At 44.3% G+C, this 57,671-nt stretch carries 62 protein-coding genes and 3 other annotated features (2 of these 65 cut by a window edge); of the genes, 51 read left to right on the top strand and 11 right to left on the bottom strand.

Annotated features, from left to right (window positions below; translation table 11 throughout):
• The 4 genes from hemB to cotN form a co-directional block, all read left to right on the top strand.
• Positions 1-883 carry the 3' portion of a porphobilinogen synthase gene (hemB, locus tag AC07VD_RS11835; protein ID WP_015483525.1) on the top strand. The gene continues 92 nt to the left of window position 1, outside the view, so the window shows 883 of its 975 coding nt (coding positions 93-975); the start codon falls outside the window, past its left edge; the stop codon is at positions 881-883.
• 29 nt (positions 884-912) lie between these two features.
• Positions 913-2,205 (top strand): glutamate-1-semialdehyde 2,1-aminomutase, encoded by a 1,293-nt coding sequence (gene hemL, locus AC07VD_RS11830; RefSeq protein WP_029946082.1) that lies wholly within the window; start codon positions 913-915, stop codon positions 2,203-2,205.
• A 130-nt stretch (positions 2,206-2,335) separates the two neighbouring features.
• Positions 2,336-4,063 (top strand): spore coat morphogenetic protein SpoVID, encoded by a 1,728-nt coding sequence (gene spoVID, locus AC07VD_RS11825; protein ID WP_129092569.1) that lies wholly within the window; start codon positions 2,336-2,338, stop codon positions 4,061-4,063.
• Between the two features lie 32 nt (positions 4,064-4,095).
• Entirely contained in the window at positions 4,096-5,121 is a 1,026-nt protein-coding gene (gene cotN / locus AC07VD_RS11820; RefSeq protein ID WP_076458222.1) for a spore coat protein CotN, read from the top strand.
• 18 nt (positions 5,122-5,139) lie between these two features.
• Here cotN and AC07VD_RS11815 read toward each other — a convergent pair whose 3' ends face one another.
• Positions 5,140-5,331 (bottom strand): YszA family small membrane protein, encoded by a 192-nt coding sequence (locus AC07VD_RS11815; RefSeq protein ID WP_003222590.1) that lies wholly within the window; start codon positions 5,329-5,331, stop codon positions 5,140-5,142.
• 165 nt (positions 5,332-5,496) lie between these two features.
• Positions 5,497-5,719, top strand: a binding site (T-box leader).
• Between the two features lie 59 nt (positions 5,720-5,778).
• Between AC07VD_RS11815 and valS the strand changes: the two genes are divergently transcribed.
• The 16 genes from valS (at position 5,779) to rpmA (ending at position 20,206) form a co-directional block, all read left to right on the top strand.
• Positions 5,779-8,421, top strand: a complete 2,643-nt coding sequence (valS, locus tag AC07VD_RS11810; protein ID WP_167559375.1) for a valine--tRNA ligase — start codon at positions 5,779-5,781, stop codon at positions 8,419-8,421.
• Between the two features lie 59 nt (positions 8,422-8,480).
• On the top strand, positions 8,481-9,773 hold the full coding sequence (locus tag AC07VD_RS11805) for a bifunctional folylpolyglutamate synthase/dihydrofolate synthase (protein WP_003229640.1): 1,293 nt from the start codon (positions 8,481-8,483) through the stop codon (positions 9,771-9,773).
• Between the two features lie 140 nt (positions 9,774-9,913).
• Positions 9,914-10,660: a prepilin peptidase gene (locus AC07VD_RS11800; RefSeq protein ID WP_080474433.1), complete on the top strand. Its 747-nt coding sequence runs from the start codon at positions 9,914-9,916 to the stop codon at positions 10,658-10,660.
• Positions 10,661-10,793: 133 nt separating this feature from the next.
• Positions 10,794-11,792: a stage II sporulation protein SpoIIB gene (gene spoIIB / locus AC07VD_RS11795; protein WP_024572905.1), complete on the top strand. Its 999-nt coding sequence runs from the start codon at positions 10,794-10,796 to the stop codon at positions 11,790-11,792.
• Between the two features lie 152 nt (positions 11,793-11,944).
• Entirely contained in the window at positions 11,945-12,514 is a 570-nt protein-coding gene (locus AC07VD_RS11790; RefSeq protein WP_024572904.1) for a Maf family nucleotide pyrophosphatase, read from the top strand.
• A gap of 36 nt (positions 12,515-12,550) precedes the next feature.
• The gene (gene radC / locus AC07VD_RS11785; RefSeq protein WP_003246034.1) at positions 12,551-13,246 is read left to right on the top strand and encodes a RadC family protein; all 696 of its coding nucleotides are present in this window, start codon (positions 12,551-12,553) and stop codon (positions 13,244-13,246) included.
• 91 nt (positions 13,247-13,337) lie between these two features.
• Positions 13,338-14,351: a cell shape-determining protein MreB gene (mreB, locus tag AC07VD_RS11780; protein ID WP_003229650.1), complete on the top strand. Its 1,014-nt coding sequence runs from the start codon at positions 13,338-13,340 to the stop codon at positions 14,349-14,351.
• Between the two features lie 30 nt (positions 14,352-14,381).
• Positions 14,382-15,254 carry a rod shape-determining protein MreC gene (mreC, locus tag AC07VD_RS11775; protein WP_003222609.1) on the top strand — a complete coding sequence of 291 codons (873 nt, stop codon included), beginning with the start codon at positions 14,382-14,384 and terminating at the stop codon, positions 15,252-15,254.
• Positions 15,251-15,769: a rod shape-determining protein MreD gene (gene mreD, locus AC07VD_RS11770; RefSeq protein WP_004398811.1), complete on the top strand. Its 519-nt coding sequence runs from the start codon at positions 15,251-15,253 to the stop codon at positions 15,767-15,769. The genes mreC and mreD overlap by 4 nt, the downstream gene beginning before the upstream one ends.
• Positions 15,770-15,821: 52 nt before the next feature.
• Positions 15,822-16,502, top strand: a complete 681-nt coding sequence (gene minC, locus AC07VD_RS11765) for a septum site-determining protein MinC (RefSeq protein WP_004398901.1) — start codon at positions 15,822-15,824, stop codon at positions 16,500-16,502.
• A gap of 1 nt (position 16,503) precedes the next feature.
• The gene (minD, locus tag AC07VD_RS11760; protein WP_004398624.1) at positions 16,504-17,310 is read left to right on the top strand and encodes a septum site-determining protein MinD; all 807 of its coding nucleotides are present in this window, start codon (positions 16,504-16,506) and stop codon (positions 17,308-17,310) included.
• A 149-nt stretch (positions 17,311-17,459) separates the two neighbouring features.
• The gene (spoIVFA, locus tag AC07VD_RS11755; RefSeq protein ID WP_004398684.1) at positions 17,460-18,254 is read left to right on the top strand and encodes a stage IV sporulation protein SpoIVFA; all 795 of its coding nucleotides are present in this window, start codon (positions 17,460-17,462) and stop codon (positions 18,252-18,254) included.
• The gene (gene spoIVFB / locus AC07VD_RS11750) at positions 18,247-19,113 is read left to right on the top strand and encodes a stage IV sporulation intramembrane metalloprotease SpoIVFB (protein ID WP_024572737.1); all 867 of its coding nucleotides are present in this window, start codon (positions 18,247-18,249) and stop codon (positions 19,111-19,113) included. Before spoIVFA ends, spoIVFB begins: the two co-directional genes overlap by 8 nt.
• 57 nt (positions 19,114-19,170) lie before the next feature.
• Positions 19,171-19,246: a sequence feature (ribosomal protein L21 leader region), on the top strand.
• A 13-nt stretch (positions 19,247-19,259) separates the two neighbouring features.
• Entirely contained in the window at positions 19,260-19,568 is a 309-nt protein-coding gene (gene rplU / locus AC07VD_RS11745; protein WP_003229668.1) for a 50S ribosomal protein L21, read from the top strand.
• Positions 19,569-19,570: 2 nt separating this feature from the next.
• Positions 19,571-19,909, top strand: coding sequence for a ribosomal-processing cysteine protease Prp (locus tag AC07VD_RS11740; protein WP_003229669.1), 339 nt, complete (start codon positions 19,571-19,573; stop codon positions 19,907-19,909).
• Positions 19,910-19,921: 12 nt separating this feature from the next.
• A complete protein-coding gene (rpmA, locus tag AC07VD_RS11735; RefSeq protein WP_003222623.1) occupies positions 19,922-20,206 on the top strand; it encodes a 50S ribosomal protein L27 in 285 nt (94 codons plus the stop codon).
• A 120-nt stretch (positions 20,207-20,326) separates the two neighbouring features.
• Here the strand turns inward: rpmA and AC07VD_RS11730 are convergent, their stop codons facing one another.
• Positions 20,327-20,449 (bottom strand): hypothetical protein, encoded by a 123-nt coding sequence (locus AC07VD_RS11730; RefSeq protein ID WP_003229671.1) that lies wholly within the window; start codon positions 20,447-20,449, stop codon positions 20,327-20,329.
• A gap of 77 nt (positions 20,450-20,526) precedes the next feature.
• Here AC07VD_RS11730 and spo0B point away from each other — a divergent pair, with 77 nt between their 5' ends.
• Genes spo0B through pheA form a run of 4 tightly spaced genes read left to right on the top strand, consistent with a single transcriptional unit; the run spans position 20,527 to position 23,803 of the window.
• On the top strand, positions 20,527-21,105 hold the full coding sequence (spo0B, locus tag AC07VD_RS11725) for a sporulation initiation phosphotransferase Sop0B (RefSeq protein ID WP_014480451.1): 579 nt from the start codon (positions 20,527-20,529) through the stop codon (positions 21,103-21,105).
• 33 nt (positions 21,106-21,138) lie between these two features.
• Entirely contained in the window at positions 21,139-22,425 is a 1,287-nt protein-coding gene (obgE, locus tag AC07VD_RS11720; protein ID WP_003229675.1) for a GTPase ObgE, read from the top strand.
• A gap of 60 nt (positions 22,426-22,485) precedes the next feature.
• On the top strand, positions 22,486-22,929 hold the full coding sequence (gene thrR, locus AC07VD_RS11715) for a transcriptional regulator ThrR (protein WP_003222630.1): 444 nt from the start codon (positions 22,486-22,488) through the stop codon (positions 22,927-22,929).
• 16 nt (positions 22,930-22,945) lie between these two features.
• Positions 22,946-23,803, top strand: coding sequence for a prephenate dehydratase (pheA, locus tag AC07VD_RS11710; RefSeq protein ID WP_160831719.1), 858 nt, complete (start codon positions 22,946-22,948; stop codon positions 23,801-23,803).
• A 24-nt stretch (positions 23,804-23,827) separates the two neighbouring features.
• Here the strand turns inward: pheA and AC07VD_RS11705 are convergent, their stop codons facing one another.
• Both AC07VD_RS11705 and nifS read right to left on the bottom strand, forming a co-directional pair.
• Positions 23,828-24,370, bottom strand: coding sequence for a transcription repressor NadR (locus AC07VD_RS11705; RefSeq protein ID WP_160831720.1), 543 nt, complete (start codon positions 24,368-24,370; stop codon positions 23,828-23,830).
• A complete protein-coding gene (gene nifS, locus AC07VD_RS11700; RefSeq protein WP_160831721.1) occupies positions 24,330-25,517 on the bottom strand; it encodes a cysteine desulfurase NifS in 1,188 nt (395 codons plus the stop codon). Before nifS ends, AC07VD_RS11705 begins: the two co-directional genes overlap by 41 nt.
• 102 nt (positions 25,518-25,619) lie before the next feature.
• Between nifS and nadB the strand changes: the two genes are divergently transcribed.
• The 6 genes from nadB (at position 25,620) to AC07VD_RS11670 (ending at position 31,980) form a co-directional block, all read left to right on the top strand.
• Positions 25,620-27,215 (top strand): L-aspartate oxidase, encoded by a 1,596-nt coding sequence (gene nadB / locus AC07VD_RS11695; protein ID WP_160831722.1) that lies wholly within the window; start codon positions 25,620-25,622, stop codon positions 27,213-27,215.
• Positions 27,169-28,038, top strand: a complete 870-nt coding sequence (gene nadC, locus AC07VD_RS11690) for a carboxylating nicotinate-nucleotide diphosphorylase (protein ID WP_024572142.1) — start codon at positions 27,169-27,171, stop codon at positions 28,036-28,038. Before nadB ends, nadC begins: the two co-directional genes overlap by 47 nt.
• Positions 28,025-29,131, top strand: coding sequence for a quinolinate synthase NadA (gene nadA / locus AC07VD_RS11685; RefSeq protein ID WP_217019436.1), 1,107 nt, complete (start codon positions 28,025-28,027; stop codon positions 29,129-29,131). Before nadC ends, nadA begins: the two co-directional genes overlap by 14 nt.
• Before the next feature lie 116 nt (positions 29,132-29,247).
• Positions 29,248-30,411 (top strand): spore coat assembly protein SafA, encoded by a 1,164-nt coding sequence (safA, locus tag AC07VD_RS11680; protein WP_029946089.1) that lies wholly within the window; start codon positions 29,248-29,250, stop codon positions 30,409-30,411.
• Between the two features lie 147 nt (positions 30,412-30,558).
• Positions 30,559-31,155: a spore germination protein SgpA gene (gene sgpA / locus AC07VD_RS11675; RefSeq protein WP_003245996.1), complete on the top strand. Its 597-nt coding sequence runs from the start codon at positions 30,559-30,561 to the stop codon at positions 31,153-31,155.
• A gap of 102 nt (positions 31,156-31,257) precedes the next feature.
• Positions 31,258-31,980 carry a YebC/PmpR family DNA-binding transcriptional regulator gene (locus tag AC07VD_RS11670; protein WP_041339264.1) on the top strand — a complete coding sequence of 241 codons (723 nt, stop codon included), beginning with the start codon at positions 31,258-31,260 and terminating at the stop codon, positions 31,978-31,980.
• A gap of 40 nt (positions 31,981-32,020) precedes the next feature.
• Here AC07VD_RS11670 and AC07VD_RS11665 read toward each other — a convergent pair whose 3' ends face one another.
• The 3 genes from AC07VD_RS11665 to AC07VD_RS11655 all read right to left on the bottom strand — a co-directional run bounded on the left by AC07VD_RS11665 (position 32,021) and on the right by AC07VD_RS11655 (position 34,154).
• A complete protein-coding gene (locus AC07VD_RS11665; protein WP_327826476.1) occupies positions 32,021-33,475 on the bottom strand; it encodes an alanine/glycine:cation symporter family protein in 1,455 nt (484 codons plus the stop codon).
• Positions 33,476-33,638: 163 nt separating this feature from the next.
• Complete coding sequence (locus AC07VD_RS11660; RefSeq protein WP_004398683.1) at positions 33,639-33,779, bottom strand: hypothetical protein; 141 nt, start codon at positions 33,777-33,779, stop codon at positions 33,639-33,641.
• Between the two features lie 6 nt (positions 33,780-33,785).
• Positions 33,786-34,154, bottom strand: a complete 369-nt coding sequence (locus tag AC07VD_RS11655) for a DUF5412 family protein (RefSeq protein ID WP_021480229.1) — start codon at positions 34,152-34,154, stop codon at positions 33,786-33,788.
• Between the two features lie 162 nt (positions 34,155-34,316).
• On the opposite strand from AC07VD_RS11655, the gene AC07VD_RS11650 reads away from it, so the two are divergent.
• Positions 34,317-34,439, top strand: a complete 123-nt coding sequence (locus tag AC07VD_RS11650; RefSeq protein ID WP_003229707.1) for a hypothetical protein — start codon at positions 34,317-34,319, stop codon at positions 34,437-34,439.
• 45 nt (positions 34,440-34,484) lie between these two features.
• Here AC07VD_RS11650 and AC07VD_RS11645 read toward each other — a convergent pair whose 3' ends face one another.
• The gene (locus AC07VD_RS11645) at positions 34,485-35,132 is read right to left on the bottom strand and encodes a phosphotransferase (RefSeq protein ID WP_038429400.1); all 648 of its coding nucleotides are present in this window, start codon (positions 35,130-35,132) and stop codon (positions 34,485-34,487) included.
• 237 nt (positions 35,133-35,369) lie between these two features.
• Here AC07VD_RS11645 and iolG point away from each other — a divergent pair, with 237 nt between their 5' ends.
• From iolG to yajC, 9 genes are all read left to right on the top strand, one after another.
• Entirely contained in the window at positions 35,370-36,395 is a 1,026-nt protein-coding gene (iolG, locus tag AC07VD_RS11640) for an inositol 2-dehydrogenase (protein WP_086344148.1), read from the top strand.
• A 70-nt stretch (positions 36,396-36,465) separates the two neighbouring features.
• Positions 36,466-37,773: an MFS transporter gene (locus tag AC07VD_RS11635; protein ID WP_003246197.1), complete on the top strand. Its 1,308-nt coding sequence runs from the start codon at positions 36,466-36,468 to the stop codon at positions 37,771-37,773.
• A 47-nt stretch (positions 37,774-37,820) separates the two neighbouring features.
• Positions 37,821-38,333 carry a sporulation cell-cell signaling protein BofC gene (gene bofC, locus AC07VD_RS11630; protein ID WP_003229715.1) on the top strand — a complete coding sequence of 171 codons (513 nt, stop codon included), beginning with the start codon at positions 37,821-37,823 and terminating at the stop codon, positions 38,331-38,333.
• Between the two features lie 138 nt (positions 38,334-38,471).
• On the top strand, positions 38,472-39,077 hold the full coding sequence (gene ruvA, locus AC07VD_RS11625) for a Holliday junction branch migration protein RuvA (protein ID WP_003229717.1): 606 nt from the start codon (positions 38,472-38,474) through the stop codon (positions 39,075-39,077).
• 10 nt (positions 39,078-39,087) lie between these two features.
• Positions 39,088-40,092, top strand: a complete 1,005-nt coding sequence (gene ruvB, locus AC07VD_RS11620) for a Holliday junction branch migration DNA helicase RuvB (protein ID WP_003229718.1) — start codon at positions 39,088-39,090, stop codon at positions 40,090-40,092.
• Positions 40,085-40,285 carry a DUF2905 domain-containing protein gene (locus tag AC07VD_RS11615; protein ID WP_494721785.1) on the top strand — a complete coding sequence of 67 codons (201 nt, stop codon included), beginning with the start codon at positions 40,085-40,087 and terminating at the stop codon, positions 40,283-40,285. The genes ruvB and AC07VD_RS11615 overlap by 8 nt, the downstream gene beginning before the upstream one ends.
• 29 nt (positions 40,286-40,314) lie before the next feature.
• A complete protein-coding gene (queA, locus tag AC07VD_RS11610) occupies positions 40,315-41,343 on the top strand; it encodes a tRNA preQ1(34) S-adenosylmethionine ribosyltransferase-isomerase QueA (RefSeq protein ID WP_003229723.1) in 1,029 nt (342 codons plus the stop codon).
• Between the two features lie 26 nt (positions 41,344-41,369).
• A complete protein-coding gene (gene tgt / locus AC07VD_RS11605; protein ID WP_024573542.1) occupies positions 41,370-42,515 on the top strand; it encodes a tRNA guanosine(34) transglycosylase Tgt in 1,146 nt (381 codons plus the stop codon).
• A 37-nt stretch (positions 42,516-42,552) separates the two neighbouring features.
• Positions 42,553-42,819: a preprotein translocase subunit YajC gene (gene yajC, locus AC07VD_RS11600; protein WP_004398708.1), complete on the top strand. Its 267-nt coding sequence runs from the start codon at positions 42,553-42,555 to the stop codon at positions 42,817-42,819.
• 215 nt (positions 42,820-43,034) lie between these two features.
• On the opposite strand, the gene AC07VD_RS11595 is transcribed toward yajC, so the two are convergent.
• Positions 43,035-43,424, bottom strand: a complete 390-nt coding sequence (locus tag AC07VD_RS11595) for a TIGR04086 family membrane protein (protein ID WP_004398667.1) — start codon at positions 43,422-43,424, stop codon at positions 43,035-43,037.
• A 197-nt stretch (positions 43,425-43,621) separates the two neighbouring features.
• Between AC07VD_RS11595 and AC07VD_RS11590 the strand changes: the two genes are divergently transcribed.
• Positions 43,622-44,278, top strand: a complete 657-nt coding sequence (locus AC07VD_RS11590) for a DUF421 domain-containing protein (RefSeq protein ID WP_080529623.1) — start codon at positions 43,622-43,624, stop codon at positions 44,276-44,278.
• A gap of 3 nt (positions 44,279-44,281) precedes the next feature.
• Here the strand turns inward: AC07VD_RS11590 and spoVB are convergent, their stop codons facing one another.
• Complete coding sequence (spoVB, locus tag AC07VD_RS11585; RefSeq protein ID WP_285299474.1) at positions 44,282-45,838, bottom strand: stage V sporulation protein B; 1,557 nt, start codon at positions 45,836-45,838, stop codon at positions 44,282-44,284.
• Positions 45,839-45,953: 115 nt separating this feature from the next.
• Between spoVB and comN the strand changes: the two genes are divergently transcribed.
• The 8 genes from comN (at position 45,954) to dtd (ending at position 55,326) form a co-directional block, all read left to right on the top strand.
• A complete protein-coding gene (gene comN / locus AC07VD_RS11580; RefSeq protein WP_003229735.1) occupies positions 45,954-46,250 on the top strand; it encodes a post-transcriptional regulator ComN in 297 nt (98 codons plus the stop codon).
• Positions 46,251-46,288: 38 nt separating this feature from the next.
• Positions 46,289-48,502 (top strand): protein translocase subunit SecDF, encoded by a 2,214-nt coding sequence (gene secDF, locus AC07VD_RS11575; RefSeq protein ID WP_015714442.1) that lies wholly within the window; start codon positions 46,289-46,291, stop codon positions 48,500-48,502.
• Between the two features lie 157 nt (positions 48,503-48,659).
• Positions 48,660-49,157, top strand: coding sequence for a cation:proton antiporter regulatory subunit (locus AC07VD_RS11570; RefSeq protein ID WP_185183677.1), 498 nt, complete (start codon positions 48,660-48,662; stop codon positions 49,155-49,157).
• A 75-nt stretch (positions 49,158-49,232) separates the two neighbouring features.
• Positions 49,233-49,556 (top strand): LapA family protein, encoded by a 324-nt coding sequence (locus AC07VD_RS11565; protein WP_494721786.1) that lies wholly within the window; start codon positions 49,233-49,235, stop codon positions 49,554-49,556.
• Positions 49,557-49,622: 66 nt separating this feature from the next.
• Entirely contained in the window at positions 49,623-51,983 is a 2,361-nt protein-coding gene (gene recJ, locus AC07VD_RS11560; RefSeq protein WP_494721787.1) for a single-stranded-DNA-specific exonuclease RecJ, read from the top strand.
• A gap of 5 nt (positions 51,984-51,988) precedes the next feature.
• Positions 51,989-52,501: an adenine phosphoribosyltransferase gene (locus tag AC07VD_RS11555; protein ID WP_029727134.1), complete on the top strand. Its 513-nt coding sequence runs from the start codon at positions 51,989-51,991 to the stop codon at positions 52,499-52,501.
• A gap of 167 nt (positions 52,502-52,668) precedes the next feature.
• Complete coding sequence (gene relA / locus AC07VD_RS11550) at positions 52,669-54,873, top strand: GTP diphosphokinase (protein ID WP_003229747.1); 2,205 nt, start codon at positions 52,669-52,671, stop codon at positions 54,871-54,873.
• A gap of 12 nt (positions 54,874-54,885) precedes the next feature.
• The gene (dtd, locus tag AC07VD_RS11545; RefSeq protein ID WP_004398689.1) at positions 54,886-55,326 is read left to right on the top strand and encodes a D-aminoacyl-tRNA deacylase; all 441 of its coding nucleotides are present in this window, start codon (positions 54,886-54,888) and stop codon (positions 55,324-55,326) included.
• 25 nt (positions 55,327-55,351) lie between these two features.
• Here dtd and AC07VD_RS11540 read toward each other — a convergent pair whose 3' ends face one another.
• The gene (locus tag AC07VD_RS11540; RefSeq protein ID WP_134156117.1) at positions 55,352-56,908 is read right to left on the bottom strand and encodes an N-acetylmuramoyl-L-alanine amidase family protein; all 1,557 of its coding nucleotides are present in this window, start codon (positions 56,906-56,908) and stop codon (positions 55,352-55,354) included.
• Positions 56,909-57,040: 132 nt separating this feature from the next.
• On the opposite strand from AC07VD_RS11540, the gene AC07VD_RS11535 reads away from it, so the two are divergent.
• The gene (locus tag AC07VD_RS11535; protein ID WP_004399157.1) at positions 57,041-57,211 is read left to right on the top strand and encodes a YrzK family protein; all 171 of its coding nucleotides are present in this window, start codon (positions 57,041-57,043) and stop codon (positions 57,209-57,211) included.
• Between the two features lie 59 nt (positions 57,212-57,270).
• Positions 57,271-57,503 (top strand) — a binding site (T-box leader).
• Between the two features lie 89 nt (positions 57,504-57,592).
• A protein-coding gene (gene hisS / locus AC07VD_RS11530; RefSeq protein WP_032722254.1) for a histidine--tRNA ligase crosses the window boundary here: on the top strand, positions 57,593-57,671 show its beginning. Its footprint extends 1,196 nt past the window's final position; the window shows 79 of its 1,275 coding nt (coding positions 1-79); it begins with the start codon at positions 57,593-57,595; the stop codon falls past the right edge of the window.

Genomic DNA, 57,671 nt, shown 5'->3' with positions numbered 1-57,671 from the left:
TATTTATCCGATTTTTGTCGTTGAAGGTCTGGAAGGCAAAAAAGCTGTTCCGTCAATGCCTGATGTTTACCATGTATCATTAGATTTATTGAAGGATGAAGTAGCGGAGCTGGTCAAACTGGGCATTCAATCTGTTATCGTGTTCGGCATCCCGGAAGAAAAAGATGATTGCGGAACACAAGCGTACCATGATCACGGAATTGTCCAAAAAGCCATCACAGAAATTAAAGAACACTTCCCTGAAATGGTTGTTGTCGCTGACACGTGCCTGTGCGAATATACAGACCACGGCCATTGCGGACTTGTCAAAGACGGGGTCATCCTCAATGATGAATCGCTGGAGCTTTTAGCGCAGACAGCTGTCAGCCAAGCGAAAGCAGGTGCGGATATCATTGCGCCATCAAACATGATGGACGGATTTGTTACAGTGATCAGAGAAGCGCTTGATAAAGAAGGATTCGTCAATATTCCAATCATGTCTTACGCTGTGAAATATTCAAGTGAGTTTTACGGTCCGTTCCGTGATGCAGCAAACAGCACACCGCAATTCGGAGACCGCAAAACATATCAGATGGACCCTGCCAACCGTATGGAGGCACTCCGCGAAGCACAATCAGATGTCGAGGAAGGTGCGGACTTTTTGATTGTCAAACCTTCGCTTTCTTATATGGATATCATGCGTGACGTAAAAAATGAGTTTACTTTGCCGCTCGTCGCTTATAATGTAAGCGGAGAGTATTCAATGGTGAAGGCTGCAGCGCAGAACGGCTGGATCAAAGAAAAAGAAATTGTGTTGGAAATTTTGACAAGCATGAAGCGCGCGGGTGCCGACCTGATTATTACGTATCATGCGAAAGACGCAGCGAAATGGCTTGCGGAGTAATTTTATTCAGTTGACAGGAGTTGAGGCAGATGAGAAGCTATGAAAAATCAAAAACGGCTTTTAAAGAAGCGCAAAAACTCATGCCAGGCGGTGTGAACAGTCCCGTTCGCGCATTTAAATCGGTAGACATGGACCCGATTTTTATGGAGCGTGGAAAAGGCTCGAAAATCTTTGATATTGACGGGAATGAATATATTGACTACGTCTTGTCATGGGGGCCATTAATTTTAGGGCATACAAATGACCGCGTCGTAGAAAGCCTCAAAAAAGTGGCTGAATACGGGACAAGCTTCGGTGCTCCGACTGAAGTAGAAAATGAACTGGCTAAGCTCGTCATTGATCGTGTGCCATCTGTAGAAATTGTACGAATGGTAAGCTCCGGAACAGAGGCTACAATGAGTGCCCTCCGTTTGGCAAGGGGCTATACAGGCCGCAACAAGATTTTAAAATTTGAGGGCTGCTACCACGGACACGGCGATTCTCTCTTGATTAAAGCTGGTTCAGGTGTTGCCACTCTCGGTCTGCCTGACAGCCCGGGGGTGCCTGAAGGCATTGCGAAAAACACCATCACCGTTCCGTACAATGATTTAGAAAGTGTAAAGCTTGCTTTCCAGCAATTCGGTGAAGACATTGCGGGAGTCATTGTAGAGCCAGTTGCCGGAAATATGGGTGTTGTTCCGCCGCAAGAAGGCTTCCTGCAGGGTCTGCGTGATATCACTGAGCAGTACGGCTCCCTGCTGATTTTTGATGAAGTGATGACTGGCTTCCGGGTCGATTATAACTGCGCTCAAGGCTACTTCGGCGTAACGCCTGATCTGACTTGTTTAGGAAAAGTAATCGGGGGCGGACTTCCTGTCGGCGCTTATGGCGGAAAGGCAGAAATCATGGAGCAGATCGCTCCAAGCGGTCCGATCTATCAAGCTGGTACATTGTCAGGCAACCCGCTTGCGATGACGGCTGGCTTAGAGACATTGAAACAGCTGACACCTGAATCCTACAAGAATTTCATTAAAAAAGGCGACAGGCTGGAAGAAGGAATTTCAAAAGCCGCCGAGGCTCATGGCATTCCGCATACCTTTAACCGTGCAGGTTCGATGATCGGTTTCTTCTTTACAAACGAACCAGTCATCAATTATGAAACGGCGAAATCATCTGATTTGAAGCTGTTCGCAAGCTATTATAAAGGGATGGCAAATGAAGGGGTATTCCTTCCGCCATCACAATTCGAAGGTCTTTTCCTCTCAACGGCCCATACTGATGAAGATATTGAAAACACAATCCAGGCAGCTGAGAAAGTATTTGCTGAGATCAGCCGCAGATAAGAGTGAAAACCGGTATCAAGGACTCCTTGTGCCGGTTTTTTCGTGCTCTCCCACTCATATTTTCTCCAGTTCATACATACACCTTTAGTGACATCTAATTTTAAGGATTAGATGAAAGGAGGATATGAACTTGCCGCAAAATCATCGATTGCAATTTTCTGTAGAAGAATCGATCTGTTTCCAAAAAGGACAGGAAGTTTCTGAACTGCTTTCTATTTCATTAGATCCTGATATTAGGGTTCAGGAAGTAAATGATTATGTATCAATCATAGGATCGCTTGAACTTACAGGTGAGTACAACATAGATCAAAACAAACATACCGAAGAGATTTATACAGATAAGCGGTTTGTTGAACAAGTCAGAAAGAGAGAGGATGGAAGTGCGGAACTGACTCACTGTTTTCCTGTGGATATTACCATTCCGAAAAATAAAGTGAGCCATTTACAGGATGTCTTCGTCTTTATTGACGCATTTGACTATCAATTGACGGATTCGCGCATTTTAACAATTCAAGCTGATTTAGCGATTGAAGGGCTTTTGGATGATACGCAAGACAAAGAGCCGGAGATACCTTTATATGAAGCTCCTGCGGCATTCAGGGAGGAAGAGCTTTCAGAGCCGCCGGCACATAGTGTAGTAGAAGAACCGGGTGCATCATCGGCAGAGGAAGCAGTTATTCAGCATGAACCGCCAGCCGAACCGCCAGAACTTTTTATCTCGAAAGCGGGGCTCCGTGAAGAACTGGAGACAGAAAAAGCAGAATCTGAGCCGCCTGAATCGGTTGCTTCAGAACCAGAAGCCAGAGAAGATGTGAAAGAGGAAGAAGAGCAAGAAGAGCTTGCTGTGCCGGAAAAGGAGGTTCGTGCTGAATCGGAAACAGAAGAATCTGAGCCAGAACCTGATCCTTCAGAAATAGAGATTCAAGAGATCGTTAAAGCAAAAAAAGAAACGGCAGAACCGGCAGCTGCAATAGCGGATGTTCGTGAAGAAGCAGACTCTCCAGCTGAGACTGAGCTTCGTGAACACGCTGGAGCAGAAGAATCGCCTGCTTTGGAAGCTGAGCTTCATTCAGAGACTGTGATTGCAGAGGAAAAAGCGGAAACAACAGTGTCTCCTAATCATGAATATGCGCTGCGCCAAGAGGCTCAAAAGGAAGAAGCGGCTCAATCGGATCAGGCTGATCCTGCGCTTTGCCAAGAAGAGGCGGAACCGGATGAAGCTTTGGAGAGTGTATCAGGGGCCGCTCTCTCCATAGAAGATAGCAGAGAAACAGCTTCAGCTGTATATATGGAGAATGACAATGCCGATTTACATTTCCATTTCAATCAAAAAACAAGCTCGGAGGAGGCATCTCAAGAAGAATTGCCTGAACCGGCATACCGTACCTTCCTGCCTGAACAAGAAGAGGAGGATTCTTTTTATTCAGCGCCTAAGCTGCTGGAGGAGGAAGAACAAGAGGAAGAGAGCTTCGAAATTGAAGTGAGAAAAACACCATCAGCTGAAGAGCCTAAGGAAGAAACACCTTTTCAATCCTTCCAGCTGCCTGAAACTTCTGAGACTGAAAGGAAGGAAACGGATGCTGTTCCTAGGGTTGCTCCTGCTGCTGAAACGAAGGAACCTCAAACAAAGGAAAGTAATAATTCTCTTTATTTAACAAAACTCTTTACAAAAGAAGCGGATGAGTTTTCGAGAATGAAAATTTGTATTGTGCAGCAGGAAGATACGATCGAGCGTTTATGCGAACGGTATGAAATTACATCCCAGCAGCTGATCAGGATGAATTCTTTAGCCTTGGATGATGAATTAAAAGCAGGACAGATTCTCTATATTCCTCAATATAAAAATAGCCATGCGTAAACCATAAGCGATCGGAAAATGTGGTGAATGAAATGGAAGATACCCAATCGGTTCTTCGGGAATACGGACTGACTGCTCAATTTATTGAGCCTGTCAGTCCTCTTGTTTGGAAAGTGTATACAGACTACGGTGTATTTGCCCTGAAAAAATTGAAAGAGGGTCGCGGCAAGCATTTTACAGATCATATGGTGGCGATTGAGGAAAAAGGCTTTCGTTCATTCGTTCCCGTTTACAGAACAAATAGCGGTGAGTTTTTCTCAGCAGGCATACAATACGGAGATACCTACTATTTAATGCCTTGGCTCCAATTTGACCAAGAGGAAGAACGGGATCAGAAACATGCTTATTTATTTAGAGAAACAGCCCGTCTTCACGAGAGAACCGCGCAGGAACTAAAGGTTAGACGTGATGAGATTGAACGTTATTACGGGCAAACGAAAAAAAAGTGGGAACAAGATAAAATTTTCTATGAGCAGTTTGTGGATAGAGCGGAGAAGGAATGGTACCTTTCTCCTTTTGAACTCCAGGCCATAACCTATTTTTCAGAAACCATTTCCGCGGTGAATTTTGCGCTGGAACGGCTGGAGGACTGGTATGAGTCTGCAAAGGAAAAGGACGTTTCAAGGGTTGTAATGAACCACGGCAGCCTGTCTATACACCATTTTCTGTATAATGATGCCGGGACCGGATATTTTACAAACTTCGAAAGAGCATCTGTCGGTCCGCCGCAAAACGACCTGCTCGGCTTTTATACAAAAATGTTCAGGGGCTTTCCGAAAGCTTGTCCGGAATGCGTCGAATGGTTTTATGGATATACGAAATCATTCCCTTTGCGTGAAGCGGAAGTCAGCCTTTTTCTCAGCTATATGGCATATCCGGCAGCCATGTACAAGGTGCTGAACGGTTATCAAACTGGGAAAAGACAGCATGAAAAAGAGGAATGTACACAATTATTAAAGGCTTATTGGCAAATGAAAAACATAGAGCCGTTTGTGATGAAAATTCATCAGATTGAACAAGAGAAAAAATTTCAGGCTGAAAACGAGTCCACGTCTTAATGGCGCGGACTTGTTTGTTTATATCCATTCTAAATGAAGGGCGCAAGCTAAAAAGATTAGGATTGCGAGCAGCAAAACATCAAAGGTTGTCGGAAAGAAAATGGTTCTGATTCCTTGAAAAATCGTAATGGGAATAATCACTTGTGCGGATACAAGCCGAATTTGCCTTACCCATGGCGGCAGCGAATAAGAGCTGAAACGTTTCTTCACGGTGCATCCTCCTCTACGCATTTACAAGCATCATATGTAAACTTGGGCAATAGGTGCCTGCCCATCTGTATAGAAAGCGGTGTTTTTGGAAAAGATGATTGACGAATCAAAAACACTTTTACTATAATAAAGAACATAAATAATGTATACAATGAGCTGATAAATACACCTGCTTAGAACGGGAAGAGTACAAAAAAGGCGCATGCAGAGAGAGAAGCCGTTTGCTGAAAGGCTTCTTATGTTGTCTGATTGGAAGGTCGCCCGGGAGCATAATTTCTTGAAAGAAGAGTAGAGAAATTCGGGAAACACCCGTTATCCGTTATAAGTGCATGAACTGATAGAGTTCATGAAAAAAGGTGGTACCGCGAAAGAGCTTTTCGTCCTTTTACAGGGATGAAGAGCTCTTTTTTCGTTCTCAGCCATTTTTAAACATGCTGGAGGGTTATGATGGAAACGAATGAACAAACAATGCCGACGAAATATGATCCGGCAGCGGTTGAAAAAGACCGATATGATTTTTGGCTAAAAGGCAAATTTTTTGAAGCGGGCAGTGACCAGACAAAAGAGCCATACTCTGTTGTCATCCCGCCGCCAAACGTAACAGGGAGACTTCACCTTGGCCACGCATGGGACACAACGCTGCAAGACATTGTAACAAGAATGAAACGCATGCAGGGCTATGATGTGCTGTGGCTTCCTGGCATGGACCACGCCGGCATCGCGACACAGGCTAAAGTAGAGGCGAAACTTCGTGAAGAAGGCAAATCCCGCTACGATTTAGGCCGTGAAAAATTCCTCGAAGAAACGTGGAAGTGGAAGGAAGAATATGCTGACTTTATTCGCAGCCAGTGGGCGAAATTAGGTCTTGGCCTAGATTATTCCCGTGAACGTTTTACGCTGGATGAAGGCTTGAGCAAAGCGGTAAGGGAAGTATTCGTTAAGCTTTATGAAAAAGGCCTGATCTACAGAGGCGAATATATTATTAACTGGGACCCAGCGACAAAAACAGCCCTATCCGACATTGAGGTGATTTACAAGGATGTTCAAGGCGCATTCTATCATATGAGCTATCCGCTTGCTGACGGTTCAGGCTCAATTGAAATTGCGACGACACGTCCTGAAACAATGCTCGGTGATACAGCTGTTGCCGTTCACCCTGAAGACGAGCGCTATAAACACCTTATCGGAAAAACGGTGATCCTGCCGATTGTAAATCGTGAAATTCCGATTGTCGGTGATGACTATGTTGATATGGAATTTGGTTCAGGTGCCGTGAAAATTACGCCTGCTCATGATCCGAACGACTTCGAGCTTGGCAACCGCCACAATTTAGAACGCATCCTTGTCATGAATGAAGATGGCACGATGAATGAAAATGCGCTCCAATATCAAGGTATGGATCGTTTTGAATGCCGCAAAAAGCTCGTGAAAGATTTACAGGAGGCGGGAGTTCTCTTCAAGATCGAGGATCATATGCACTCTGTCGGCCATAGTGAACGAAGCGGGGCTGTTGTGGAGCCTTATCTTTCTACACAATGGTTTGTGCGCATGCAGCCGCTTGCTGATGCAGCGATTGAGCTGCAAAAGAAAGAAGAAAAGGTCAACTTTGTGCCTGACCGTTTCGAAAAAACGTATTTACACTGGATGGAAAATATCCGCGACTGGTGTATCTCCCGTCAATTGTGGTGGGGCCATCGTATTCCTGCCTGGTATCATAAAGAAACAGGCGAGCTATATGTCGGGCTTGAAGCGCCGGAAGACAGCGAAAATTGGGAACAGGATACAGACGTACTGGATACATGGTTCAGTTCTGCGCTATGGCCTTTCTCCACAATGGGCTGGCCTGATGTAACGGCTGAAGACTTTAAACGCTACTATCCGACAGATGTTCTCGTGACAGGGTACGATATCATTTTCTTCTGGGTATCACGCATGATTTTCCAAGGCATTGAATTTACAGGCGAGCGCCCGTTCAAAGATGTTTTAATCCACGGCTTAATCCGTGACGAGCAAGGCCGGAAAATGAGTAAATCTCTTGGCAACGGTGTCGACCCGATGGATGTGATTGACAAGTACGGAGCCGATTCTCTGCGTTATTTCCTTGCGACTGGAAGCTCTCCTGGCCAGGATCTGCGCTTCAGCTATGAAAAAGTGGAATCGACCTGGAATTTTGCCAATAAAATTTGGAACGCCTCCCGTTTTGCATTAATGAATATGGATGGCATGACGTACGATGAGCTTGATCTGTCAGGCGAAAAGTCAGTCGCTGACAAGTGGATATTAACGCGATTAAATGAAACGATCGAGCACGTGACCCAGCTTGCTGATCGATATGAATTTGGTGAAGTAGGACGCCATTTATATAACTTTATTTGGGATGATTTCTGTGATTGGTATATTGAAATGGCGAAGCTACCGCTTTATGGAGAAGACGAAGCTGCCAAGAAAACTACCCGTTCCATCCTTGCTTACGTACTTGATCAAACGATGCGTCTGCTCCATCCGTTTATGCCATTCTTAACGGAGGAAATTTGGCAGCACCTTCCTCACCAAGGGGAATCAATTACAGTAAGTCAATGGCCTGTAGTAGTGCCGGAGCATACCGATACTGAAGCGGCAGCTGACATGAAGCTTCTTGTTGAGCTGATCCGTTCTGTGCGCAATATCCGCAGTGAAGTCAATACGCCAATGAGCAAGCAGGTTGAACTGTACATTAAAACAAGCACAGACGAAATAGCGTCCCGCCTCGAAGCGAACCGTTCATATGTTGAACGCTTTACGAATCCGAGCGTGCTTAAAATCGGCACCGATATTGAGGCTGTTGATAAGGCGATGACGGCCGTTGTCTCAGGAGCAGAGGTTATTCTTCCGCTTGAAGGCTTAATCAATATTGATGAAGAAATTGCCCGTCTGCAAAAAGAATTTGATAAACTGACAAAAGAAGTTGAGCGTGTCCAAAAGAAACTTGGAAATGAAGGATTTATGAAAAAAGCGCCTGCACACGTAATTGATGAAGAACGTGAAAAAGAAAAAGATTATGTGGCGAAGCGTGACGCTGTTCAAAAACGAATGGCTGAGCTGAAGGGTTAATGAAAAGCCGGGGCGGTTTCTAGAGAAACCGCCTTGTCTTATAAAAGAGGGGATTATCATTGTTTACTGCATATCAAGATGCGCGCAGCTGGATTCACGGGAGGCTGAAATTCGGGGTGAAGCCCGGACTTGGCCGAATGAAACAGCTGATGGCGCGGTTAGGACATCCTGAAAAAAAAATCCGAGCGTTCCACGTCGCAGGAACAAACGGTAAAGGATCAACTGTCGCTTTTATCCGTTCTATGCTGCAGGAAGCCGGATATACGGTTGGAACATTTACATCGCCTTATATTATTACGTTTAATGAACGGATCAGCGTAAACGGGATACCGATTTCTGATGAGGAATGGACAGCACTCGTCAATCAAATGAAACCGCACGTTGAAGCCCTTGATCAAACGGAATACGGACAGCCGACAGAATTTGAAATTATGACAGCTTGTGCATTTTTATATTTTGCAGAGTTTCATAAGGTCGATTTTGTTATTTTTGAAACAGGTCTGGGCGGTAGATTCGATTCTACTAATGTGGTTGAACCGCTCTTAACTGTGATTACAAGCATCGGGCACGATCATATGAACATTTTGGGAAACACCATTGAAGAAATTGCAGGAGAAAAGGCCGGTATTATTAAAGAAGGTATTCCAATCGTTACAGCAGTTACCCAGCCGGAAGCTTTACAGGTCATCCGCCATGAAGCCGAACGGCATGCTGCGCCGTTCCAGTCATTGCATGATGCATGTGTTATTTTCAATGAAGAGGCTCTGCCTGCAGGAGAACAGTTTTCATTCAAAACGGAAGAGAAATGCTATGAAGATATTCGGACATCTCTGATTGGCACCCATCAAAGACAAAATGCTGCTTTGTCCATTTTGGCTGCGGAGTGGCTCAATAAGGAGAATATTGCCCATATCAGTGACGAAGCGTTAAGGAGCGGGCTTGTGAAGGCTGCTTGGCCGGGACGGTTAGAGCTTGTTCAGGAACATCCTCCGGTATATTTAGACGGTGCGCATAACGAAGAAGGTGTTGAAAAGCTGGCGGAAACGATGAAGCAGCGTTTCGCCAATTCACGCATTTCTGTGGTGTTTAGCGCGTTAAAGGACAAACCGTATCAGAACATGATTAAAAGACTGGAAACCATTGCTCATGCGATTCATTTTGCTTCTTTTGATTTCCCGCGTGCTTCTCTTGCAAAAGATCTCTATGATGCAAGTGAAATCAGCAATAAAAGCTGGAGTGAAGATCCAGACGATGTGATCAAATTCATAGAAAGTAAAAAGGGCTCAAATGAAATTGTGCTGATTACCGGATCTCTTTACTTTATTTCTGACATTCGAAAAAGGTTGAAATAAAAGGATCCGGCTCCGGCAGAATCAAAAAAAAGATTCTGCCGGTTTTTTTATGTGTAAAATTGAATATCTCCAATTGGAGCTCAGGATGCTCATTTTGCTACAATCCATACCAGAACTCAGTGAGTAAAGGTGTGTTGTCTATGCTATCCCTTCTTTTTATCTTCGGGCTTATCCTTGGTTCTTTTTACTATACGGCCGGGTGCCGTATCCCCTTACATCTATCTATTATTGCGCCCCGTTCATCATGCCCGTTTTGCCGGAGGACATTAACTCCTGCAGAATTAATTCCCATCCTGTCATTCCTATTTCAAAAAGGTAAATGTAAAAGCTGCGGGCATAGGATTTCTTTTATGTATCCCGCAGCAGAGCTTGTGACAGCGTGTTTATTTGCCGCCGCAGGAATACGCTTTGGCACGTCGCTGGAACTGTTTCCCGCTGTGGTGTTTATCTCTCTTCTCATTATTGTTGCAGTGACAGATATTCATTTTATGCTGATTCCAAATCGTATATTGATTTTCTTTCTTCCCTTTTTGGCGGCCGCGAGATTGATTTCTCCGCTTGATTCCTGGTATGCAGGCCTGTTAGGTGCGGCAGCCGGATTTCTATTTCTGGCTGTAATTGCCGCAATCACCCATGGGGGAGTAGGGGGAGGAGATATTAAATTATTTGCGGTGATTGGCTTTGTGCTTGGTGTGAAAATGCTGGCAGCTGCCTTTTTCTTTTCTGTTTTGATAGGTGCATTATATGGAGCTGCAGCCGTTCTGACTGGTAGACTCGCTAAAAGGCAGCCGCTTCCCTTCGCCCCCGCTATAGCCGCAGGGAGCATTTTAGCCTATTTATACGGTGACTCTATCATTTCTTTTTATATCAAAATGGCATTGGGCTGACTGCTGAAAAATTTGACGAACGTTTTTTGGACAAGACGACAAAAGTCTTGTTCTTTTTTTCTTTGCCTGTGCTAAAGTGTGTAGCATGAAAAGCCGACAAGAACGGTCAAGCAAATGAAGGGAGGAAGCGGAATTGAAAAAAAGAAAGAATAAAAAAAACAGTAAAGCCGCAGAAAAAGCCCTCAAGGTGACGATTAATGGAAAAGAAGAGACGGTTTACGAACAAGAGACGCCTGAGACAGAGGCGGATAAAAGCATGACATTTTCAAATTGGGAGGAAAAAAGACAGGCAGAACAAGAGGTTGCGGCATCCCAGGAACATCCTGATGAAGATGAATTCAATTGGGATTCAGAGGAAGACAAGGTGTTTAAAGAGGACCCAAAAGTTGTTCCTCCTTTTCAAAAGAAAAAAACAAAGCTTTATGCAAAAGGAAAGACCGGGGCTGCCAAACCGGTAAAAAGAGTGGCCGCGACGATTGCCTTCGCGGCTGTCATTGGCACTGGATTAGGGCTATTCGCGTTAAACATATCGGGGAATAAAGAAGCGTCAGCACCGGCCTCTTTAGAGGATTCTCTAGGCAGCCAAACGGCAAAAGCAGGGGATACTTCAACTGATAAACAAACTTCAGGCACAGAAAAACAAGCGGCGCAAACTGAAGGTACATATAAAACATACGCTGTACAAGCCGGAAAATTTTCAAATGAAAAGGGTGCCGAAACGTTAACAGAACAATTGACCGAAAAAGGATATTCCGCCGTGTCACTGTCAAAGGATGACGGGTATACGTATGTCATCGCGGGCTTAGCCAGTGATAAGGATGTCTCACAGCAGTTAGGACAGGTTTTAATCGACAGTGATTTTGAAGCCTGGGGAGGCAAGGAGCTTTCCTTATCAATAGAGTCAGATATGACAGATTCTTTTAAGGAAACAGCGGAGCTTGCAGCAAAGGCGATTCTCGGCGAAGACATTACAAAAGCGAGTGTAGAGAAAATAGAAAAGTCTCTTGGTGAAACAAAAGCGTCAGAAACAGGAGAGAAAAAAGCGATTTTGCAGGCTTTAAAGGAATTAGAGGATCCAAGTGCTGAAGCCGGGTGGAAGGCTCAGCAGGAGCTGTTAGCCGTCGTAAAATAAGAGATAGTGCCCTGAGCCTTCGTCCTTTAGTGACAGGCTTTTTTTATTTTGTCATGAAAAAGTTATTTTTCTGAAATTGTGACAAGCCTCGTGATTTGGTAGGATAAACGAGTATCTTTTTTTCTTAAGCAAACCCTGAAAGGATGACGAACATGACAAAACCGCTAATACTTGCATCACAATCTCCGCGCAGGAAAGAACTCCTCGATCTTCTCCAGCTGCCCTACTCCATTATTGTCAGTGAAGTAGAAGAAAAATTAAATCGAAACTTTTCACCAGAAGAAAACGTCCAATGGTTGGCAAAACAAAAAGCTAAGGCTGTAGCTGATCTCCACCCGCATGCAATCGTTATCGGTGCTGATACAATGGTATGCCTTGACGGCGAATGTCTTGGCAAACCGCAGGATCAAGAAGAAGCTGCTTCTATGCTGCGGAGGCTTTCAGGCCGAAGTCACTCAGTAATAACCGCGGTCAGCATTCAAGCTGAAAATCACAGCGAGACTTTTTATGATAAGACAGAAGTTGTGTTTTGGTCCCTCAGTGAAGAAGAGATTTGGACGTATATTGAAACAAAAGAGCCGATGGATAAAGCAGGTGCATACGGCATCCAAGGAAGAGGCGCGCTTTTTGTAAAGAAAATAGACGGAGATTATTATTCAGTCATGGGCCTTCCTATATCAAAAACAATGAGAGCTCTTCGCCATTTTGATATAAGGGCATGACGGTTCTATAAACGGGAAGGGAAAGAAAAGGAGTGCTTGGTCATACACGATCTGCCATTAAAACTCAAAGATTTCCCAATGAAAGAAAAGCCAAGAGAACGGCTCCTGAAAGTCGGAGCCGAGAACTTAGCGAATCATGAACTTTTGGCTATATTATTGCGGACAGGGACTAAACACGAATCTGTTTTGGACCTGTCAAACAGGCTGCTGCGCTCATTTGACGGGCTGCGCCTGCTCAAGGAAGCATCGGTTGAAGAGCTGTCAAGCATCCCGGGAATCGGTATGGTAAAAGCGATTCAAATACTGGCTGCAGTTGAGCTTGGAAGCCGGATTCATAAATTAGCCAACGAAGAACATTTCGTTATTCGCTCCCCGGAAGACGGCGCTAATCTTGTCATGGAGGATATGCGCTTTTTAACCCAGGAGCATTTTGTCTGTTTATACTTAAATACAAAAAATCAAGTCATCCATAAACGCACCGTATTTATCGGAAGCCTGAATTCATCTATTGTCCACCCGCGAGAGGTGTTTAAAGAAGCGTTTAAACGATCTGCCGCTTCCTTTATCTGTGTTCATAATCATCCTTCTGGAGATCCGACGCCGAGCAGGGAAGATATTGAAGTGACAAGACGGCTGTTTGAATGCGGAAACCTGATTGGCATCGAGCTGCTTGACCATTTGGTGATCGGGGATAAAAAATTTGTGAGTTTAAAGGAAAAAGGATATTTGTAACACTTTTTTTTTCGTCGAATTAAGCTATAATAGAGTTTATGAGTTTTTCCCTTTAGGGTATTTTTGCTTTAAGAAAGGAAGATACATACATATGTTTGGAATTGGTGCTAGAGACCTTGGTATAGATCTTGGAACTGCGAATACGCTTGTTTTTGTAAAAGGAAAAGGAATTGTTGTGAGAGAGCCGTCAGTTGTCGCTTTACAGACGGATACGAAATCGATTGTCGCTGTCGGAAATGATGCGAAAAATATGATTGGACGGACACCGGGCAACGTGGTGGCTCTTCGCCCGATGAAAGACGGCGTTATCGCTGATTATGAAACAACGGCGACGATGATGAAATATTACATCAATCAAGCCATAAAAAATAAAGGCATGTTTGCCAGAAAACCATATGTAATGGTATGTGTCCCATCAGGCATTACAGCTGTTGAAGAACGCGCTGTTATCGATGCGACAAGACAGGCGGGAGCGCGTGATGCGTATCCGATTGAAGAGCCTTTTGCCGCAGCAATTGGGGCCAATCTGCCAGTTTGGGAACCGACTGGAAGCATGGTTGTTGATATCGGGGGCGGTACGACAGAAGTTGCGATAATTTCCCTCGGAGGCATCGTAACGTCTCAGTCAATCCGTGTAGCCGGTGATGAGATGGACGACGCAATTATCAACTACATCAGAAAAACGTACAACCTGATGATCGGTGACCGTACGGCTGAAGCGATTAAAATGGAAATCGGATCTGCAGAAGCTCCTGAAGAATCCGACAACATGGAAATCCGCGGCCGCGATTTGCTCACAGGTCTGCCGAAAACAATTGAAATTACAGGAAAAGAGATTTCTAACGCTCTACGCGACACTGTATCTACAATTGTCGAAGCAGTGAAGAGCACACTCGAAAAAACACCGCCTGAGCTTGCAGCAGATATCATGGACAGAGGTATAGTGTTAACCGGCGGCGGAGCGCTTTTGCGCAATTTGGACAAAGTCATCAGCGAAGAAACAAAAATGCCGGTCCTTATCGCCGAAGATCCGCTTGATTGTGTAGCGATCGGAACAGGGAAAGCACTGGAGCACATCCATCTTTTCAAAGGGAAAACTAGATAATCGGGAGTTCAATAGAAGAGGTGTAACACGATGCCGAATAAGCGGTTAATGCTATTACTTCTGTGTATTATCATATTGGTGGCTATGATTGGATTTTCGCTGAAGGGCGGCCGCAATACCACCTGGCCTGAGAAAGTGATCGGCGATACGACGGGAGTATTTCAAAATATTTTTCATACGCCTGCCGAATTTTTTGCAGGAATATTTGAGAACATCAATGATTTAAAAAACACATACAAAGAAAACGAGCGTCTAAGAGAAAAACTTGACGGACAGACACAATATGAAGCCAAGCTTCAAGAGCTTGAAGAAGAAAACAAATCCTTGCGTGACGAGCTTGGCCATGTCAAATCGATTAAAGATTACAAGCCGATTTTAGCAACGGTCATCGCCAGAAGCCCTGATAATTGGGCCAAACAGGTCACCATTAACAAGGGGACTCAGCAAAACGTAGCGAAAGATATGGCCGTTACAAACGAAAAAGGCGCATTAATCGGCAAGATCAAAAGCTCCGGACTTAACAATTTTACGTCTACTGTTCAGCTTTTAAGCGATACTGACCGCAATAACAGAGTCGCGACAAAAATTTCCGGAAAAAAAGGCAGCAAAGGCTACGGCTTGATCGAAGGATATGACAAAGAGAAAAAACGTCTTAAGATGACAATTATTGAGCGTAAGGATAAACAAGACGTGAAAAAAGGCGATCTTATTGAAACATCAGGGACAGGCGGTGTTTTCCCAGAAGGGCTGACAATCGGTGAAGTGACTGATATCGAGTCAGATTCCTATGGACTGACGAAGGTTGCTTATGTAAAACCTGCGGCTGACCTTACAGATTTAAATAATGTGATCGTTGTAAACCGTGACGTGCCGACTGTCGATACAGAGGAGGAAGGATCGTGAAACGTTTCCTTCTCCCTTTCGTTATGATGCTTGTTTTTTCTGCGGAAAGCATTTTTACAGATTTGGTGCATTTTCCTTTCGTTACAGATGACCAAGTGCTCGCCCCGCGTTTTTTGATGCTTGTATTGATATTCATGTCGGCTTTTATCAACCAAAAACACGCGATGATTTACGGATTTATTTTTGGTTTTCTATATGACATGAACTATACAAGTCTATTAGGCGTTTACATGTTTGGTTTTGCAGGGCTATGCTATTTGGCTTCAAAAGCGTTTAAAGTGTTGCATACAAACGCATTTGTAGTGATATTGATAGCAGTTCTGGCTGTCTGTCTGCTCGAATTTTACGTATTCGGCATTCAGTCTTTGATTCATAAAGACATTATGACGTTTAACGGATTTGTGCTTGACCGGTTTATACCGACAATTTTATTAAATATTGCAGCAGCTCTTATTCTTGTTCTGCCATTTAGATTGTTTTTTATGAGTCTAAAGAAAGAATTGAGAGATGAGTAAAAAGGATTTTATCTTTTTTTGACGAAATGAGTATGTTGTTGAGGTGAATATTGTGAAGACCAAAAAGCAGCAATATGTAACAATAAAAGGAACAAAGAATGGACTAACATTGCATCTGGATGATGCGTGTTCTTTTGATGAGCTTCTCGATGGTCTTCAGAATATGCTGTCAATTGAACAATATACCGATGGAAAAGGCCAGAAAATCAGCGTTCATGTTAAGCTGGGAAATCGCTTTTTATATAAGGAGCAAGAGGAACAGCTAACCGAATTGATTGCGTCAAAGAAAGATTTGTTTGTTCATTCTATTGACAGTGAAGTCATTACTAAAAAAGAAGCACAGCAGATAAGAGAGGAAGCCGAAATTATTTCTGTTTCAAAAATTGTCCGTTCAGGCCAAGTGCTGCAGGTAAAAGGCGACTTGCTCCTGATCGGTGACGTGAATCCCGGCGGAACAGTCAGGGCCGGAGGGAACATTTTTGTTCTGGGCTCACTGAAGGGAATCGCGCATGCTGGATTTAATGGAAATAATCAAGCGGTCATCGCCGCCTCTGAAATGCTTCCGACACAATTAAGAATCAATCATGTGTTAAATCGCTCCCCAGACCACATTCAAAAAGGGAACGAAATGGAATGTGCTTATTTAGATACAGACGGAAATATGGTCATTGAACGCCTTCAACATTTGGCTCATTTAAGACCTGATCTAACAAGGCTTGAGGGAGGAATGTGAATTGGGTGAGGCTATCGTAATAACTTCGGGAAAAGGCGGAGTAGGTAAGACAACAACATCTGCGAACCTCGGTACCGCCTTAGCCATTTTAGGGAAGCGCGTATGCTTAGTAGATACTGATATAGGACTGCGCAACCTTGATGTTGTAATGGGTCTTGAAAATAGAATTATTTACGATCTGGTAGACGTTGTAGAGGGCAGATGCAAAATGCATCAGGCGCTCGTAAAAGACAAACGTTTCGATGATCTGCTCTATTTAATGCCCGCTGCTCAAACGAGCGATAAGACAGCTGTTGCTCCTGAACAAATTAAAAACATGGTCCAAGAGCTCAAACAGGAATTTGACTATGTCATCATAGACTGTCCTGCCGGAATCGAGCAAGGGTACAAAAATGCCGTTTCCGGAGCTGATAAAGCGATTGTGGTCACTACGCCTGAAATCTCAGCTGTTCGTGATGCTGACCGTATTATAGGACTGCTGGAGCAAGAGGAAAATATTGAACCGCCGCGGCTCGTTGTTAACAGAATCAGAAATCACCTGATGAAAAACGGTGACACGATGGATATCGACGAAATCGTACAGCATCTGTCGATCGATTTGCTAGGAATCGTGGCTGATGATGATGAAGTCATCAAAGCTTCCAACCATGGTGAACCGATTGCGATGGACCCGAAAAATCGCGCTTCTATTGCATATCGCAATATTGCCCGCCGCATCTTAGGTGAATCTGTTCCTTTACAGGTGCTTGAAGAGCAAAATAAAGGAATGATGGCTAAGATTAAGTCATTTTTCGGAGTAAGATCTTAATGTGATAGAATCAAAGAGAAGAATCTGACAAAGCATATGCTGTGTCAGGTTTTTTTTGTTTTTGCCTGCTTTGTTCTTGACTAAACCGAATATTTGCCATGGACAAGACATATGATGTACAAACCCAACGAATGCAAAGGATGATGGCAATGAGTCACAGAGCAGATGAAATCAGAAAACGATTAGAGAAAAGAAGAAAGCAGCTTTCCGGCTCAAAGCGTTTCTCTACTCAGACAGTTTCTGAAAAGCAGAAACCCCCGTCCTGGGTGATGGTAACGGATCAGGAAAAACATGGAACACTCCCGGTATATGAAGATAACATGCCAACATTCAACGGAAAACACCCATTGGTGAAAACAGATTCAATTATCCTGAAATGTCTTCTGTCGGCCTGCCTTGTTCTCGTTTCAGCTATAGCCTATAAAACAAACATTGGACCCGTTAGTCAGATTAAACCCGCTGTAGCCAAAACCTTTGAAACTGAATTTCAATTTGCCTCAGCAAGCCATTGGTTCGAAACCAAATTCGGAAATCCACTTGCTTTCCTGGCTCCTGAACACAAAAATAAGGAGCAGCAGATTGAAGTAGGCAAAGATCTGATCGCGCCTGCATCCGGGAAAGTACAGCAGGATTTTCAGGACAATGGGGAAGGAATTAAAGTCGAAACAAGCAGCGATAAGATTGATAGTGTAAAAGAAGGCTATGTGGTTGAAGTCAGCAAAGACAGCCAGACGGGACTGACGGTTAAGGTGCAGCATGCTGACAACACCTATAGTATCTATGGCGAGCTCAAAGATGTGGATGTTGCTTTATATGATTTTGTGGATAAAGGCAAAAAGCTCGGTTCGATTAAGCTTGATGATCATAATAAAGGGGTCTATTATTTTGCCATGAAAGACGGCGATAAATTTATTGATCCAATTCAGGTGATTTCATTTGAATAAATGGCTCGACCTTATCTTAAAGATCCATGTGCATCCTTTTCTTTGGATTATCGCGGCGCTGGGCTTGCTCACAGGCCATATGAAAGCATTATTTTGTCTGCTCCTGATTGTATTGATTCATGAGCTGGGGCATGCTGCTCTGGCTGTGTTTTTTTCTTGGAGAATCAAGCGTGTTTTTTTGCTGCCGTTTGGCGGAACGGTCGAAGTGGAAGAGCACGGGAATCGGCCTTTAAAGGAAGAGTTTGCGGTCATTATTGCCGGCCCTCTTCAGCACATCTGGCTTCAGTTTGCCGCCTGGATGCTTGCAGAAGTCTCAGTGATTCATCAGCATACCTTTGAACTCTTCACCTTTTATAATCTTTCTATCTTATTTGTCAATCTACTGCCGATCTGGCCGCTGGATGGAGGAAAACTGTTATTTTTGTTGTTTTCCAAACAGCTGCCTTTTCAAAAGGCTCACCGGCTCAATCTAAAAACGTCGCTCTGCTTCTGCCTGCTGCTCGGGTGCTGGGTTTTATTCGTGATTCCTCTGCAAATCAGCGCATGGGTTTTGTTTGTCTTTCTGGCTGTTTCCTTATTTGAGGAATATCGGCAAAGGCACTATACCCATGTGAGATTTCTCCTCGAAAGGTATTACGGAAAAAACAGGGAGCTTGAGAAACTTCTGCCGCTGACAGTAAAGGCGGAGGATAAAGTCTATCATGTGATGGCCGAGTTCAAACGTGGCTGTAAGCATCCGATTATTATAGAAAAATCAGGCCAAAAGCTCAGCCAGCTTGACGAGAATGAAGTGCTGCACGCTTACTTTGCCGATAAGCGGACGAATTCTTCCATGGAGGAACTGCTTCTGCCCTACTAAAACTGATTGACAAACGCCTTGTATTTTGGTATATTTTTTAATGTTATGGATGTAGCACCATTGCTACAACCGCTCAGTACAGGTGTTAAGAGCTTTTACAGCCCCCTGGTATCTGGCGAGTCTTAGTCTAATAGGAGGTGCAGAGAATGTACGCAATCATTAAAACAGGCGGTAAACAAATCAAAGTTGAAGAAGGCCAAACTGTTTACATCGAAAAACTTGCTGCTGAAGCAGGTGAAACAGTTACTTTTGAAGACGTTTTGTTTGTTGGCGGAGACAACGTGAAAGTCGGCAACCCTACAGTTGAAGGCGCAACAGTAACGGCTAAAGTTGAAAAACAAGGCCGCGCGAAAAAAATCACTGTTTTCAGATACAAACCAAAGAAAAACGTTCATAAAAAACAAGGTCATCGTCAGCCTTACACTAAAGTGACGATCGAAAAAATCAACGCGTAAGCATGATTCAGGCAACAATCAGAAGGTCTCATGATAAAGGCATATTGTCTTTTGAAATGACGGGCCATGCGAATTTTGCTGAACATGGACAAGATCTTGTTTGTGCCGGAGTGACAGCCGTTGTGTTTGGAGCCGTTAACGCGGTCATTGTGCTCGCGGGCTTCGAGCCGCTTCTTGATATAGGGGAGGACGGGGGTTATTTTTATTTTGAATTCCCTGAATCTCTTGATCCAGAGGCACGCCAAAAAGCTCAGCTGCTGATTGAAGGCATGATTGTTTCGCTGGAGACAATCGAACGGGATTACAAAGACAACTTGCGTGTGACCACAAACATAATATAGGAGGTGAGCTACATGCTTAGATTAGATCTTCAGTTTTTCGCTTCTAAAAAAGGAGTAGGTTCTACAAAGAACGGACGTGACTCTGAGGCTAAACGTTTAGGTGCTAAACGTGCTGACGGTCAATTCGTAACAGGCGGTTCTATCCTTTACCGTCAACGCGGAACAAAAATTTACCCAGGTGAAAACGTGGGCCGCGGCGGAGATGACACTCTATTTGCGAAAATCGACGGAACTGTTAAATTCGAACGTTTCGGCCGTGACCGCAAAAAAGTGAGCGTATATCCTGTAGCTCAATAATGATTCAAAAAACTCCGGTCGATGATGACTGGAGTTTTTTTTGCAATATGCGGAGTAAACACCTAGAATGAAATGCAGAGTATGTGCGAGCAGACCCCGCCAAGAATGAGAATAAACATCTCAAACCCACTGGATATGTTCCCCAAGCAGTAATACATAAAATGTTCTGCCTGGCTGCAAATCAACCAAAGCCAGAAAAAAGGAACATGATATTTCTGGGAAAAACAATTGTTTTTCTAACAAAGCCTTCTCTGTTATAATTCATAATACACACTTATACAGACTCCTAAATAAGAAATTAAATGATTGGGAGTGCGAAAATGAAGGATGTTTCAAAAAATCAAGAAGAAAATATAAGCGACACGGCATTAACAAACGAACTGATTCATCTGCTTGGCCATTCCCGGCATGATTGGATGAATAAGCTGCAGCTGATTAAAGGAAACTTAAGCTTGCAGAAGTATGACCGCGTCTTTGAAATGATTGAAGAAATGGTTATAGACGCAAAGCACGAATCAAAGCTCTCAAACCTGAAAACACCGCATTTGGCGTTTGATTTTCTTACGTTTAATTGGAAAACCCATTATATGACGCTTGAATATGAAGTTCTCGGAGAAATTAAGGATTTGTCGGCTTATGATCAAAAGCTGGCGAAACTGATGAGAAAGCTGTTTCATCTGTTTGATCAAGCAGTTAGCAGAGAGAGTGAAAATCATTTAACGGTTTCGCTTCAAACAGATCATCCTGACAGACAGCTGATTCTGTACCTTGATTTTCACGGCGCCTTTGCCGATCCATCTGCTTTTGATGATATTCGGCAGAATGGATATGAGGACATTGACATCATGCGTTTTGAAATCACGAGTCACGAATGTTTGATTGAAATAGGGTTGGACTAGCGGAGTTTTTAACGGTTTAGAACGGAGGACATTATGTTTGTAGATCAGGTCAAAGTATATGTAAAAGGCGGCGACGGCGGCAACGGTATGGTTGCGTTTCGCCGTGAAAAATATGTGCCGAAAGGCGGCCCTGCCGGCGGTGACGGAGGAAAGGGAGGAGACGTCGTTTTTGAAGTAGATGAAGGTCTCCGCACCCTGATGGATTTTAGATACAAAAAACACTTTAAAGCGATTCGCGGCGAGCATGGCATGTCCAAAAACCAGCACGGACGAAATGCTGATGATATGGTCATTAAAGTTCCGCCGGGCACCGTTGTGACAGACGATGATACGAAACAGGTCATCGCTGATTTAACAGAGCACGGACAGCGGGCTGTCATTGCAAGAGGCGGAAGAGGCGGAAGAGGAAATAGCCGCTTTGCTACACCGGCTAATCCCGCGCCTCAGCTTTCAGAAAACGGCGAGCCGGGAAAAGAACGCTACATTGTTCTTGAATTAAAAGTGCTTGCAGATGTCGGACTTGTCGGGTTCCCGAGTGTGGGAAAATCTACTTTGCTGTCTGTTGTCTCATCTGCAAAACCGAAAATTGCGGACTATCACTTTACAACGCTTGTCCCGAATCTCGGCATGGTTGAAACGGATGACGGACGCAGCTTTGTCATGGCTGATTTGCCAGGACTGATTGAAGGCGCACACCAAGGCGTCGGACTTGGCCACCAGTTTTTGCGCCATATTGAACGGACGAGGGTTATTGTTCACGTCATTGACATGTCGGGCTTAGAGGGCCGCGATCCGTATGAGGATTATCTTACGATTAACCAGGAGCTGAGCGAGTACAATCTGCGTCTCACTGAGCGTCCGCAAATTATCGTTGCAAATAAAATGGACATGCCGGAGGCTGCGGAAAATCTCGAAGCCTTTAAAGAAAAGCTGACGGATGATTATCCGGTATTCCCGATCAGTGCGGTGACAAGAGAAGGTCTGCGTGAGCTTCTGTTTGAAGTCGCCAATCAGCTTGAAAACACACCGGAGTTCCCGCTGTATGACGAGGAAGAGCTTACACAAAACCGTGTCATGTACACGATGGAAAATGAAGAAGTTCCATTTAACATTACACGCGATCCTGACGGTGTATTTGTGCTTTCAGGAGACAGCCTTGAGCGGTTATTCAAGATGACTGATTTCTCACGTGATGAATCGGTTAAACGGTTTGCAAGACAGATGCGCGGAATGGGTGTTGATGAAGCACTCAGAGAACGCGGAGCCAAGGATGGAGATATAATCAGGCTTCTGGAATTTGAATTTGAATTTATTGATTAATGAATGTTGGCTGAAAAGAGAGCCTGGTGTCAGGCTCTCTATTTTAAAGGGGGGATGCAAATGAAAGAGGAGACATTTTATCTTGTCCGTGAAGATGTATTGCCCGATGCAATGAGAAAAACATTGGAAGTCAAAAAGCTGCTTGATCGAAAAAAAGCAGATTCAGTAGCAGATGCCGTTCAAAAGGTCGATTTAAGCAGAAGTGCGTTTTATAAATACAGGGATGCTGTTTTTCCATTCTACACCATGGTAAAAGAACAAATTATCACACTTTTCTTTCATTTAGAGGATAGGTCAGGTGCGTTATCTCAGCTTCTTCAGGCGGTAGCTGATTCTGGAAGCAACGTTCTTTCCATTCATCAGACCATTCCGCTTCAAGGCAGAGCAAATGTGACACTGTCTATCAGTACGTCGGCAATGGAAGAAGACATTCATACATTAATGAATAAGCTCAGGAAGTTTGATTTTGTAGAAAAAGTTGAAATATTAGGTTCAGGTGCATAAGGGAGAGAAAATCGTCATGAAAGTCGGTTATTTAGGTCCAGCAGCTACATTTACACATCTAGCAGTCAGTTCTTGTTTTCAAAACGGCGCCGAACATGTTGCTTACCGCACCATTCCGGAGTGTATAGATGCAGCCGTTGCAGGCGAAGTTGATTTTGCTTTTGTTCCTTTGGAAAATGCATTAGAAGGATCTGTTAGTCTAACAATAGACTATTTAATACATGAACAGCCCTTGCCAATCGTGGGTGAAATGACGTTGCCGATTCATCAGCACTTGCTCGTCCATCCCTCAAGAGAGAATGCATGGAAAGAGCTCGACAAAATTTACTCGCATTCACACGCGATTGCGCAATGCCATAAATTTCTCCATCGACATTTTCCTTCCGTTCCATATGAATACGCCAATTCTACCGGGGCGGCAGCAAAGTTTGTCAGTGACCATCCCGAGCTGAATATCGGGGTCATTGCCAATGATATGGCAGCTTCTACATACGAATTAAAAATCGTGAAACGGGATATACAGGATTATAGGGACAATCATACAAGATTTGTTATTCTGTCTCCTGATGAAAACATATCTTTTGAAGTGAATTCAAAATTGAGCTCTAGGCCCAAAACGACCTTAATGGTCATGCTGCCGCAGGATGATCAGTCCGGGGCGCTGCATAGAGTGCTGTCTGCATTTTCTTGGAGAAATTTAAACTTGTCAAAAATTGAGTCACGTCCGACTAAAACCGGATTAGGCCATTATTTCTTTATTATTGATATTGAGAAAGCGTTTGATGATGTATTGATTCCAGGAGCCATGCAGGAGCTTGAAGCGCTCGGCTGCAAAGTGAGGCTTCTTGGTGCATACCAGTCTTACCAATTATAAAAAAAGCCCACTAGAGGGCTTTTTTTAGTCTTTAATTAAAATGCCGGCTTCTTCGAGGGCTTGGCAGGCTAGATCGATGCGATGTTCATCAGGTGCTGTCAATGTATGCAGGTGCACGCCGTCGGTCAGCTGTGATAAGTAGGCAGCATTCGTAGAATTGATTTTTTTGATGAAATGGCTAACTTCTTTCCGGGTGCCTACTTGGATGGCTGCAGTTAAATCTCCATATACGGGATGCTCGATTTTTACGTCTTTTACTGTAACGCCTTCGTCGACGATGAGCTGCAGTTCCTCTTCTGTCCGTTCAGGACCGTGCAGACATGCTATGATTCTTTCTGCCTGCTGGTGCTGCTGAGCGGCTGCATCCAAGTATACATATCCTTGGCTTGTGGCGATAATCGGTACATTTTTCGCTTTCAAGAGGGATATATCCTGTACAATAACCTGTCTTGAAACGTTCGCTTTTTTTGCGAGTTCTCCTCCTGTCAGCGGTGATTTAGATTCCTTCAGCCACAGAAGAAGCTGGTCACGCCTGTTGGCGCCCATTAGCTTTAATTCTTCGGTCAATATCATATTCTCCTTTCTTTTGTTCCCAAAGCACTGTAAACGTATGTAATAACTGTTCCAGCTGTTCAGCTGTTGTATGCCTGCCAAAAGAGATGCGGATAAATTGCAGAGCTTCTTGTTCGGTTTTTCTTAATGCTTTCATTGTTTCAGACGGACCGTGGTAACCTGCAGAACAAGCGCTGCCGGTTGAAATGCAAATATTACTCCGATTACATTCTAACATAACATATTGTCCTTCAAATGAGTGAAAAAAACACCCTATAATATGCGGAAGACATTCTGCTTGCGAAGTGTCTGCCGCAAGGGTTACAGGGAGAGACCGAATACGGATTTGGTCTAGAAAGTATGTTCTTAATGCCTCATTGCGGGATATCTGTTTTTCCATTTCGCTTACGATCAATTCTGCAGCGGCAGTGAAGGCACCGATCCCGGGAACATTTACGGTGCCGGCTCTGAATCCGTATTCGTGAGTAGTCAGAGGATAAACGGGTTTCCAAGGGACATCCGGTCGGATATAGACCGCCCCTACTCCTTTAGGACCGTGGATTTTATGGCTGGACATTGAGAGTGCATCTACTCCCAGATTTTTTGTATTGATCGGGATCTTTCCAAACGTTTGAACAGCGTCGCAATGAAGAAGAATCCCCTTATTGTGCAGGTATGAAGACAGGCGTTGAATGGGCTGAATGATCCCGGTTTCAGAATTTGCATGCTGAATAGATACAAGGCCTGTATCCGGCCGGATATGGGCTAGTAATATTTCCTCGGTAATAAGCCCGTATTCATTCGGTTCAATGACTGTTACATCATACCCCTGCTGTTCCAAAAAAGCAGCGCAATTATGAATGGACTGATGCTCCATGGCAGTCGTAATAAAATGTCTTTTCGTTTTTGGCAGGCCGTTTAGCAATGATTGAATGGCCAGAAAATTGGATTCAGTGCCGCCGCTTGTAAAATAGATGCCGCTTGCTTCTCCGCCAATGATGTTGGCGATTTTTTCACGGCAGTACTCCAGTATGTGCTTTGCTTTTCCTCCTGCATCATGCAGGCTGCTGGCATTTCCGTACATATCCATACTAAGCTTCTGATATACAGTAAGGGCTTCCTCACAAATAGGCGTTGTTGCTGCATAATCTAAATAAATCATCCGGTCTTCCTCCATCCGTTCTCCATAAAAAACTCTTGAGTTTATTTTATCCTTGTGTAAATATAGGTGTCAAGACAGGTGTAAACAACAGGAGGATGGCATATGTCTAAAAAGACGATTGCAGTCATCGGTTCAGGGGCGGCGGCACTTTCCTTAGCTGCAGCTTTCCCGCCCTCATACGAAGTGACTGTTATCACAAAAAAAAGCATCAAAAACAGCAATTCTGTCTATGCACAAGGCGGGATTGCTGCGGCCTATGCAAAAGATGACTCGATTGAAGCCCATCTGGAGGATACGTTATATGCAGGGTGCGGCCATAATAATCTAGCTATTGCAGCAGACATTTTACATGATGGAAAAATGATGCTTCAAAGCCTATTGGAGCGTGGATTTCCATTCGACCGCAATGAACGAGGCGGTGTTTGTCTTGGAAGAGAAGGGGCCCACTCATACAACCGCATATTTCATGCAGGCGGAGACGCAACAGGCAGGCTGCTTATCGATTATTTGCTCAAACGGATCAACAGCAAAATCAAGTTAATCGAGAATGAAACGGCAGCAGATTTGCTTATAAAGGGCGGACGATGTATCGGCGTCATGACAAAAGACAGCAAAGGGCGGCTCAAGGTAAGGCACGCAGACGAAGTTGTGCTGGCTGCCGGCGGCTGTGGAAACCTGTTTCTTCACCATACGAATGATCTCACTGTCACAGGTGACGGTCTTTCTCTGGCTTACCGGGCCGGGGCGGAATTAACGGATTTGGAGTTTACTCAGTTTCACCCGACACTGCTTGTGAAAAATGGTGTTTCCTACGGGCTTGTTTCAGAAGCTGTCAGAGGGGAAGGCGGATGTTTAGTAGACGAAAACGGCCGCAGGATTATGGCTGAACGGCATCCTTTAGGTGACCTGGCTCCAAGAGATATTGTCTCACGGGTTATTCACGAAGAAATGGCAAAAGGAAATCGCGTTTATATAGACTTCAGTGCGATTTCTGATTTTGAAACGCGTTTCCCTACCATCACCGCTATTTGTGAAAAAGCAGGGGTTGATATCCAAAGCGGAAAAATTCCTGTTGCTCCGGGAATGCATTTCTTAATGGGAGGTGTTTCAGTTAATCGCTGGGGAGAAACGACAGTGCCGGGGCTTTATGCGATTGGCGAGACAGCATGCTCCGGTTTACATGGAGCAAACCGGCTTGCAAGCAATTCTTTATTGGAAGCGCTGGTATTTGGAAAAAGGGCAGCAGAGCATATTATCCAAAAACCGGTTTATAACAGGCAATATCAATCAAGGCTAGAAACCAGTGTCGTCTACGAGGTGCCGGATATAGAGGTGCATGAACTGCAAAGCAAAATGACAAGCCACATGTCTATTCTGCGGGAACAAAGCAGTTTGATTGAGCTTAGCATCTGGCTTCATACGCTGCCTTTTCAGGAAGTAAATGTGAAGGATATCACAATTCCGCAGCTGGAGCTTTCTCATCTATGGCAAGCTGCAAAGCTGATGACGTTTTCTGCGCTTTTGCGGGAGGAAAGCAGAGGGGCTCACTTCCGCACCGATTTTCCTCATACTGAGGTGGGCTGGCAAGGAAGACAAATTGTCCATACAAAAAAAGGAACGAAGATCAGAAAAAACGAGGGGATTTGGAACAATGAATCATTTACAGCTGAAAAAATTACTGAATCACTTTTTTCTTGAGGATATTGGGACAGGGGATCTTACATCGCAGTCTATTTTTGGAGAACAGAGCTGTGAAGCGGAGATTGTTGCAAAGTCAGAGGGTATTTTTGCAGGAGCAGCGATCATAAAAGAAGGCTTTTCGTTATTGGACGAAAATGTTCAAATCATTTTACACAAAAAAGATGGGGACATGTTGCATAAAGGTGAAGTGATTGCCGAGTTACACGGTCCCGCAGCTGCGCTCCTTTCAGGAGAGCGGGTCGTATTAAATCTTATTCAGAGGCTGTCAGGAATTGCGACAATGACAAGAGAGGCTGTTCGGTGTCTGGATGATGAACAGATTAAAATTTGTGACACGAGAAAAACAACACCGGGGCTCAGAATGCTGGAGAAATATGCTGTCAGAGCCGGCGGCGGGTATAATCATCGATTCGGTTTGTATGACGGCATCATGATTAAAGATAATCATATCGCAGCATGCGGTTCTATTTTAGAGGCGTGCAAAAAAGCCCGTCAGGCCGCAGGGCACATGGTAAATATCGAGGTGGAAATTGAAACGGAGGGACAGCTGCGGGAAGCAATTGCAGCTGGCGCGGATGTCATTATGTTTGACAACTGTCCGCCTGATACGGTCCGTCATTTTGCAAAGCTCACACCGGATCATATAAAAACTGAAGCCTCCGGCGGGATTACGTTAGAATCTTTGCCTGCTTTTAAAGGGACGGGTGTGAATTATATTTCATTAGGATTTCTGACTCATTCCGTCAAAAGTTTAGATATCAGCATGGATGTTACGTTATCAAATGAATCTGTGGAGGAATGCCGTTATGTCAATTCTTGATGTGATCAAACAATCGAATGATATGATGCCCGAAAGTTATAAAGAACTATCGAGAAAGGATATGGAAACGCGCGTTGCCGCCATTAAGAAAAAGTTCGGCAGCAGTCTCTTTATACCAGGCCATCATTATCAAAAGGATGAAGTGATACAATTTGCTGACCAAACAGGCGACTCCCTGCAATTGGCCCAAGTAGCGGAAAAAAACAAAGAAGCGGATTATATCGTATTTTGCGGCGTTCACTTTATGGCAGAAACCGCCGATATGCTGACAAGCGAGCAGCAAACGGTCGTCCTGCCAGATATGAGAGCTGGATGTTCTATGGCTGACATGGCTGACATGCAGCAGACCAATAGGGCATGGAAGAAGCTTCAGCATATATTTGGAGATACGATCATACCTTTAACTTATGTGAACTCCACTGCGGAGATCAAGGCATTCGTCGGAAAGCATGGCGGAGCAACTGTGACTTCTTCGAATGCGAAAAAAGTGCTTGAATGGGCGTTTACACAGAAAAAAAGAATTTTATTTTTGCCTGATCAGCATTTAGGGAGAAATACGGCTTATGATCTGGGCATTGCGCTTGAAGATATGGCTGTGTGGGACCCGATGAAAGATGAATTAGTAGCTGAATCCGGGCATACGAATGTGAAAGTGATTTTGTGGAAAGGGCATTGCTCTGTTCACGAGAAATTCACCACTAAAAATATCCATGATATGAGAGAGCGAGACCCCGACATTCAGATCATTGTGCACCCGGAATGCTCACACGAAGTCGTGACACTAAGCGATGATAACGGATCAACGAAATATATTATCGACACAATCAATCAGGCTCCGGCGGGAAGCAAGTGGGCAATCGGGACAGAAATGAATCTTGTTCAGCGGATCATTCACGAGCATCCAGATAAACAAATCGAATCACTCAACCCTGACATGTGCCCTTGCCTGACAATGAACCGAATTGATTTGCCGCATTTGTTGTGGTCGCTGGAACAAATTGAAAAAGGAGAACCTTCAGGCGTCATCAAGGTGCCAAAAGCCATTCAGGAAGATGCACTCCTTGCCCTGAATCGAATGCTTTCGATCACGTAGATCAGAAATATTTTCCCTTCCTTTACTCATAACTTCTTTTGTTCAGGCATATGTTGTGAAGAAACATATTGTAATCACAGCTGAACTGTTCACGTTTTGCATAGGAGGGGAAAACGTTGAAAATCCATATCGTTCAAAAAGGCGATTCGCTCTGGAAAATAGCTGAAAAGTACGGAGTCGATGTTGAGGAAGTGAAAAAACTCAATACACAGCTTAGCAATCCAGACTTAATCATGCCTGGAATGAAAATAAAAGTGCCGTCAGAAGGAGTCCCGGTCAGAAAAGAGCCAAAAGCGGGCAAAAGTCCTGCGGCCGGGAGTGTGAAGCAAGAACATCCATATGCGAAAGAGAAGCCTAAATCCGTTGTCGATGTAGAAGACACAAAGCCGAAAGAAAAGAAGTCCATGCCGTATGTCCCGCCGATGCCTAATTTGCAGGAAAATGTGTACCCTGAAGCTGATGTGAACGATTATTATGATATGAAACAGCTTTTCCAGCCTTGGTCGCCTCCTAAACCGGAGGAGCCGAAACAACATCATGACGGAAATATGGATCATATGTATCATATGCAAGACCAATTTCCACAACAGGAGGCTATGAGTAATATGGAAAATGCAAATTATCCGAATATGCCTAATATGCCAAAGGCGCCAGAGGTAGGCGGTATAGAAGAGGAAAACGTTCATCACACAGTTCCGAATATGCCGATGCCGGCTGTTCAGCCTTATTATCATTATCCGGCTCATTTCGTACCGTGTCCGGTGCCTGTTTCGCCAATTCTTCCAGGATCAGGATTATGCTATCCGTACTATCCGGCACAGGCTTTTCCAATGCATCCGATGCATGGATACCAGCCAGGCTTTGTATCGCCTCAGTATGACCCGGGTTATGAAAACCAGCATCATGAAAACAGCCATCACGGACATTACGGTTCATACGGTGCGCCGCAATACGCATCTCCGGCTTATGGATCTCCGTATGGACATATGCCGTATGGCCCTTATTACGGCACTCCCCAAGTAATGGGAGCATACCAGCCTGCTGCGGCTCATGGTTACATGCCATACAAAGATCATGACGACTGCGGCTGTGACGGTGATCATCAGCCATATTTCTCTGCCCCTGGCCATTCGGGAATGGGAGCTTATGGAAGCCCTAATATGCCATATGGCACAGCTAACCCAAATCCAAACCCATATTCGGCAGGAGTTTCTATGCCAATGACGAATCAGCCTTCTGTAAACCAAATGTTTGGCCGGCCGGAAGAAGAAAATGAGTGATCGTTCGGAACGATGTAAATCGTTCCTTTTTTTGTTTTCAAGCAGATCACTGCCAAATGGAGAGAACTGACACGCTTAATATGCCCCCCATACGCACATGATAAAAGCGAGCAAACATGCTCAATTCGTCCACGGGGGGTTTTTCCATTGGGTAAAAAAATGACGATCGCTAGCTTGATTCTAATGACAGCCGGCTTAACAGCATGCGGAGCAAACGATAATGCTATGAATGATACGCGCAATAACGGCAATACCCGTCCAATCGGATATTATACAAATGAAAATGACGCCGATAGACAGGGAGACGGAATCGACCACGATGGTCCTGTTTCTGAATTAATGGAGGATCAGAACGACGGTAACCGAAACACCACGAATGTAAATAACCGTGACCGTGTTACTGCTGACGATCGTGTTCCTTTGGCAACTGACGGAACATATAACAACACGAATAACCGAAACATGAATCGGAATGCAGCGAACAACGGGTATGACAACCAAGAAAACAGAAGACTGGCTGCAAAAATTGCCAACCGTGTGAAACAAGTGAAAAACGTCAATGACACACAAGTTATGGTATCGGATGACCGAGTAGTTATCGCAGTCAAAAGCCACAGAGAGTTCACAAAGTCTGACAGAGATAATGTCGTAAAAGCAGCGCGCAACTATGCAAATGGCCGTGACGTCCAAGTATCAACAGATAAAGGGCTGTTCAGAAAACTTCATAAAATGAACAACCGCTAGGAAGAAAGGGCTGCCGGAAGTGATATTCGGCAGCCTTTTTCTTTGCATCAGCGAACAATTCCCATTAAAGTGTACATAGAAAATGTAAAAGAAGGTGAAAACATGGCAGGCCATTCCAAGTGGAAAAACATTCAAAAAAGAAAAAATGCACAGGATGCAAAGCGCGGGAAAATATTTATGAAGCTGGCAAAAGAAATCTATGTGGCAGCGAAAGAAGGCGGAGCGGATCCAGAAGCAAATTCAGCATTGCGTCTTGTTATCGAAAAAGCAAAAGGCGCCAATATGCCGAATGAAAATATAGATAGGGCCATTAAAAAAGCTGCGGGAGGCCAAGATGGAAGCAGTTATGAAGAAATCACCTATGAAGGCTACGGCCCTTCAGGGATTGCCGTGATGGTTGAATGCGTAACAGATAATAAAAACCGAACGGCGTCAAATGTGCGGACAGCCTTTAATAAAAATGGCGGAAGCCTGGGAGAAAGCGGATGTGTAGCCTTTTTATTTGAACGGAAGGGTTTCATTACGATAGACCGCACTGAACGGCAAATAGAAGAAGATGAGCTCATGCTTGATGTGCTTGAAGCAGGAGGAGAAGAGCTGCGAATTGAAGAAGACCTATATGAGGTTTTCACAGAGCCTGAGCATTTTGAAGAGGTGAAAACAGCCCTCGAATCGAAATATCCAATTTCTTCGGCGGAGGTGACCATGCTTCCCAATACCTATGCAGATGCCGATGATCAGGCTGTTGAGAAGCTGGAAACATTAATAGACATCCTTGAAGATGACGATGATGTTCAAGAAGTGTATACAAACTATCGCTCATAAAAAACCGGCACGATGTCATATCGGGCCGGTTTTAGTATGTTCAGGAGACACGTTCACTATCATGAGTGTATTCTTTCTCCCAGAAATCAGCGTTTTTGATACCCAGCGCTTTTGGATCAAAGACCGGGTCTAAGCCCTGCTTCTTTTGGCGCTCATAATCCTTTAAAGCAAGAAGCGCCGGTTTGGCAAGCAGCACAATGGCAATGACGTTCAGCCATACCATAATGCCAAGCCCTGCATCCCCTAATGCCCAAGCAAGTGAAGCTGTTTTCACAGTACCATAGAACGTGGCGGCTAAAATAATCAGTTTTAAGCCAAGCATCGCCCATTTGCTTTCTCTGCCTCGTGCTAAATAGGCGATATTTGTTTCTGCGATGTAGTAATACGCCATAATTGTTGTAAAAGCGAAGAAGAATAAAGCGATGGCAACAAAGCCTGCACCGAATCCGGGAAGAACACTGTCAATTGCCGCTTGTGTGAAACCAGGTCCTGCTTCTACGCCTTTAAGCTGGTGAACGATAAAGGAACCATCTGCAGCCTGGGTATTGTACATGCCGGTAAACAAGATCATGAAAGCTGTAGCGGAACATACAAACAAGGTGTCAATATAAACAGAAAATGCCTGAACCAGTCCCTGCTTGACCGGATGAGAAACCTCTGCAGCAGCTGCCGGATGCGGGCCTGTTCCCTGGCCGGCTTCGTTTGAGTAAATGCCACGTTTAACGCCCCAGGAAATCGCCATGCCGATCAAGCCGCCAAAAGCGGAATCCAATGCAAAGGCGCTTTTGAATATTAATGAGATCACAGCAGGCAATTCAGACACATTCATGACAATAATAATCAAAGACAGCAGGATATATCCAATGGCCATAAATGGAACAATCATTTGCGCCGCACTGGCAATTCGTTTGACGCCGCCAAAAATAATAAACCCTAATAATAAAACCAGACCGCACCCTGTGACGAAAGGAGAGATGCCGAATGCATTTTGGATCCCAGCCGCAATGGAGTTGGACTGTACGCCTGGCATTAGAAAGGCCATTGCAATAAGGGCCGCAGCGGCAAATAAGACGGCAAACCACTTAATGCCTAAGCCTTTTTCTATATAATAAGCAGGGCCGCCCCGATATTGACCGTCTTGTTTCACTTTGTAAATTTGAGCAAGTGTTGATTCTACAAAGGCACTCGCCGCACCGATAAAGGCAATCGCCCACATCCAGAACACCGCACCGGGTCCGCCGAATGCAATTGCTGTCGCCACTCCCGCGATGTTTCCTGTGCCCACACGGCCGGACAGCGCAATCGATAACGCTTGGAAAGATGAAACGCCGGCTTCAGAGCTCTTGCCTTTGAACATCTGAACAATCATTTCTTTTAAATGTCGGACTTGTAAAAAACGGGTCATAATTGAAAAGGCGAATCCAATTCCCAATAAAATATAAATGACGGGCGTACTCCATAAGACCGCATTCAAACTAGCAACAAAATCTGCCATCAAGCTTCCCCCTCACTTCAAATTCGAATACATGTATAAAAAGGATTTTGGTCTAATCGAACTATTTCTACAATCGATTTGTCACATTATATGACCTGTAATTATCAATAAGAAGAGGAAGGGAAAAAGAAAAAACGCGGCGTATCGACTACGCTGCGTTTTTCTACAGAGGTAAACTTATGGCAATTGTTATAAAATCCTTCAGCAACAAATAGCCTAGTTCAGTCAAACCGTATATAAAGGATAAAGCAATCACAAAATGATTGAAATGCTTTTCATCATTTGTTCCGTTCATCTTATTCATGTTTCATCACCTCACTGACGCCTGCGGCGGTTCTTCACGGATCCAATGATCATCTTTTCGCCAATCATATGTTTCATCAGTATCAAGATGTAAAGTCTGATTGCCGATTTTCACTGTATTGTGATTGACCCACGTCACTGCTGGGCGGCTGTCCGGGTAATTCCAGTAGATTGTTCTCTTGACAAGTGTTTTTTCATTTACAAGTTCACCTCTGGCTGCATCTAAGCTCAAGGTGTTTTCGGATACATAAGTGTTTAACGTATAGCTGCCGTCCGGCGATTCAACCGATTGGACGAGATTGCCTTTCGGAACGTTTTTTAGTGAAAATAACATCCAATAGATGGCGCCGCCGAAGAAGACCAGCAGGGCAAACATAATAAGCGGGATGTTGCTGCGTGTCTTAATGTGACTCTCTCCCTTTTTTTCTCTCATTTTACTATATATCGGATTCATATAATCTTTACATTTCTTTAAAATTACCTCAATAAAGCAATGATAAGATGAAATAAAGCCAATAAAGGGTGAGGGGAGACAGAAATGGAAAAAACGTATTGTCATTCCGGCGAGAAGGACCCAGAAGCGGTCTACTTAACTGTGAGAGGCTATCGAATTAAGCTGTCGCCTGAACAAATGAAACTGATTTCTGCCGTCAGAAAGTAAAAAATACATGATAAAGGCAGCCGCTTGTGCGGCTGCCTTTTTGATTTAAGAATATTTTCTTTTCCGCTGTGCGAAATGCTTTTGAAACCAATCTTTCTTATATAAAAATGCGATGATCTCCAGCCAAAAACCCGGAATCTTTTTGGGGAATATCGGTTTTTTGTAGAGTGCATGATACGCTGATTTTAAATCATTCCACTGCGTGCACGTTTTTGTCTGTTCAAATCTCGCAACATCAATCACCCGCACTGCTCCGGTTTCTGTCAGAATCAGATTCCGCAAATGGATATCTGACGGGTTCAGGCCGGCAGCCCGGGCGTCAGAAAGTGCTTCTTCAACCTGCTGAATCATGTCATCACTGATCGCAATGCCTTTCTTCAGACAGTTATAAAAGGTTTCACCTTTAATATATTCCATGAGAATAAATGAATCGCCAGTTTCGTAAATGTCAGGATAGAATGCGGACCCGGCTAATTTTTCATAGATCGCTGCTTCTTTGACTGCTGTCGCTTGATATTCCGGAAAAAATACTTTCAGCGCCATTTTTCGACCGCCTTCTGTTAAGGCAAACACATAGGCGCTTCTTCCCTTGCCGATTAGTGTTAATTCCTCGGATTTCTCTTTGACTTTATCAAATCTGCTGTTCTTGCGGTATATGACGGAATGGGCCAGTGCCTCTGCTTTTGTCAGCATTTCATTCACCTTCTTTGCTCTATTTTATGCAGCTGTTTATAGGAAAATCATAAACTGTTCAGGAAAAAGAGCCTAATTCTAGTGTATCTGGTCTTGAAGAAGAAGGCTACTTATAAGCATGAATTGTGATAAAAGAGACATAGAAGGTTTAATTTCCATTCTTGAAAAGCGCTTACAAATGGGATAGTATTAATTTTAAATAAAGCGCTTTCGTGAATGATCAAGGGGGAAGAAGCCATGACAAAACAGATTGTGACAGGGATTATCGGTGCAGGCCGCATCGGCAAACTTCATGTTCAAAATATAAGCCGGATTCCTCACATGAAAATAAAAGCAGTCTCTGACACTCAGGCAAGCCGTATAAAAAGCTGGGCCGACAGTCATCAGATTGAATACATAACCTCTGATTATCGTGATTTATTACATGATCCTGATATTGATGCTATTTTTATTTGCTCTCCTACAGCCGTACATGCACAGATGATCAAAGAAGCAGCCGAGGCGAAAAAGCATATATTTTGTGAGAAGCCCGTTAGTTTCTCTCTGGACGAAACGAGTGAAGCGCTTGCGGCTGTCCGGAAACACGGGGTAACACTTCAAGTCGGATTTAACCGCCGCTTTGATCCTCATTTTAAGAAAATCAAAACGATTGTTGAAAATGGTGAAATCGGTACGCCTCATTTATTAAAAATCACTTCTCGGGACCCAGAACCCCCGAATATAGATTATGTCCGTACGTCAGGCGGGTTGTTTATGGATATGTCGATCCATGATTTTGATATGGCCAGATATATTTTGGGGAGCGAAGTGACGGAAGTGTATGCCAAAGGGGCGGCTTTGGTGAATCCTTCTTTTGCGGAGCTGGGTGATATTGATACAGCTGTTATTACACTGACTTTTGAAAACGGTGCCATGGCTGTGATTGATAACAGCCGCCAAGCTGTGTACGGATATGACCAGCGGGTTGAGGTTTTCGGGACGAAAGGCTCTGCAGCGGCTGACAATAGCAGGCCGACAACGGTTGAGGTGTCAACAGCTGATTTTGTGATGAAGGATAAACCGCATTTCTTTTTCCTTGAACGCTATAAGGATTCATATGAGGAGGAGATTCTCCGTTTTGCAGAAGCGATCGGCACAAACCAGGAGACTCCCTGCACCGGTAATGACGGTTTACAGGCCGGAAGGATCGCCAGAGCAGCACAGCAATCGCTTGCTTTTGGCATGCCTGTCAGCATTGAGCACACTGAAAAAATCGCTTTTTAATCTAACAGGATTACAATTCAGCAAGCTTGGGTATATACTCCATTGATACTTTAAGTAGGCGGTGGAGAAAATGAATACAGTACATGCTAAAGGAAATGTTTTGAACAAAATCGGAATTCCTTCTCACATGGTTTGGGGTTATATTGGCGTTGTCATCTTTATGGTTGGAGACGGCCTCGAACAAGGCTGGCTGTCTCCTTTTCTCGTTGATCATGGTCTCAGTATGCAGCAATCCGCATCGTTATTTACCATGTACGGCATTGCTGTCACCATCTCAGCTTGGCTTTCAGGAACGTTTGTCCAAACTTGGGGGCCGAGAAAAACGATGACTGTCGGATTGCTTGCATTTATCCTCGGTTCGGCCGCTTTTATCGGCTGGGCGATTCCTCATATGTATTATCCGGCTCTCTTGGGCAGCTATGCTCTTAGAGGCTTGGGATATCCGCTGTTTGCATACTCTTTTCTCGTATGGGTGTCATACAGCACCTCTCAAAATATTCTCGGAAAAGCCGTCGGATGGTTTTGGTTTATGTTTACGTGCGGCCTTAACGTGCTCGGCCCGTTCTATTCCAGCTATGCGGTTCCGGCCTTTGGAGAAATCAATACGCTTTGGAGCGCTTTACTGTTTGTGGCGGCAGGCGGAATTCTTGCCTTATTTTTTAACAAAGATAAATTTACTCCGATACAAAAACAAGATCAGCCGAAATGGAAAGAATTGTCGAAGGCATTTACAATTATGTTTGAAAACCCTAAGGTAGGCATCGGCGGAGTGGTCAAGACGATTAATGCGATAGGACAATTTGGATTTGCCATCTTTCTTCCTACTTATTTAGCACGATACGGGTATTCGGTTTCGGAATGGCTGCAAATATGGGGGACGCTGTTTTTTGTGAATATTGTGTTTAATATCATTTTCGGTGCAGTCGGAGATAAACTTGGCTGGCGCAATACGGTCATGTGGTTTGGCGGTGTCGGATGCGGTATTTTTACGCTGGCGCTGTATTACACGCCTCAGCTGATCGGGCATCAGTATTGGGTGCTCATGATTATCGCCTGCTGCTACGGTGCGGCTTTAGCAGGCTACGTTCCATTAAGCGCGCTTTTGCCGACGCTTGCACCTGATAATAAAGGCGCTGCCATGTCAGTGTTGAATCTGGGATCTGGTTTATGTGCGTTTATTGCGCCGGGCATCGTGAGTCTTTTCATTGGGCCGCTCGGTGCAGGCGGCGTAATTTGGATCTTTGCGGCATTGTATTTTTTCAGTGCCTTTCTGACGCGATTCTTGACAATTTCTGAGCAAAGCACAGATGTGTATACGGAGGAACGGTTTGTCAGGGAAAATGTGCAGACAAATTTTGATAAAACGGTTAAGCAGTAGCCTCTTTGGTCAAACTAATCATAAACGTGTGCAAAGAGGTGTAGAGGGTGAAACGATTCAGCACGGCGTATCTTTTGCTGGGCATTCTTTGCTCAGCGGCAGTATTTTTAATAGGAGCTCCTTCCCGCGCACTTGGCGCGGAAGTGGAGCACTATGAGCCGCTGCAGGTGCATGTGCAGCTTGAAAAGGTGTATTTGGACGGCGATGTCAGCATTGAGCATAAGCATGAAAAAGTGTTTTCTATGGATGATTTTTGGGCAGCTTATGCCGGATGGACGCTTGTGGAACAAAAAAAGGGATATGTGCTCTTCCGGAAGCAAATGGACGATATTTCTCCGCTCAGCAAGGTCAACGGGTATATCGGTGTATCGGATAATGGAGTGATTTCCACTTTTCATGGGCGGCCTGAGCCAGCTTCCGAACCAATTCAGTCTTTTTTTCAAATTGATTTAGAAAGGCTGGAAAGCCATATGCAAAAAAATCTGCTGAAAGGCATTCCATTTCGGACAAAAGCGGAGTTTGAGGATGTCATCGAACATATGAAGACATACAGCGGGTAACGTCCGCTGATTGAAGACATGTATTCATGTCTTTTTTTTCGTGAAAGAATGAGAGAGAAGCGAACATATGTTAACTTTTCTATAAGACTTTGGCTGTTTTTATGGTACAATGAAGAACAGTCAAAGAGGTGAATTTGCGTGATTGAATTTGTTAAAGGGACGATTGATTATGTATCTCCCCAATATATTGTCATAGAGAACGGCGGCATCGGCTATCAGATTTTCACGCCGAATCCGTTTATATATAAGGAGAGAAGCCAAGAAACGATTTTTACATACCATCATATCAGAGAGGATGCTTTTTCGCTTTACGGTTTTTCAACAAGAGAGGAGAAGGCGCTCTTTACAAAGCTGTTAAACGTGACCGGAATTGGCCCGAAAGGAGCACTTGCCATCTTGGGCTCGGGTGATCCCGGAGCGGTCATCCAAGCAATTGAAAATGAGGATGAAGCTTTTTTGGTCAAGTTTCCTGGAGTAGGAAAGAAAACCGCACGCCAGATTATTCTAGATTTAAAAGGAAAGCTGGCAGATGTTGTGCCTGAAATGATTGAAAATCTGTTTAATCATGAAGAAAGGCTTGAAAAGCAAACAGCGGAAACGGCTCTTGAAGAAGCACTTGAAGCCCTCAGGGTTCTCGGATATGCTGAAAAAGAAATCAAAAAGGTGCTTCCTCACCTTAAAGAAGAAATTGGGCTGACAACAGACCAATATGTGAAAAAAGCATTACAAAAACTATTAAAGTAAGGTGATGTTCATGGATGAACGGCTCGTCTCAAGTGAAGCAGACAACCATGAATCAGTGATAGAGCAAAGCCTTAGGCCGCAAAATCTGGCACAGTATATCGGGCAGCATAAGGTAAAAGAAAATTTGCGCGTGTTTATAGATGCGGCGAAAATGAGACAGGAGACGCTGGATCATGTTCTTCTGTACGGGCCGCCCGGACTCGGAAAAACAACGCTTGCTTCCATTGTAGCCAATGAAATGGGAGTGGAATTGCGGACGACATCAGGGCCTGCGATTGAAAGGCCTGGTGATTTGGCTGCTATATTAACGGCGCTGGAACCGGGAGATGTATTATTTATTGATGAAATACATAGGCTGCACAGATCGATCGAAGAGGTGCTTTATCCTGCAATGGAAGACTTTTGCCTGGACATTGTGATTGGCAAAGGCCCATCTGCCCGCTCGGTTCGGCTCGACCTTCCGCCTTTTACGCTGGTGGGAGCCACGACGAGGGTGGGGCTTTTGACGGCTCCTTTAAGAGACAGATTCGGCGTAATGTCTCGCCTTGAGTACTATACACAAGAAGAACTGGCGGATATTGTCACAAGAACCGCTGATGTATTCGAGGTTGAGATTGATAAACCGTCGGCTCTTGAAATTGCAAGAAGATCGAGAGGGACGCCCCGCGTGGCGAACCGCCTGCTGAGAAGGGTGCGCGATTTCGCCCAAGTGCTGGGTGACAGCAGGATTACGGAAGACATTTCTCAGAATGCGCTGGAGCGGCTTCAGGTTGACCGCCTCGGTTTGGATCATATTGATCATAAGCTGCTGATGGGCATGATCGAAAAATTCAACGGCGGCCCAGTAGGCCTTGATACGATTTCAGCTACCATCGGCGAGGAATCGCATACGATTGAAGACGTATATGAACCATATCTGCTGCAAATTGGATTTATACAAAGAACGCCGCGTGGAAGGATCGTGACACCGGCCGTTTATCATCATTTCCAAATGGAGGCTCCCCGATATGACTGAATTTCCTAAGATCATTATGATTCTTGGTGCTGTTATGCTTATTATCGGAGCAGTTTTGCATTTTGTCGGCAAGATGCCGGGAGATATTTTTGTGAAAAAAGGAAATGTCACGTTTTTCTTCCCGGTTGTCACTTGTATTATTATAAGTGTGGTATTATCAATTTTGTTCAATCTTTTTGGCAGAATGAAATAACAAAAGACTAGAATAAAGGTGAAATCATCATGAAAGTCGATTTATTTGATTTTGAACTACCAGAACGTTTAATTGCACAAGTACCGTTGGAGCAGCGTGATGCTTCAAGGCTGATGGTGCTCGATAAACATACAGGAGAGCTTACTGACAGCTCGTTTAAACACATTATCAGCTTCTTTAACGAAGGCGATTGTCTAGTCCTGAACAATACCCGGGTACTGCCTGCGCGGTTATTCGGCACAAAAGAGGATACCGGCGCGAAAGTGGAACTTCTTTTGTTGAAACAGGAAACCGGTGATAAATGGGAAACACTTGCCAAACCGGCGAAACGGGTGAAAAAAGGAACTGTTGTCACATTTGGAGACGGAAGATTGAAGGCAATCTGCACGGAAGAGCTTGAGCACGGCGGCAGAAAGATGGAATTTCAATATGACGGTATTTTCTACGAGGTGCTTGAATCCCTTGGAGAGATGCCGCTCCCTCCATATATCAAAGAACAGCTTGATGACAAAGAGCGCTACCAGACAGTGTATTCAAAAGAAATCGGCTCTGCTGCTGCGCCTACAGCTGGCCTTCACTTCACGGAAGAAATCTTACAGCAGCTGAAAGACAAAGGCGTGCAAATTGAGTTCATCACACTGCACGTAGGCCTTGGAACGTTTCGCCCTGTGAGTGCCGATGAAGTGGAAGAGCATAATATGCATGCAGAGTTTTATCAAATGTCAGAAGAAACGGCTGCAGCCTTAAACAAAGTAAGAGAAAATGGCGGCAGAATCATTTCTGTCGGCACAACCTCGACACGCACGCTTGAGACGATTGCCGGGGAACATGACGGGCAATTTAAAGCATCAAGCGGCTGGACATCTATTTTTATTTATCCGGGCTATGAATTTAAAGCCATTGACGGAATGATTACAAACTTCCATTTGCCGAAATCGTCATTGATTATGCTGGTCAGCGCGCTTGCTGGAAGAGAAAACATTCTGCGTGCCTATAACCATGCAGTGGAAGAGGAATACCGTTTCTTCAGCTTCGGAGACGCGATGCTGATTATATAATTTGAGAACAGGAGGCCTCATCAAAAGTGGCTGAACAACCAATACGCTATGAATTTATAAAAGAATGCAAACAAACAGGAGCGCGGCTGGGCAAAGTGCATACGCCTCACGGCTCCTTTGAAACGCCGGTTTTTATGCCGGTCGGCACACTGGCGACAGTCAAAACAATGTCGCCTGAAGAGCTGAAAGCAATGGATGCAGGCATCATTTTGAGCAACACTTATCATCTATGGCTTCGTCCGGGCCAAGACATTGTCAAAGAAGCGGGCGGGCTCCATAAATTTATGAACTGGGACCGCGCAATTTTAACAGATTCAGGCGGTTTTCAGGTCTTTTCTTTAAGCAAGTTTCGTAATATAGAGGAAGAGGGTGTCCATTTCCGCAATCATCTAAATGGAGACAAGCTGTTTTTATCTCCGGAAAAAGCGATGGAGATCCAAAACGCACTCGGCTCTGATATTATGATGGCGTTTGACGAATGCCCGCCATACCCGGCGGAGTACGACTATATGAAGCGGTCAGTTGAACGGACAAGCCGCTGGGCGGAACGCTGCCTGAATGCCCACAATCGTCAGGATGAACAAGGGCTGTTTGGTATTGTACAAGGCGGAGAATATGAAGATCTGCGGACACAAAGTGCGAAGGACTTGATTTCCCTTGATTTTCCGGGATATGCTATAGGCGGATTGTCTGTAGGTGAACCGAAGGATGTCATGAACCGTGTACTCGAATTTACAACACCGCTCTTGCCGAAGGATAAACCGAGATATCTGATGGGAGTAGGTTCTCCGGACGCACTGATCGACGGAGCGATCCGCGGGGTCGATATGTTTGACTGTGTGCTGCCTACACGGATTGCAAGAAACGGCACAGTGTTTACTGCTGAAGGACGACTCAATATGAAAAATGCGAAATTTGAAAGAGACTTCCGTCCGATTGATGAAGAGTGTGATTGCTATACATGTAAAAACTACACTCGCGCGTACATTAGGCACTTGATTCGCTGCAATGAAACATTCGGCCTTCGATTAACAACTTACCATAACCTTCATTTTCTGTTACACTTAATGGAGCAGGTAAGACAGGCTATTCGCCAGGATCGTCTGGGTGATTTCAGAGAAGAGTTCTTTGAGCGTTACGGCTATAACAAGCCAAATGCGAAAAGCTTCTAAATAAAACATAACAGGCTTACAGAAAGGGGTGAAAATGATGACTGGCACTTTAGGTACATTGGTTCCTATTATTTTAATGTTTGCGGTCCTTTACTTCTTGCTGATTCGTCCTCAGCAAAAGCAGCAAAAGGCTGTACGCCAAATGCAAGAGGAACTGAAAAAAGGCGATTCAGTAGTGACAATCGGGGGATTGCACGGTACTGTTGACTCTATCGACGAAAGCAAAGTCGTAATTAAGACTGGTGATAACACACGTCTTACGTTCGACCGCCGCGCGATCAGAGAAGTTTCTGCTGCTGAATAACAGCAGGAGCTATACATAGCAAACAAAAAAGAGCGGGCAAGTGAGCCCGCTCTTTTTTTGTCATCTTTTCAGCAAGATTGAAAACCCTTGAAGTCTAGGAAGGCCGAGTACCGGAGCGCAGCGAATGTATAAATTCGTGAGTACCGGAACGTAGGCCTGACAACGAATGCGAGGGTTTGTCGACATGCTGAAAGAGCGGGTGAGCCCGCTCTTTTTTATGTGGAAGACCTGTTTCCCCTCATGTTCACGCCGAAAATCCCGCCCAGCATGCACACTCCTAAAAATCCCAGATGGAAGATCAGCTGTTCTGCTGTAAATGTCTTTCCGAATCCTAAATACTGAAACAATAAGATAATCAGAGAAAAACTTAAGGCGGTCAATGCGCCAATCATCCAGCCTCTTTCCTTGCCTTTCCCGCCTGAAATGAACCCGCCGATAAATAAAGAGAGAAATGAGATAGCTGTGATCAGCCAGTTAAATGATGATTCTTCCAGCGAGGTTGCGGTCAATAAAAGTGAAACCGCCAAACTTGTCAGGAGCATGGCTGAAAATATGGCGATTAAGCCGTAAAGAATGCCTTTTCCAACTTGTTTCGTTTCCTCCATGATTGTCTCCTCTCTGCCTGTATTAAAAGGCTTCTGTTCTTTTTGTTCAAAACCGTCAGACATGCTGATGGCTCGTCTTTGTAAAAATGTATTCCCTTATCCCATGAATTAGACGTAAAAGCTTTGTGAAATGCAATCGGTTTTTCTTACATAAATTGATCATTTTGTTGCAACCTATAATGAGTTGGAGGTGCATAATGGAAGAGCTTCTCACTATTGCGTTTCGCACAGTCGTATTGTATTTTGTGATATTGGTCATTTTTCGTTTCATGGGCAAACGGGAGATCGGAGAGCTTAGTATTTTAGATCTCGTTGTCTTTATCATGATGGCTGAAATTGCCGTTTTAGCCATAGAAAACGTAGACGATCATCTATTTCATACCATTTTGCCAATGCTTGTATTAATGATCATTCAAGTGACTTTGGCATACTTTTCTTTAAAAAACCGAAAAGTCCGCCAGCTTCTTGACGGTAAGCCGACCATAATTATCAAATATGGAAAAATTGACGAAGAAGCCATGAAATCACAGCGTTATAATTTTGATGATTTAATGGTTCAGCTCAGAGAAAATAGCGTCGACAGAGTAGCTGACGTATCATTTGCCATTTTAGAGCCGTCGGGCAAACTGACTATTGTAAAGAAAGAAAATAGCGGAGAGCATCGGCAGCTCGAAATGCCGCTCATTATAGATGGCTTCATTCAAACAGAAAACCTGTCCAGAATCAGTAAAGATAAAAAATGGCTGCTTGAAAATTTGCAAAAACACGGATACACCAACCCTTCAGATATTTCATTTTGCTCGTTTACAGACGGAGAAATATATATTGATGAAAAAGATGGGCACCGCACGTGACCATTATCGGATGATCAACCGTCCGATAATGGGAATGCGGCGAAGCTCATCTTTTTTAATTAAACGGAAAACGAGCAGGAGGATCATATAAATGGCGGCGCTCGCCGCAATCCATCCGGCTAGATTGACAGCCTCAGATGCTCCAAAGCTTATATATTGTTTGATGGCGGAGCTGATGAATCCGCAAATTACAATAACAGCGAAGCTGAGCGCGTACTCCTTGATTTTGATGCTGATCGGCAGCACTTTGCTTACGGTTGCTGCGTGCAATAGCGTGACGAGCACCATGCCTGTCACAATGGCTAATGCCGCGCCCATAATGCCAAGAGAAGGCCTTGTGGCAAGGACAAAAATAAGGCCTGTTTTGACAAGCGCTCCGATTAAGCTGTTCATCATCGCAGCTCCTGCCAAATTAAGCGCCTGCAGCACAGCTTGAAGCGGGCCTTGGAAATAATAAAGCAGAAAAAACGGGGCCATCACTTTTATAAATACAGCTGCGCCTGAGGAACCGTACATCACTCTCATCAGCTCATCCGCAAATACAAATAAAATAACAACTGAAATGCCTCCGCTGAGCAGACAGAGACGCATCGCCTGTTCCAAGCGGTATTCCACCACCTGCAATTTTTTCTGCTCCATTCCTTCACTGATCGCAGGAACAAGCGCGGTCGACAAAGAATATGTAATAAAGCTGGGCAGAGTCAGCAGCGTCATGGCAAAGCCGGTCAGTTCCCCGTATTGCTTTGTTGCGGCAACTGTTGCCACACCGGCGATGGCAAGGCTTTGAGCGACGACGATTGGCTCGAAAAACCAAGAGAGGTTTCCGATAAAGCGGCTCCCGGTTGTTGGAAGGGACACGCTCATTAATTGGGTAAAGGTTTGTTTTCCGTTTTTAATTGACTGGAAAAAATGCTTTCTGATTCTAATTGTCTTTTTATACTTAAAGCAAACGAATAAATAAAGAAGTGATGCCAGCTCCCCTGCCACTGAGGATAGCATTGCCCCCGCTGCAGCATATTCAATTCCGTAAGGGAGAAAAATCGTTGTGCAGACAGCCACGAGTGAAATGCGGACGACCTGTTCAAGGACTTGTGACATAGCAAGCGGGTTCATATTCTGTTTTCCTTGAAAGTATCCCCTCAGCACACTCGATATAGCAATAATCGGCACAACCGGCGTAATGGCCAAGAGCGGATACAGTGTTCGCTTGTCTGTCAGCATCGTTTCAGCCATAACCGGGGCGAAAAACAGAAACAGCGGTGTAAAGATTAAGCTGAGCACTCCCGTGATGGTAAGAGACATGACTAAAATATTTTTCGTTTTTTGATGATCTCCGCGCGCACTGGCTTCAGCGACTAGCTTGCTGATCGCGACCGGCAGACCGAATTGAGTTAATGTAGTGGCCAAGAAGAAGGTAGGCGCCGCCATCATGTAAAGCCCGACTCCTTCTTCACCGATAAAACGGGCGATAACCACCCGGTTGACAAACCCGAGCATTCTTGTAACCATTCCTGCTGCGATAAGGATAAGAGTGCCCTTTAAAAACGTCTGTTTCGCCATTTTTACCCCCTGCCTTCTCAAACTACCTGGAATCATATACAATAAAGATATGCGTATATATCGTCCAAGCATGACAAGTCTTCTTGAAAAACAATAAAAAAGGAGCGTGGAATTCGTGGAGAAGCATCCAGCCGATCTATATAAAGACCACGTCAGGCCGTTTCTTTACAGCAAACTGGAAGAGTTTAAGATTCTCGGGTATGATGATGTTGAACTCGAAAGTTTGTGGTCATACTTAACAGATAAGAAGTGGAAAAAGAAAACGGAACTGAACATTTATGAACTGGCGAGTGATATTTTATCAGTGAAAATTGGCGAATTTATGAACTATGCAACCGTTGAGTCATTTAAAACGTCTAATTGGCTGGGCAGTGAAGAGGGCCAGGAAGCATTGGAAGAACTGCTGAGATAGCAGGTTGATTCGCACAGGTTTAAGGGAGGATATACATAATGAAAAAAGGACGCTTGATTGCGTTTTTCCTTTTCGTTCTATTGATCGGCACGGGCTTGGGCTACTTTACGAAGCCTGCCGCTAACAATATTACGTTAGGATTGGATTTGCAAGGCGGATTTGAGGTGCTGTATGATGTACAGCCTGTAAAAAAAGGTGACAAAATCACAAAAGACGTTCTGGTCAGCACTGTAGAGGCATTGAACCGCCGGGCCAATGTTCTCGGTGTCAGCGAACCGAACATCCAAATTGAAGGGAATAACCGGATTCGCGTTCAGCTCGCTGGTGTGACAAACCAAAACAGAGCGCGTGAAATTTTGGCGACTGAAGCGCAGCTTTCTTTCAGAGATACGAATGACAAAGAATTGCTGAATGGCTCTGACCTCGTCGAAAACGGAGCTAAACAAACGTATGACGCCAAAACAAATGAACCGATTGTCAGCATTAAACTGAAAGATGCTGATAAATTCGGCGAAGTGACCAAAAAGGTCATGAAAATGGCGCCAAACAACCAGCTTGTTATTTGGATGGATTACGAAAAAGGGGACTCCTTTAAAAAAGAGGTTCAAAAAGAGCACCCTAAATATGTATCCGCCCCAAATGTAAGTCAGGAATTAAACACAACTGACGTTACAATTGAAGGGCAATTTACGGTTCAAGAAGCAAAAGATTTAGCCAGCATTTTAAACGCAGGCGCACTTCCTGTGAAACTGACTGAAAAATATTCGACATCAGTAGGCGCACAATTCGGCCAGCAGGCTCTCCATGATACGGTGTTCGCCGGTATTGTCGGTATCGCAATTATTTTCTTATTTATGCTTTTCTATTACCGTCTGCCGGGGTTAATCGCGGTGATTACGCTATCTGTTTATATCTACATTACACTCCAGATCTTTGACTGGATGAATGCCGTACTCACGCTTCCGGGAATTGCCGCTCTCATTTTAGGTGTCGGGATGGCTGTTGACGCCAACATTATTACCTATGAGCGGATTAAAGAAGAGCTCAAGCTAGGAAAGTCAGTCCGCTCTGCCTTCCGTTCAGGAAACAGACGGTCATTTGCGACGATTTTTGATGCGAATATTACAACCATTATTGCAGCGGTTGTGCTCTTTATCTTTGGGACAAGCTCTGTTAAAGGGTTTGCGACAATGCTGATCCTATCGATTTTGACAAGCTTTATCACTGCCGTTTTCTTATCGAGATTTCTCCTCGCTCTCCTTGTGGAAAGCAGATGGCTTGATCGGAAAAAAGGCTGGTTTGGTGTCAATAAGAAACATATCATGGATATTCAGGATACGGATGAAAATACAGAGCCGCATACGCCATTCCAAAAATGGGATTTCACGAGCAAACGCAAATACTTCTTTATTTTCTCCAGTGCGGTCACGGTTGCCGGGATTATTATCCTGCTTGTGTTCAGGCTGAATCTTGGCATTGACTTTGCAAGCGGTGCACGGATTGAAGTGCAAAGCGACCATAAGCTGACGACAGAGCAAGTTGAAAAGGATTTTGAATCTCTTGGTATGGACCCTGATACTGTCGTTCTGTCAGGCGAAAAGAGCAATATCGGTGTTGCCCGTTTTGTCGGGGTGCCAGATAAAGAAACCATAGCAAAAGTAAAAACGTATTTTAAAGACAAATACGGGTCTGAGCCAAATGTCAGCACAGTTTCACCGACAGTGGGTAAGGAGCTGGCAAGAAATGCGCTGTACGCAGTTGCTATAGCTTCTATTGGCATCATTATTTACGTTTCAATCCGATTCGAATACAAAATGGCGATTGCTGCCATCGCCTCATTGCTATATGACGCATTCTTTATCGTCACGTTCTTCAGTATTACAAGGCTTGAGGTAGATGTTACGTTCATCGCGGCCATCTTGACGATAATCGGGTATTCCATTAACGATACAATCGTTACATTTGACAGGGTCCGCGAGCATATGAAAAAGCGTAAGCCGAAAACATTTGCCGATCTGAACCATATTGTAAACCTGAGCCTGCAGCAAACCTTTACACGTTCAATTAACACTGTATTAACTGTTGTGATTGTTGTTGTGACATTGCTGATCTTTGGAGCATCTTCTATTACTAACTTCTCAATTGCTTTATTGGTCGGGCTGTTAACAGGCGTTTATTCTTCTCTATACATTGCCGCACAAATTTGGCTTGCATGGAAAGGAAGAGAACTGAAAAAAGATTCGGCGCAATAAAAAATATCAGGCTGTCCTCTGCAGGGCAGCCTGTTTTTTGAAGTTTCATTGAACTTAAAATAGACATTTGCTATAATGACATACGCTTACATTTAAACATATATATGGTGTTAAAAGTGTTTATGACTGGTTTTCAGATATGTAGGAGGGTTTATATATGAGGGTTCGCGAATCAGAGCTGCCGGGCATAGGACAAAAAGTTGAAATGATTACTAGAAACCGTGATAAAATTTCAATTATCATTCATCATGACGGACGAAGAGAGCTTTACTATTTTGACGAAAACGACCATGAGGAATGTGTTGCCTCCGTGCAGTTTGATGACGCTGAAGCAAGGCAAATGTCTGCAATTCTTGGCGGAATGGCATATAAACCGAAAGCATTAGAACAGGTCGAGTCAGCCCTTGATGATTTGATTATAGAGTGGTGTAAAGCAGAGGCGGGAGCGCCTGCCATTCATCAGACGATTGGTGATTTGAATGTGGGTCAGGAATATCATGTAACGGTCATTGCAATTGTTAAAAAGAATCAGGATAAACGACTGAATCCGAGCTCTGAAACAGTCATTGACGAAGGCGATACACTTGTGATTTCCGGTGAGGGAACCGGACTGAAGAGGCTAATCCGGGAAAAATTAACAGCAAAGGGAGCTTAACCTAGTGTTAAGCCATGTTTAAAACCAGTCTTGATGGGGAAAGTTACCTCAATAAGAAGTTTGGGGGAAAAGAGAATGAATAAACAATGGACCATTATTTTCACACTTATTTTCACCTTAATTGTCGCTATTTTCGCAGTCATTAATGTTCGATCCGTAGAAGTTGATTACCTGTTTGGAAGATCAGAATGGCCGCTCATTCTTGTTATTTTGGGCTCAGTTTTAATGGGAGCGCTGATCGTATTTTCTGTCGGCATTTTTCAGGTAATTAAATTGAAGCGGGAAATAAAAACCTTGCGGAAAGAAAATAGAACAGCAATACATAAACAAGAGGATACTCATCTTGCTGATCAGACTGACACACAGGATGCATCAGCCATGATTGAGAAAAAAGACTAGTTTTCGAATATTATTTGAAACCCCTCAGCCTGCTCTAGTATAATAGGGTGGTTGAGGGGTGAATTTATGTTAGCGTCAAAAATGCGATGGGAAATCCAGCGACCAGATCAGGATAAGGTCAAATCACTCACAGAACAATTGCATATAACACCTCTTGTTGCGTCCCTGCTTGTAAAAAGAGGCTTTGATACGGCAGAAAGCGCTAGGCTGTTTTTACATACAAAGGATGCCGATTTTTATGATCCTTTTGAAATGAAAGGCATGAAAGAAGCGGCAGATCGAATAAAACAGGCGATTTCACAACAAGAAAAGATTATGATATATGGCGATTATGACGCCGATGGGGTTACAGGTACGTCAGTGATGCTTCACACGCTGCAAAAACTGTCGGCTCAAGTTGATTTTTATATACCTGACCGTTTTAAAGAAGGATATGGACCTAATGAACAGGCGTTTCGTTCGATTAAAGAACGGGGCTTCTCTTTGATCATTACGGTTGATACAGGAATTGCCGCTGTGCATGAAGCGAAGGTGGCAAAGGAACTCGGACTGGATGTCATCATTACCGATCATCATGAACCGGGACCGGAGCTTCCGGATGTCCATGCGATCGTCCACCCGAAGCAGCCTGGCTGCACTTACCCGTTTAAGGAGCTTGCTGGGGTTGGAGTCGCGTTTAAGCTTGCCCACGCTTTATTGGGTGAACTTCCTGATGAACTGCTTGACCTGGCGGCTATCGGCACCATTGCCGATCTAGTCCCGCTGCATGACGAAAACAGATTAATTGCAACACTAGGACTTGAAAGGCTTCGACGGACAAATCGGCTCGGCTTAAAAGAGCTGATTAAGCTGTCAGGCGGAGACATCGGAGAAGCGAACGAAGAAACTATCGGATTTCAGCTCGCACCAAGGCTGAATGCCGTCGGAAGAATCGAACAGGCTGATCCCGCTGTTCATTTGCTTATGTCAGAGGATTCGTTTGAAGCGGAAGAGCTTGCCGCAGAAATTGACCAGCTGAACAAAGAGCGCCAAAAAATGGTCAGCAAAATGACGGATGAAGCGATTGAAATGGTTGAACAGCAAGGGCTCGATCAAACTGCAATTGTCGTGGCCAAAGCCGGATGGAACCCGGGAGTCGTCGGGATTGTGGCTTCAAAGCTTGTGGACCGTTTCTACCGACCGGCCATTGTTCTTGGCATTGATGAAGAAAAGGGAATCGCTAAAGGTTCGGCACGAAGCATCAGAGGATTTAATTTATTTGAGAGCCTTTCTGAATGCAGAGATATTCTTCCTCATTTCGGCGGCCATCCAATGGCTGCGGGGATGACGCTGAAAGCCGAAGATGTGCCGGATTTGCGAAGCAGGCTGAATGAAATAGCGGACAATACGCTTACGGAAGAGGATTTTATTCCCGTACAGGAAGTCGACCTTGTCTGCGGCGTCGAAGACATTACAGTTGAAAGCATCGCAGAAATGAACATGCTGTCTCCTTTTGGCATGCTGAACCCGAAACCGCACGTTCTCGTAGAAAACGCAGTACTGGAAGATGTCCGCAAGATAGGGGCAAATAAGACTCATGTTAAAATGACGATCAGAAACGAGTCGTCCCAGCTTGATTGCGTCGGTTTTAATAAAGGCGAGCTTGAAGAAGGCATTGTACCGGGTTCAAGAATTTCCATTGTCGGTGAGATGTCAATCAACGAATGGAACAATCGAAAAAAGCCGCAGCTTATGATAAAGGATGCCGCTGTTTCTGAATGGCAGCTGTTTGACTTAAGGGGAAAACGGACGTGGGAAGACACAGTTTCCGCCCTTCCATCTGCTAAACGGGCCATTGTCTCTTTCAAAGAAGACTCAACAACATTACTTCAAACTGAAGGCCTTCGCCGAGAAGTGCACGTCATCAGCTCAGAAGATCAAGCAAAGGCGTTTGACCTCGATGGTGCATATATTGTATTACTGGATCCGCCGCCTTCGCTGGACATGCTCGCACGTTTGCTGGAAGGCAAGGCGCCTGAGCGGATATATTTTATTTTTCTCAATCATGAGGACCACTTTTTATCAACTTTTCCCGCAAGAGACCACTTTAAATGGTATTATGCGTTCTTGCTGAAAAGAGGCGCTTTTGACGTGGAAAAACACGGTTCAGAGCTTGCAAAACATAAAGGCTGGTCCGTTGAAACAATCAATTTCATGACAAAGGTGTTTTTTGATCTCGGTTTTGTTAAAATAGAGAATGGTGTGCTGTCTGTTGTGAGCGGAGCAAAGAAACGCGACTTAACAGACTCACAAACATATCAGGCGAAACAGCAGCTGATGGAACTGGATCAAAAGCTGAATTATTCTTCTGCTGAAGAGCTGAAGGAATGGCTGAATAAGCTGATGAAACAAGATTCAGAGGCTTATGAAAGTACGAGGAGGACATAAAACAGATGGATTTAAAACAATACGTAACAATTGTACCGGATTACCCGAAAGAGGGCGTGCAATTTAAAGATATTACGACACTGATGGATAAAGGCGATGTATACCGCTATGCCACAGATCAAATTGTTGAATATGCGAAAGAAAAGCAAATTGATTTGGTCGTTGGCCCTGAAGCGCGCGGCTTTATTATCGGCTGTCCCGTTGCTTACGCGCTTGGCGTAGGTTTTGCGCCGGTCCGCAAAGAAGGCAAGTTGCCTCGTGAAGTAATCAAAGTGGATTATGGCTTGGAATACGGGAAAGACGTATTAACGATCCATAAAGATGCGATTAAGCCTGGTCAGCGTGTGCTTATTACAGATGACCTGCTTGCGACAGGCGGCACAATTGAAGCGACAATCAAACTTGTTGAAGAACTTGGCGGCGTTGTTGCTGGTATCGCTTTCTTAATCGAGCTTTCTTACCTTGACGGCAGAGATAAGCTGGAAAATTACGACATCTTAACATTAATGAAATACTAAGGATAACCGCATAACGAAAAAGCACTCCATGTCAGGGTGCTTTTTTCCTATTGTTTTGCATTTATTTTATATAATATTTGGCTATTTGAACTTCTGCTCTTTACATCTTTCGTTTTTTTCTTGATAATAAACTACAATACAGTTTACATTTTAAAAAAGGTGATTCCATGGCGAACGAACAAGTATTGACTGCCGAGCAAGTTATAGATAAAGCGCGCAGCTATCTATCTGATGAGCATATCGCATTTGTCGAAAAAGCATATCTGTACGCTGAAGATGCTCATCGCGAGCAATACCGCAAATCGGGCGAGCCATATATTATTCATCCGATTCAGGTTGCGGGGATACTCGTTGATCTTGAAATGGACCCTTCCACAATCGCGGGCGGATTTTTGCACGATGTCGTGGAAGATACAGATGTGACGCTCGATGACCTGAAAGAAGCATTTTCCGAAGAAGTGGCAATGCTTGTAGACGGCGTAACGAAACTCGGCAAAATTAAATATAAATCTCAAGAGGAACAGCAGGCGGAAAATCATCGCAAAATGTTTGTCGCTATGGCTCAAGATATCAGGGTCATATTGATCAAGCTGGCGGATCGTCTTCACAATATGCGGACACTGAAACATCTGCCTCAGGAAAAACAGCGGAGAATCTCCAATGAAACGCTGGAAATTTTTGCTCCTTTGGCGCATCGTCTCGGGATTTCAAAAATTAAGTGGGAATTGGAAGATACGGCGCTCCGTTATTTGAACCCTCAGCAATATTACAGAATTGTCAACCTCATGAAGAAGAAACGTGCAGAACGTGAGCTTTATGTCGATGAGGTTGTCAATGAAGTGAAGAAACGTGTCGAAGAAGTAAATATCAAGGCTGACTTCTCGGGACGTCCGAAACATATTTACAGCATTTATCGAAAAATGGTGCTGCAAAACAAGCAATTCAATGAAATTTACGATTTGCTGGCTGTCCGTATTCTTGTGAATAGCATAAAGGACTGCTACGCGGTGCTTGGCATCATTCACACATGCTGGAAACCGATGCCCGGCAGATTCAAAGATTATATCGCAATGCCGAAGCCGAATATGTATCAATCACTTCATACAACGGTTATTGGGCCTAAAGGCGATCCGCTTGAAGTGCAGATCCGCACCTTTGAAATGCATGAAATAGCGGAATACGGGGTAGCGGCTCACTGGGCTTATAAAGAAGGGAAAGCAGCCAATGAAGGTGCAACCTTTGAGAAAAAGCTTTCTTGGTTCCGTGAAATTTTAGAATTTCAAAATGAATCGACAGATGCAGAAGAATTTATGGAATCGCTCAAAATTGATTTGTTCTCTGACATGGTGTATGTCTTTACGCCAAAAGGAGATGTAATCGAGCTTCCGTCCGGTTCTGTTCCGATTGACTTTTCTTACCGGATTCACTCTGAAATCGGCAATAAAACAATCGGTGCCAAAGTAAACGGAAAAATGGTTACGCTTGACCATAAGCTTCGGACAGGTGATATCGTTGAAATTCTCACCTCTAAGCATTCCTACGGTCCGAGCCAGGATTGGGTGAAGCTTGCCCAAACATCCCAAGCGAAGCATAAAATCCGTCAATTCTTTAAGAAACAGCGGCGTGAAGAAAATGTCGAAAAAGGCCGTGAACTGGTCGAAAAAGAAATTAAAAACTTGGATTTTGAATTGAAGGATGTTTTAACGCCGGAGAATATTCAAAAGGTTGCTGACAAATTTAATTTCTCAAATGAAGAGGATATGTACGCGGCGGTCGGTTACAACGGCATTACGGCTCTGCAGGTGGCGAACCGCCTAACAGAAAAAGAGAGAAAGCAGCGCGATCAGGAAGAACAGGAAAAGATCGTTCAGGAAGTCACTGGGGAACCTAAGCCATACCCGCAAGGAAGAAAACGGGAAGCTGGCGTTCGTGTCAAGGGCATCGACAACCTCCTTGTCCGTTTATCAAAATGCTGCAATCCTGTGCCAGGTGATGATATTGTCGGCTTTATCACAAAAGGCAGAGGGGTTTCGGTCCATCGCGAAGACTGTCCGAATGTCAAAACGAATGAAGCCCAAGAGCGGCTGATCCCAGTAGAGTGGGAGCATGAGTCACAGGTTCAAAAGCGCAAGGAATACAATGTTGAGATAGAGATTCTTGGGTATGACCGCCGCGGATTGCTGAACGAGGTACTCCAGGCAGTGAATGAAACGAAAACAAATATTTCATCTGTCTCTGGCAAATCGGATCGCAATAAAGTGGCAACTATTCATATGGCGATTTTTATTCAGAATATCAATCACTTGCATAAAGTCGTCGAGCGTATTAAACAGATTAGAGATATCTACTCTGTGCGCCGCGTCATGAACTAAAGGGGTTAGAAAATGAGATTAGTTGTTCAGCGAGTAACAGAAGCAAGCGTTACAGTGGACGAAGAGGTCGTCGGCCAAATTGGACAAGGCCTTATGGTGCTGGTCGGCATCACTCATGATGATACAGAAGATGATGCAGCTTATTTAGCCGATAAAGTTGTCAATCTCCGTATTTTCGATGACAGTGAAGGGAAAATGAATCTGTCTCTAGTAGATATAGGAGGAGAGATTTTATCCGTCTCACAGTTTACGCTTTATGGAGATACGAAAAAAGGGCGCCGGCCGAACTACATGAACGCGGCCAAACCCGATAAAGCTTTAGGTCTTTATGAAAAATGGAATGACCTGCTTCGTGAAAAAGGAATCAAAGTGGAGACCGGAACGTTTGGAGCAATGATGGATGTTCAGCTTACAAACTCCGGACCGGTCACGCTCATTATGGATTCAAAATAAAAAAAGCTGCCAAAGGCAGCTTTTTTTATTGGAAGTATTTCTCTAATCCGCTTTCGATCCCATCTGTTACTTTTTCTTGGTATGAATTGCTATGTACAATGGCTTCTTCCTGCGGATGGCTTACATATCCCAGCTCGTACAGCATAGCGGGCTGTCTGTTTTCCCGGAGCACATAATAATCTCCGAATAATACGCCGCGGTCTGGAATGGAAGAACGCTTCACCACTTCTGAGTGGACATCTGATGCGAGTTCCTGATCTTTGGCAGGACTGTAGTAATATGCTGTACTGCCTCTAGTAGAGGTATCCGCATAGCTGTCATAATGAATACTGATAAAGGCGTCAGCGTTACGGTAGTGAGACGTAGAGACCCGTGACTGCAGGCTGACAAAGGTATCATCCTGGCGTGTCACATATACATCCGCTCCAGCCGATCGAAGTTTGCTGGCGAGCAGTTTTGCCGTTTTGATCGTCAGGTTTTTCTCGAATTTCCCCGAATATCCGATCGTTCCGCTGTCTTTTCCTCCATGTCCCGGGTCAACAATAATCGTTTTATTGTTTAGAGAGCCGTTTCCAGACGGGGAATCAGAGACTGGCGGTTCACCTGCTTCTTCTGCGCTTTTAGACGTTTGGACCACCCAATTGGCTACATAAGCAGTTTGCCCGTTATCAAGCTTTATTTCATACCAGCTTCCCTTTGAACCGGTAATGGTGTATGAATCTCCTTTGGCAGCGCGCTCAACGATCGAAGCTGATGTTGACGCATCACTTCTTAGATTCGTTCCTCCGTACATGATATAGGCTTTTTTAGCGGAGGATGAACTGCCGGCATTTGCTGAATCATCAGCTGGAACAGAACTAGTCAAAAGGTAATGGCTTGCAACCCAGCCTTTTAGCCCGTTCACCTCAATGTGAGCCCAGCCATTTTTCTCATTGAGAACCGTCAGTTTCGTTCCGCGATCAAGTTTTGTTATAATTGCCGCGTCATGTGAGGCGGAGGCTCTTACATTTAGCGAAGAAACACCGACTGTGCCCGTCGTTGACGCACCGGAATCCTCGGTTTGGTCATTCTCATCAGACGCTGAACTGCTGCCTCCTGATGTGACATATTCAGATGATACCCATCCGGTGGCACTGTGATAGGATATCTTGATCCAGCCCGAATCTTTATCAATGACAGATGCTTGGCTGCCTTGCGGGAATTTGCCGATGACTTCGTATGAAGTGCCCGGGCCGCTTCTCATCCGCAGATCGGGGTCTGTTGATGTCACAGTGCCACTGCTTCCTGAGGAGTTTGTGCTGGCCTGGTCTTCCTTTGTAATAAGCCAGGAGACTACCCAGCCCTTTTCTCCGGAACCAAGCTGTATCTGCACCCAGTCTCCATCTTCCTTTAAAATCGGATAGCGTTCTCCCTTTTTTACTTCCGCTGTAATGCCGTAGCTAAGCCCAGGGCCGCTTCTGACGTTCATTTCATCTGTTGCGATGACCGCTTCTCCTTGAGCAGCTGTAACGGATGAAAAGGTCGGGAATAGCGCTGCGGTGAAAATAATACATACAATAAGGACAAAGTATTTCTTGTTCATTGTGTCCTCCTTTCTGATGATCATTAAAAAAGCATTCTTGTTTAATATCGTAAAGTCCTTTCTGATTTTTAAATAAAAATAAAATGATTTGTTTATACTAAGCGTAAATACAATCAAAAAGGTGTGCAAATCATGAAATATCATCCAAAAATGGGACGTGCATTTCACGACGGTGAAGCGAATCTGCATTACAGCGATCACGCAGATCCCGATACGACTGGTTATCTTACGGAAACAGCATCTGAATTTGGTCTTATGTCTAAAGAAGCAGCGCTGAGGAAAAACAACCGGAATAAAGCTTGACAGAGAACCCCAATCCCATTATTATAATAGAAATTGAGTACATAGCAAATGATGAAAGATTTGAACCAATAATGGAGAAGAGTAGGTCAGATTGCATGATTAGAGAGGAACCCGCCCCAGGCTGAAAGCGGATCCCATTGCGTCTTTCTCGAAACAACACTCCGGAGGTTTCCTGCTGAACGCGTGAATAACGCCATTAGGCAGTGAACGTGAACCTGCGTTAAAGGATCGAGCGGGAATATGAACGTATTCCAACTAGGGTGGCACCACGGGTACAACTCTCGTCCCTACTATCATGTATAGTAGGGGCGGGAGTTTTTTTCATTTTCATCATTAACGATCATTGGATATTTTAAAAGGAATACACAAGGAGGTCTACCTATGGGATATAACATTCCGAGAGGAACACAGGATATTCTGCCTGGAGAATCAGATCGCTGGCAGTTTGTTGAACAAATTA

The sequence above is a fragment of the Bacillus sp. GW821-FHT01G09 genome, from assembly GCF_059422205.1.
The sequence above is the reverse complement of the archived record's forward strand: the minus strand, read 5'-3'. Positions and strand labels throughout refer to the sequence as shown.

Bases quoted from the DNA above. Each gene is read 5' to 3' on its own strand.
- hemL (WP_029946082.1), top strand. From the start codon at position 913: ATGAGAAGCTATGAAAAATCAAAAACGGCTTTTAAAGAAGCGCAAAAA.
- cotN (WP_076458222.1), top strand. From the start codon at position 4,096: ATGGAAGATACCCAATCGGTTCTTCGGGAATACGGACTGACTGCTCAA.
- valS (WP_167559375.1), top strand. From the start codon at position 5,779: ATGGAAACGAATGAACAAACAATGCCGACGAAATATGATCCGGCAGCG.
- AC07VD_RS11800 (WP_080474433.1), top strand. From the start codon at position 9,914: ATGCTATCCCTTCTTTTTATCTTCGGGCTTATCCTTGGTTCTTTTTAC.
- AC07VD_RS11790 (WP_024572904.1), top strand. From the start codon at position 11,945: ATGACAAAACCGCTAATACTTGCATCACAATCTCCGCGCAGGAAAGAA.
- mreB (WP_003229650.1), top strand. From the start codon at position 13,338: ATGTTTGGAATTGGTGCTAGAGACCTTGGTATAGATCTTGGAACTGCG.
- mreC (WP_003222609.1), top strand. From the start codon at position 14,382: ATGCCGAATAAGCGGTTAATGCTATTACTTCTGTGTATTATCATATTG.
- spoIVFA (WP_004398684.1), top strand. From the start codon at position 17,460: ATGAGTCACAGAGCAGATGAAATCAGAAAACGATTAGAGAAAAGAAGA.
- rplU (WP_003229668.1), top strand. From the start codon at position 19,260: ATGTACGCAATCATTAAAACAGGCGGTAAACAAATCAAAGTTGAAGAA.
- AC07VD_RS11740 (WP_003229669.1), top strand. From the start codon at position 19,571: ATGATTCAGGCAACAATCAGAAGGTCTCATGATAAAGGCATATTGTCT.
- rpmA (WP_003222623.1), top strand. From the start codon at position 19,922: ATGCTTAGATTAGATCTTCAGTTTTTCGCTTCTAAAAAAGGAGTAGGT.
- spo0B (WP_014480451.1), top strand. From the start codon at position 20,527: ATGAAGGATGTTTCAAAAAATCAAGAAGAAAATATAAGCGACACGGCA.
- obgE (WP_003229675.1), top strand. From the start codon at position 21,139: ATGTTTGTAGATCAGGTCAAAGTATATGTAAAAGGCGGCGACGGCGGC.
- thrR (WP_003222630.1), top strand. From the start codon at position 22,486: ATGAAAGAGGAGACATTTTATCTTGTCCGTGAAGATGTATTGCCCGAT.
- pheA (WP_160831719.1), top strand. From the start codon at position 22,946: ATGAAAGTCGGTTATTTAGGTCCAGCAGCTACATTTACACATCTAGCA.
- nifS (WP_160831721.1), bottom strand. From the start codon at position 25,517: ATGATTTATTTAGATTATGCAGCAACAACGCCTATTTGTGAGGAAGCC.
- nadB (WP_160831722.1), top strand. From the start codon at position 25,620: ATGTCTAAAAAGACGATTGCAGTCATCGGTTCAGGGGCGGCGGCACTT.
- nadC (WP_024572142.1), top strand. From the start codon at position 27,169: ATGAATCATTTACAGCTGAAAAAATTACTGAATCACTTTTTTCTTGAG.
- nadA (WP_217019436.1), top strand. From the start codon at position 28,025: ATGTCAATTCTTGATGTGATCAAACAATCGAATGATATGATGCCCGAA.
- AC07VD_RS11670 (WP_041339264.1), top strand. From the start codon at position 31,258: ATGGCAGGCCATTCCAAGTGGAAAAACATTCAAAAAAGAAAAAATGCA.
- AC07VD_RS11665 (WP_327826476.1), bottom strand. From the start codon at position 33,475: ATGGCAGATTTTGTTGCTAGTTTGAATGCGGTCTTATGGAGTACGCCC.
- AC07VD_RS11660 (WP_004398683.1), bottom strand. From the start codon at position 33,779: ATGAATAAGATGAACGGAACAAATGATGAAAAGCATTTCAATCATTTT.
- AC07VD_RS11655 (WP_021480229.1), bottom strand. From the start codon at position 34,154: ATGTTTGCCCTGCTGGTCTTCTTCGGCGGCGCCATCTATTGGATGTTA.
- AC07VD_RS11650 (WP_003229707.1), top strand. From the start codon at position 34,317: ATGGAAAAAACGTATTGTCATTCCGGCGAGAAGGACCCAGAAGCGGTC.
- AC07VD_RS11645 (WP_038429400.1), bottom strand. From the start codon at position 35,132: ATGCTGACAAAAGCAGAGGCACTGGCCCATTCCGTCATATACCGCAAG.
- iolG (WP_086344148.1), top strand. From the start codon at position 35,370: ATGACAAAACAGATTGTGACAGGGATTATCGGTGCAGGCCGCATCGGC.
- AC07VD_RS11635 (WP_003246197.1), top strand. From the start codon at position 36,466: ATGAATACAGTACATGCTAAAGGAAATGTTTTGAACAAAATCGGAATT.
- ruvB (WP_003229718.1), top strand. From the start codon at position 39,088: ATGGATGAACGGCTCGTCTCAAGTGAAGCAGACAACCATGAATCAGTG.
- AC07VD_RS11615 (WP_494721785.1), top strand. From the start codon at position 40,085: ATGACTGAATTTCCTAAGATCATTATGATTCTTGGTGCTGTTATGCTT.
- queA (WP_003229723.1), top strand. From the start codon at position 40,315: ATGAAAGTCGATTTATTTGATTTTGAACTACCAGAACGTTTAATTGCA.
- yajC (WP_004398708.1), top strand. From the start codon at position 42,553: ATGACTGGCACTTTAGGTACATTGGTTCCTATTATTTTAATGTTTGCG.
- AC07VD_RS11595 (WP_004398667.1), bottom strand. From the start codon at position 43,424: ATGGAGGAAACGAAACAAGTTGGAAAAGGCATTCTTTACGGCTTAATC.
- AC07VD_RS11590 (WP_080529623.1), top strand. From the start codon at position 43,622: ATGGAAGAGCTTCTCACTATTGCGTTTCGCACAGTCGTATTGTATTTT.
- spoVB (WP_285299474.1), bottom strand. From the start codon at position 45,838: ATGGCGAAACAGACGTTTTTAAAGGGCACTCTTATCCTTATCGCAGCA.
- secDF (WP_015714442.1), top strand. From the start codon at position 46,289: ATGAAAAAAGGACGCTTGATTGCGTTTTTCCTTTTCGTTCTATTGATC.
- AC07VD_RS11570 (WP_185183677.1), top strand. From the start codon at position 48,660: ATGAGGGTTCGCGAATCAGAGCTGCCGGGCATAGGACAAAAAGTTGAA.
- AC07VD_RS11565 (WP_494721786.1), top strand. From the start codon at position 49,233: ATGAATAAACAATGGACCATTATTTTCACACTTATTTTCACCTTAATT.
- recJ (WP_494721787.1), top strand. From the start codon at position 49,623: ATGTTAGCGTCAAAAATGCGATGGGAAATCCAGCGACCAGATCAGGAT.
- AC07VD_RS11555 (WP_029727134.1), top strand. From the start codon at position 51,989: ATGGATTTAAAACAATACGTAACAATTGTACCGGATTACCCGAAAGAG.
- relA (WP_003229747.1), top strand. From the start codon at position 52,669: ATGGCGAACGAACAAGTATTGACTGCCGAGCAAGTTATAGATAAAGCG.
- dtd (WP_004398689.1), top strand. From the start codon at position 54,886: ATGAGATTAGTTGTTCAGCGAGTAACAGAAGCAAGCGTTACAGTGGAC.
- AC07VD_RS11540 (WP_134156117.1), bottom strand. From the start codon at position 56,908: ATGAACAAGAAATACTTTGTCCTTATTGTATGTATTATTTTCACCGCA.
- AC07VD_RS11535 (WP_004399157.1), top strand. From the start codon at position 57,041: ATGAAATATCATCCAAAAATGGGACGTGCATTTCACGACGGTGAAGCG.